Source organism: Sulfitobacter sp. 1A12157 (genome assembly GCF_043557345.1).
Lineage (GTDB): Bacteria > Pseudomonadota > Alphaproteobacteria > Rhodobacterales > Rhodobacteraceae > Sulfitobacter.
On the sequence record NZ_JBIFFV010000004.1, the window covers coordinates 107,763 to 161,641 of the forward strand.

A 53,879-nucleotide genomic window follows, 5' to 3' on the forward strand; every position below is an offset into this window, starting at 1 on the left:
CATTGAAAAAGCCAACGGCAGCACGTTCCAACTGCTAGGCTCTGACAGGTACGATGCAACGGTAGGCTCTGGCCCTCGCGGCATTGCCTACTCGGAGTGGGCGTTGAGTAACCCTAGCGCATGGGCTTACCACTCGCCCATGATCCGCGAGACAGGCGGTTGGGCTGCTTTCATCACAACCCCGCGCGGCAATAACCACGCCAAGACAATGTTTGACCGGGCGCAGACTAACCCGCGCTGGTTCTCTCAGCTTCTGTCTATCGAAGAGACAGGCGCGCTATCAGAGGAAGACCTGAAAGAAGCCCTGCGCGAGTATCAAGACCTTCACGGCTTGGAGCTTGGGCTGGCGTTCTTTGAGCAAGAGTACAAGTGCAGCTTTTCCGGCGCGATGGTGGGTGCCTACTTCGGCGCTGAAATGTCGCGTGTTGAGCGGCAAGGTCGGTTTATGCCGATCCCGATTGATCGCAGCCAGCCGGTTCACACGGTTTGGGACTTGGGCAAGGCTATCAATAACCCGATATGGTGCTTTCAGGTGCTTAACGGGCGTCCGCTCATCGTGGACTTCTATGTCCCTGAGACTGACGACTTGGAAGATTGGTGCGATTGGCTAGACGATAAGGGCTACCACGGCACCGACTATGTACCGCACGACGCGGCGAATACTGAGTGGGGAACATCAAAGACCCGCATTGAGCGCCTGATTGCCCTCAAGCGTAAGCCTGAGCGTATTGCTAAGGTGAGCGTAGCCGATGGCCTGCAAGCGGGCCGAACGGCTATCAATCAGGCGATATTCCACCGCTCCGACGACGAGCGGGGCGAACGTGTCGCTTATGGCGTGGAAGGGCTGAAAAGCTACCGCCGTGAATGGGACGACGACAAGAAGACCTTTCGTGAGAACCCCGTCAAGGATTGGGCCGAGCATATCGGCTCCGCATGGCGCTACATGGGCCTTTCGTGGCGCTTGCCGCCAGAGGCACCACGCACCCCGCCAGTACAGGACGCGAAGCCCGGTCAGGTGTTTATCCCCGGCATTCCAGAGCCAACCAACGGCGCAAAGCGAACGAGGCTGTAAATGAACGAAGAACAGCAAGACGACGCGCCTTTGGGTGCTTCGCAGCCATGGCTAGAGGCCATCACAGACGCAGAGAAGGCGTTCGCCACATGGCAGGACAAGTGCGACAGCATTGATAAGCTGTATGCCAACCTGAGCAACTTGGCCGAGGCTAAGGGCGACCGTGAGTTTCAAATCTTCTGGGCGAATATGGAAATCCTGCGCCCGTCTATCTATCAGCGCGCGCCCCAACCGGTTGTCATGCCACGGCATAGCGATACGGGCGAGGTTCCCCGCAAGGCGTCTGAGATGCTTGAGCGGGCGCTTGAGTTTGATGTTGAATCCGACGACCTGCACGACACGCTGGTACAGGTGCGGGATGATCTAGCGCTAAGCGCTCGCGGTGTTTCGTGGGTGCTAGACGATGCCCACGCCATGCACGTTGACCGCCGGGACTTTGTGCACGAGCCGGGCCGCAAGTGGGCAGAGGTGGGCTGGGTAGCCCGTCGCGCCTATCTGACGCTGGATGAGGGAACGCAGCGCTTCGGTGAGGTGTTTCTCAGCGCAGAGCGGCAAGAGGTTGGCGGCAAGCGTGAGGACGAATACCAGTCCACCGACCGCAAGGCGCAGGTCTGGGAAATCTGGTCTAAGACTGAAAACAAGGTGATCTGGGTCACGGCTGGCGTTGACACGGTGCTTGATGAGCAGCCCCCGCTGTTCGACGTGAAGGGCTTCTTTCCATGCCCCAAGCCAGCCTATGCCACCATTGAGCGCGGCACCCTAAAGCCCGTCCCTGATATGGTCTACTACCGCGACCAGATGGACGAAATTAACGAACTGACGGCGCGTATCAGCGACCTGTCGGAATCGCTACGCCTCAAAGGGTTCTACGCGGCTGGTACGTCTGAGGTAGGTGAAGCCATCGAAGCGGCCATGCGTCAAACCGATAACAAGGCGCTGCTGATCCCCATTAGCAACTTCGGCGCGCTCGGCGGGAATGCCCTAAAGGACAGCATCATCTGGTTGCCCGTCAAAGAGGTGGCCGAGGTTATTGCCTCCTGTATTGAACTGCGCCGCCAGTTGATTGAGGACGTTTACGAAATCACCGGCCTATCCGACATTATGCGCGGGGTGACTGAGGCCACAGAGACGCTAGGCGCGCAAAACCTCAAGGCGCAGTTTGGTTCTATCCGGGTTCGTGAAAAGCAGAATGAGATGGTGCGGGTTGCGCTAGACCTTCTGCGCATCAAGGCCGAGGTGATGGCCGAGACGTTCCCGATTGAGTTGCTTGTGCAAATGTCGGGGATGCAATTGCCCGCCATGCAGCAGGTGCAAGAGGCACAGCAGCAGGGGCAGCAAGTTCCACCTAACACGGTGACGCTTGAGCAGGTTGAGCAGCTTCTACGCAATGACCGCCTGCGCCCGTTCGCAATGGAAATTGAGACAGACTCGACCATTGCGCCAAATGAGCAGGCCGAAAAGCAGCAGCGCATTGAGTTCCTGCGGGCCGTGGGTGAGTTCATCAATCAAGTTGGGCCAGTGGTTCAGCAGATGCCGCAGGCCGCGCCGTTTATGGGCGAGCTTATGCGGTTCGGCATGGGTGCATTCCGGGCGGGCCGTGACCTTGGCGGCGAGATTGACCAGTTCGTTGACCTGATGAAGCAGCAGGCAGGCCAGCAGGGGCAGGAAAAGCCGGACCCCGAAGCCATGAAGGCTCAGGCCGATATGCAGCGCTTCCAAGCGGAGATGCAGATCAAGCAACAGGAACTAGCGCTCAAGCAGCAGGAGTTGCAGGGCAAGCAGCAAGAGGCGCAAGTCGCCGCACAGGTTCGCCAGTATGACGCGCAGGTCAACGCCGCTGTTAAGCAGCACGAACTGGCCCTCAAAGCGCAGGAACTTGGCATCAAGCAAGATGAGACGGAGTTAAAGCGTCAGCAGGCGGAAATCCAAGCCCTGCTCGACGTGGAAGAACTCAAGCTAGAGCAAACCCAACAACGCCCGGTAGCTTTGGGAGACGACTAATGCCCACTTGGCTAGGACACCCGGTATCGCAGGCCGAATACAACCGCCTGCGCAACCATTACGAAGAGCAAGCATTCCAACGCAGGCCCACGCAAGGCACCCTGTGCTGTCCAATGATTATCAGCGACACGCAACGCCCGCTCCAAAGCATGGCAGACGGCAAGATTTACGACAGCAAGTCGCAGATGCGGAGACACTACAAAGAAGCCGGTGTTGTGGAAGTTGGGAACGATGTTCCGACCAAGCGCGCCACGCCCAGCCGTGATGAGCGGGAGCGGGCGAAAAAGGCGCGTAAGGCCAGCGTAGGCCGCGCGCTATCACGGGCAGGCTTCGGCGCTGCCTAGCACATCCCTCAGAAGGATATCCAATGTCAGAAGAACTAATGGAAGCACCCGCCCCGGCGGAACAATCCCCTGTTGCTGAACCCCAAGAGACGCAGGAGGCCCCCACTAATGAGCCTGAGCAGCCCCGCCGCAGCCGCCGTGAGGCACTGGAACAGGCTTTCAAGGACGTGGGCGGCGAGGAAGATCAGACGGAGCCGGACGCGCAGGTAGCAGAGCCGAAAGAGGCCAAGCCCGCAGATGGCGCGCAACCGCGCGGCCCTGACGGTAAGTTTGCCCCCAAAGAGGGCGCAGAGACGCCGAAAGAGCCAGCCAAGGCCGAAGCCCCTACGGATTCGCCTAAAGGCCATGAGGAGCCGCCCACGCGCTTCTCTGCCGATGCTAAGACCGCATGGAAGGAAGCCCCTGAGTCTGTCCGCGCCGAAGCCCACCGGGCAATCCGCGAAATGGAACAGGGCATCGAGACATATCGCCAGCGCGTTGAGCCGCTTGAGCCGTTCTATAAGATGGCAGAGCAGCACAACGTCAGCCTGCCGGACGTTCTGGGCCGCTACGTCAACACGGAAAACACTCTGCGCCAAGACCCCGTGCGCGGCTTCACCGAGATTGCCCGCAATATGGGGCTTTCTCCCCAGCAAGTGGGGCAGATGCTGCTAGGCCAGCAGCCCGGACAAGCAGACCCGCGTGATAGTGAGGTGATGCAGCTTCGCCAAGAGGTGCAGCGGCTTTCCCAAGGCTACGGCCAAGTCACGCAGACGATGGAACAGCAGCGGGAGCAGACCGTCACCCGCCAGATTGAAGAATTTGCCTCTGCAAACCCACGGTTTGAGGAACTGTCAGACAGCATTGCCGAGATGCTCCAGACAGGCTTCGCCAAGGATTTGCAGGACGCATACGACAAAGCCGACCGGCTTAACCCGGCACCGGCCCCGCAGCCCGACATGGCTGCACCGGAGGGAATGGCTCAAACCCGCACCCCTCGCTCTGTGACAGGCGCACCAAGTCCCGGCTCAAACCCGGCGAACCGACAGCCGTCAAAAACCCGAAGTGAAGCCCTACAGCGCGCCATGCAGCGCGCAGGCTTCTAACCTGATGGAGATGCCAAATGGCTCTTAATACCAACGAGCGCTTGCAAGAAGCGCTGTCGCTGGCCATCGAGGACCGTTCGTCGGGCTACCAAGACTTGGTTAGCAACGCGAACGCCCTTCTGGCTGTAATGAAACAAAAAGGCATGTGGAAGCCGTTCGAGGGTCCGACGATCCGCGAGCGCCTGCTCTACAATGAGTCCGGGACTTACACCCGCTATTCGGGCTATCAGTTCCTGAACCCCAAGCCTGCCGAACTGATCAACGACGCCGAGTTTACGCCGAAAATGGCGGCGGTGTCTGTTGTGCTGTCGATGGAGGATATTCTCCAGAACAGCGGTTCCACTGCGCAGCTCATGAATATCATGGAAACGCACTTGGAAGCGGCTGAGCAGGAACTTGAGGACCGCTTTACCGAAGACCTCCACAGCGACGGTACAGCCGACGCAGGGCGTCAAATCGGTGGCCTCCAGCTTGCCATTCCGACCAACGCCGCAACCGGCACCTACGGCGGCATTAGCCGGGCGAACAACGCCATCTGGCGCACGTCCTCCTATGACGCGTCGTCTACTTCGTGGGATCAAACCACGGAGACAGCGGTCAACAAGGACAGCGTTAAGGCGATGTTCAACCAGATCGTGATTGAGCGTTCCCGTGGTAAAACCGGCCCTGACCTGATCCTTGCGTCTCAGGACCACTACGGCGCGTATCAGGCTGCAACCGAGTCCATCCAGCGGATCACCGATGGCGGCAAGGTTGCCAAGCTGGGGTTCCCGGCGCTCAAGTTCTACGGCGCGGGCAAGTCGATGGAAATCGTGTTGGAAGGTGGCATCGGTTCCGCCATGCCGTCCGGCACCACGTATTTCATCAATACGGACCATATCTGCTTCCGTTACCACAAGGACCGCAACTTCTCGAAGTTCGGCGGCAAGCAGACCCCCGTCAACCAAGACGCGGTTGTGCAGCACATCGGTTTCTACGGCGAACTGACGCTCAAGAACCCGCTGCATATGGCGAAACTCGTAGATTAAGGAGGGCTGAACAATGGCCAACATCTCAGGCAACGTCATCGGCGTTGACTTCACCGATGTCTACACCGCCGCAGAGGCGGCGTCTGGCATCAAGCCGCGTCCTTTCAAAACGGGTCAAACCGTTCTGGGGGACGATGGCGGCACCTATCAGTACGTCAAGGCTAACGCGACTATCGCTTCCGGCAACACGGCTGCGGCTATCACGCTTTCGAGCGGTGAATACGTCGCGGCTGCGTCCGGCGGGTCCGCTGCCAACGCTTCCGGCGTGGCACTGGCGTCTGGCGATTACGCTTGGTTCAAAATCGGCTGAACCTAACGGGCGGGGCTGTTGTGGCCCCGCTTCCCCCTGCATATCCCTCAGAAGGACACCCCCATGGATAATCCAGACCTCGCACTTGGCGTTGAGTTTTTCACCTCCGCCGTTGAGAACCCCCGCAAGACCAAAGAAGCGGGCCGACCGATTTTTGAAGACCGTGAATGCGTCCGCATTCGCTTCCCCGCTGACAATAAGCGCGAACTCGTAGCCCCGGCTGGCGAGATGCACTACGTCAGCCACGCGAAAACGCAAATGACATACGCTGACCGCTTCCCGGCTGCTTATGACGCGTTCAAGAAGAATGAGGCACAGTTCGTTGAAGGCACCCCGCTTTCCGAAATGCCCAGCCTGACCGAAGCCAAGCGCGCCGAACTGCGCTCGCAGAACGTCCAAACGGTTGAGCAACTGGCAAACCTTCCAGACGCCACCATGAAACGCATGGGAATGGGGTCACGCGCGCTTGTAGAGGCCGCACAGGACTATCTTGAGCGGGCCACGGGTCTCGGTGAGGTCGCGGCGCTTAAAGCCCGCATTGCTGAACTGGAATCCAGCCAAGTGCCGGAGACTGACAGCTTCGATGAGTTTGCCGACCTAGACGACGAAGACCTGCGCAACATGCTGACCGATGCAGGCGTGAAGGCAACAAAGGGCTGGGAGCGTAAGCGGCTCGTTAGCGAAGCCCGCGCCCTCGCCAAGAAGAAAGAGGCCGCATAAATGACCCGCACGGCGCTTCAAATTGCAAAGGATGCGGCGGTTAAGCTGGGCATTGATCAGCCGTCCGTCCTGTTCACCTCGACCGATCGAACTGAGGTGGAGTTGCGCCGTGCGCTCATTGAGGCTTGCGACAAGATTACGGAAGCTCACGATTGGCAGTCTCTGCTAACGAGTGCTAACCAAAGCGGCGACGGGGTGAAAACTGAATACCCGTTGCCCGATGATTACCTGCGGATGCCAAAGAGCGCGCAAATCTGGTCAACCAAGTGGGAAGCCCCACTGCAACGGATTGACCCCGAAGATTGGCTGAACTTCGATATCCGAGAATATGAACTGGTCTACGGCTGCTGGACTATTTACGGCGATAACGTGGTGCATAAGCCCGCGCTTGCCGCAGATGAGGACGCCCGTTTCTGGTACATATCGCGCAACGTGGTCAGCAATGGCACGAACCGCAAAGAAGTATTCACAGCCGACGACGACACGTTCCGGCTAGATGATCGGTGCCTTGAACTGATGCTCGTGGCGCAGTGGCGCAAGTTTAAGTCGCTGGACTACGCAGAAGAGATGATGGACGCGGAGATTGCCCTTGCACGGGCGATTGAGCGGGACAAGGGCGCGCGGATGCTTGTGCAGTCCAGCCGCCGCAATATGCGCGCGCAAACCGCCTATCCTTGGAAGATCACCCCATGAGAAAGCGTCAGGCAAAGAGCATCACGCTACCGGCCCCGATTGCGGGCTTGGTGGAGAACCAGCCAACAGCGGCAAAAGACCCGCTTGGCGCTGAGTGGATAGAGAACTTTTTGCCAACTGCGCGCGGCTTGCGGATGCGCGGCGGGGCGCAGCAATACGCCTATGTCGCCAGCCCGATCAAGACGCTATTTGACTACGTTGACGGCAATGATAGCCGCATGTTCGCGGCGACCGAAACTGCAATCTTCGACGTATCCAACACGATCAGCAGCGCGTCGTCTCCTAACAGCGATGCGCTTGTCTGGGGTTCGGGCCGCTGGGGTCAAAAAGATTGGGGGCGGCTGGAATCGCCTATCGCTTCGGGGTTTACCTCTGGCGATTGGTCTTCGCAGCAGGTTGGCGTGACCGGCGGTGACTTCCTGATTATGGTTAACGGCCAAGACGTGGGGCATATTTTCGACGGTACAGCCTTCACCCCGTGGACGGATGAAGCAATCAACCGGCTAGACTTTGAACTCATGACCTCGGCGTTTGCCGTAGGGGAGACAATCACCGGCGACGATTCCGGGGCGACGGCTGAAATCATCGGATACGCGCAAACGGCTGGTGCAGCGGGTTCGCTCTATCTCGGTGCTATCACCGGCACCTTTACGGATGGCGAGCGGTTCACTTCCGCAGGCGGCGCGGCTTATGTCGATGGCGCGGCGGTGGTGGAGAATAGCATCACGGTTTCAGGCGTTGACACCTCTGCGCTGTCTGACGTGTGGCTCTATCGCAACCGTTTGTTTGCTGTCGAAAAGGACAGCCTGCGCGTTTGGTATCTCCCGGCGGGTTCGGTTGGCGGTACGGCGCTGGACTTTAGCCTTGCGGGCATCTTTCGGCGCGGTGGCAAGCTGCTGATGGGCGGCACGTGGTCACTTGATAGCGGTGATGGGTTTGACGACAAATGCCTGTTTATCAGCGATCTGGGCGAGGTGGCCGTTTATAGCGGGACTGACCCCTCAGACGTAGGGACGTGGGGCTTAGAAGGGCGCTATGACATTGGCGAGCCTCTGGGCAAACGCGCGACCATGCAGGCCGGTGGTGACCTGCTCATTGCGACCAAAGACGGGATCGTCCCGATCAGCGCGGCGATTCAGCAGGATCGCGCGGCGCTATCGCTCTCTGCCGTAACCCGCACGATCCGCGACACATGGAAAGACGAAGTTGACCGCACGATGGGCAACGTGGAGTTGCACAAGTGGACCGATGGCAACCTGCTGGTCACGGTATTCCCCGAAGCTGACCGGATGTTGACCGCCAACCTCCAGACCGGGGCATGGGCGGTACAGACGGGGTGGCACGGGAATTGCGCCAGCACGTTCAATGACGATGTTTTCGTGGGGCGTAACAACGGCTTTGTAATGAAGCTGGATAGCGGCGGCACAGATGAGGGCAACCCCTTCACAGCGCGCCTCTGCTACGCCTTCACGGACCTTGGCGACCTGACGGGCTACAAGGTCGCAACCATGGCGCGCGGGGCTTACTTCGCGGACGGCAACTATGACGCCAAATATAGCGTTGCCACAGACTACAACGTGCGCTTTCCGGTGGCTCCGAATGTGGCACCGCTAAACCCTGATGAGATGGTCTGGGGCATCAGCAAGTGGGCGGAAAAGGCTTGGGCGCGGCGGGTTGAAGATCCACGCACGGGCAAGGTTGATCGCTGGCACAGTGTGGCCGGGGCAGGGCATTCCATCGCGCCCGTTGTGCAAATCACCAGCGGCGGGGCGGACAAGATGCCCGTTGAACTGGTTGCGATTGATCTAATGATCGAGGCCGGGGGCCGGGCTGCGTGAAGCTGGCTTGGGGTGCGGAGGATATCGCCGTTCCTGCTGCAATGAAGCTGCTGGGGTTTGATCGCGATTTTGGAAACTGCGTGACGGCAACGGTGCTGACGGAAAACGATGCCCTTGCGGCTATTATCGTCTTTCACAATTACTGCCCGGATGCTGCGGTAATCGAGATATCGGCGGCGGCTGTGACCCCACGTTGGGCGCAGCGTAGCGTTCTGCGTGAGGCGTTTGGCTATGCCTTCGCCAATTGTCAGATGGTTGTTTCGCGCACCTCTGCGGAAAACGCCACAGTGCGAAAGCTGTGGAAAGCCTTCGGGGCTGATGAAGTGGTCATTCCGCGCCTGCGAGGGCGTGACGAGGCCGAATGTATTATAACTTTGACGGACGATGCGTGGGCCGCGTCCAAGTTTGCGAGGTAAGCAATGGGTAAGTCTAAAGCGCCAGCACCCCCTGATCCAAAAGAGACGGCGGGCGCACAAACGGCTAACAACATCGGCACAGCCATTGCCAACGCGCACTTGGGGAACGTCAACCAGACAACCCCGCTTGGCTCGCTGTCCTATGACCAGACCGGCTCCTATCAATACACCGACCCAAACAACGGGAACGTGTACGATATCCCCACATTCACGGCCAACACGTCGCTGACTGAGGACGGACAGCGGATTCAGGACGCCAACACAGGCGCGTCTATCAATATGGCCGAATTGGCGCGGGATCAGTCGGGCCGCATTGGTCAGCTTCTCTCAAGCCCTATGGACACCAGCGGACTGCCTGCGCGCGGCTCTGCGTCCAACATCAACACGAAAGAGCGCGCGTTCCTTGGTCCTATGGCTCAGGCCACAACGAGCATTGCTGACGCGGGGAACATCCAGCGCGGGTTTGCAGACGCGGGCGATATTACCAAATCCTACGGAACGGACTTCTCCGAGGATCGCCAGCGGGTAGAAGATGCGCTGATGTCGCGCCTCAACCCGTCGCTAGAGCGCGATCAAGAGGCGCTGCGCACGTCTTTGATTAACCAAGGGGTGCGGGAAGGCTCAACCGCCTATGACCGCGCTATGAGCCGCTTTGGCGAGCAATCCAACGATGCGAGAATGCAAGCAATCTTGGCCGGTGGCGAGGAACAATCGCGCATGGTTGGGATGGAGGCGGATCGGGCGCAGTTCCAAAACGCGGCACAGGGCCAAAACTACAACCAGCTTCTGGGCCGTGGGCAATTCGGCAACGCGGCGCAGAGCCAACAGTTCGGCCAGAACGCAACGGAATCTCAGTTCTACAACCAAGGCACGAACCAGAACAACCAGGCCGAGATGGCGCGTGTTGGATTTAACAACGATGTTATCGGCCAGAACTTCGCAGAGCAGATGGCTCTTGAGGGCCGCAAGGATGCGGACCGGTCCGGCGCTTTCCAAGAGATGATGGCAATGCGCAACCAGCCGATTAACGAAATCGGCGCGCTTCTCGGCACAGGTCAGGTGCAGCAGCCTAACTTCGTCAACACGTCCATGCCGTCTATTCCGACTGTAGACCGCGCGGGGCTAGAGATGGATAACTACAATCAGCGCCTGAATATTTGGCAGCAGCAGCAAGCGCAGAGCCAAAGCCTCATGGGCGGCTTGCTTGGCCTTGGCGGCAACCTTGGGTCTGCAATGATTATGGGTTCAGACCGTCGCCTCAAGCGCGATATTGAACCCATAGGCACCTACGGGCGCTTGCCGGTCTACCGGTACAAGTACAACGACAGTGATGCGGTGCGCGTCGGCTTCATGGCTGACGAAGTTATGGCGGTTGATCCTTCGGCCATTGTCTTCATGGACGGGGGCATGATGGCGGTTGACTACGGCAAAGCGATGGAGGCGGCGTAATGTCCTATATTTTCGGCGGCAATACCGGCGTCACCCCTGAACAGCTAAAGCAGCGCCGGGCGATTGCTCAAGCTATGATGAAGCGCGGCGGCACCCCGCAGAGCGTCGGAGAGGGGCTAGACTATGCCTCTGGCAAAATTGCGGGGGCGTTGATCGCAAAACGTGCAGGAAAGGATGAGAAGGCGGGGCAGGATGCGGCTTCGTCTATCTTTGACAGCGTGTTCGCAAGTACAGAGCCAACCTTTAGCACGTCCTCCGGCGGTGTTGGGGCGGTGGCGAATGCTGTTCTCAAGCGTACAGCGGCTTCTAAGTCTGACACTGGTAAGGCATCGGCCCCCACTGGCGGCAAGGCTGAGTTTATCCAAGCGATGATGCCCCACGCGATGCGGGTGTCTGAGCAAACCGGGCTGGACCCGCGCCTTGTAATTGCACAATCAGCGCAGGAAACCGGATGGGGCAAACATGCGCCGGGGAACAATTATTTCGGCATCAAGTCGCACGGCAAGTCTGGCGGCAATACGATGGCGACGAATGAGGTTGTTAACGGCAAGACTGTCCGCATCAATGACAGCTTTCGCGGCTATGAGGATATGGGCGACAGCGTGGACGGATATGCGTCGTTCTTGCAGGAAAACCCGCGTTACCGTGGGATGCTCTCAGCGCCTGACCTTGATTCACAAGTGGCTGAATTGGGCAAATCCGGCTATGCGACTGACCCAAACTATGCGCGCAGCGTTGCCAGCATTGCGAAGTCCATACAGTTGCCGGGAGGTGGCGCGCAGGCTATGCAAGCCCAAGCACAGCCGGGCATCGCTGAACTGCCTTCTGAATACCAGTATAGCGGGCCTTCTGTGTCGGAAATCCAGCGTGTACTTGCGCAGCCGTTCCTTAGTGATGAACAGCGGGCTATTGCTGCGCAGGCTCTTGAGCGGGCGCAGGCGGCAACTGACCCACAGCAGCAGCTTAAAATGCGACTTGCCTACGATGAGGCGATCCGCAAGCGTGAGGGCGGCGGCGCGTCCGATCTGCCGACCGCTGTGCAGGAATTGCAATGGCGCGCAGAGCAAGGGGGGCTGGAACCCGGCACTCCTGAATATGAGGCGTTCGTCGTCAACGGCGGCGGCGATCCAGCAACTTACCGCGCTCTTAAAATGCAAGCCATCGACGCGGGATATGAACCCGGTTCGCCTCAATATGCTGAGTTCATGGCGACACGCGGCGCAGGCTTGCAGGCGGGGGCTAAGACAACAGCAACCAATATGGCAAATATTGAGACAGGCGGCGATGCTGAGCGAGTCAAGGCGGCGGGCGCTGCGCAAGGTAAGTCTGACGTTGAAAGCAGTTCCGAACTTGCCGAAATGGAACGCAACCTACCGGGCTTGATGGAGGTCGCAGGGCAGCTTGATAAGTTGGCTGACGAAGCGACCTACACTTGGGCGGGCCAAGCCTACAATGAAGGGCGCAAGCAGTTGGGCCTTAGCCCGACCGAAGGAGCCAAAGCGCGGACTGAGTATATCGCGGTCGTGGATAACCAAGTGCTGCCGCTTCTGCGCCAGACATTCGGCGCGGCGTTCACCGCGAAAGAAGGCGACACCCTGCGCGCAACCTTGGGCGATCCTGATAAGTCGCCGTCTGAAAAGAAAGCCGTTCTCAACGCCTTCATCGAGCAAAAGAAACGCGACGTAACGGCGCGCGGCGGTCAGGTGCCAAGCTCGGCAGGCGCGGGCGGTTTTGAGGCGTTTTCGGCTGATCCAAGTGCACAGCGCGCGGCTGAGCGGTACGGCGTCACGCTGGAAGAAATGTGGGCAATCAAGCAGGGGAATAAGTGATGGAAGAATTTGAAGCCCTCGCCCTTGCCGCAGCCGCCCGCAAGCGCAAGGCCCAAGACCTCGGCCTGCCGGATAACCCCGGCGGTGTATCCGCCAACCCCGCAGCCGTTGCCGAGTTCCAAGGCAAAGCCACATCCGCTTTTGACGGCGCAATGCAGGGCGGGACATTTGGCTTTGGTGACGAAATGGCGGGCGTCCGTTCGGCTATTTTTGGCAGCACGGTTGATGATCAAGGCAACATGGCGCGGGACATGTCCGGCACCATGGGAGAACGCTACACCTCGGAACGTGATCGTGTACGCGCTCAGAACGAGGCTTCGCAGTCTGCAAACCCGCTGCAATACGGGGCGGGGGAGATTGCGGGCGGGTCTGTACCTGCGCTTACTGGCGCGTCACTCGCCACGGGGAACGGCCTACTGAACACAGCCGTACGAAGTGGGATTCTAGGCGCATTGGGCGGCGGCGCACAGGGTGCAGGACATGCGGATGGTCGCGACCTCGCCCCAAGCATTGGTAAAGGTGCAGCGATGGGCGGTATTGCGGGCGTTGCGGCCCCTATTGTCGTCAAAGGTGGCGCAGCAGTTAAAAACGCTGTGAAAGACCCCATGACAGGCGTTATCGACACAATGACCGGGAACGCCAACCAAGGCAAAGCGAACCGCGTAATCGCCGAGATGCTCCGCGCCAGTAAGAAGAACCCTGATGAGGTAGGCGAAGCAGTGATGCGCGCGGCTCAAGAGGGCCAGTCGCAATACCGGATGATGGACGCTGTGGGCGTTCCCGGTCAACGGCAGGCTTCCGGCTTGGCACGAGCGGGCGGCGATAGCGGTGCAGAGATTGCTGAGTTCCTGAGAAAACGGCAGGCAGGGCAGGGCGAGCGCGTAGCTGAGTTTGTAGACGAAGGTTTTGGCCTTAACGGCACTACGGCAGCTAAAGAGGCTGGCAGGCTCACAGAGGCCCGTAGCGCGTCTGCAAATAGCGCTTATGATGCGGCGCGGGGGAATGCTGCCCCTGTGGATGTGCGCGGCGCTCTTGGCGTGATTGATAGCCGTATCGGGGGGATGCAGGGTAGCAATGTGGCAGGCGATGCCATTGACGGAAAGTTAGCGGGCTACCGTAAGCGGCTTGCGGCTGATCCTGCGCCTGATGGCGAGACTGCGCGCGAGTTGAGCGACTTCGACCGTGTTCTAGGCGTCAAGCAATCTATTCAGGATGATATCGGCGCTGCCGTGCGAGCGGGGCGCAACAACGAAGCCCGCGAACTCGGAAAGCTGGCAAGTGAACTGGATGGCGCACTTGAGGCATCATCCGACATGTACCGGGCGGCAAATGACGGGTTCCGCGATGCAAGTCGCGTGATTGATGCTGTAGACCAAGGCGCTGATATGGCGCGTCCGGCGCGGCGTTCTTCGGACACCGTATCGCAGTTCGGCTCAATGACGCCGCCACAACAGCAGGCGGCACGGGTGGGGTATGGCGACAGCCTCCTATCCAAAATTGAGGCGAACACAGCGCCCACAGCGAACAAGGCGAAGATCCTTCAAAGCCCCAAGCGTGATGCGGAGGCTCAAGCCATGGCGGTTGATCCTAGCCTGTACGGGCGACGGATTGGGCGCGAGAACGACATGTGGGAGGTGCAAAACCGGGCGCTTGGTGGCTCTCGCACCGCTGACAATCTGCAAGATATTGGTGGCACTAGCGAGGCGGCAAGCGGGTTGATGGGGGCGGGTAGATCGGCCCTTAACTTCCAGTTTGGTGACGCTGTTGCGAAAGTTGGCGGGGTTCTTGGACCGGCTGCTAAGGGGCAAAATGATGCGACACGGCAGCTAATTGCTCGCGCACTTATGTCGGATGATCCAGTAAAGGCGTTAGAGCCTGCATTGCGGCAGGACATGAGTTCTCAAAGCAAGCGTCGGTTGATAGAGGCGCTGCTACGTCAGCCAATGCGTGAAGGTGGAGAGGCTGCTTTAGGCCAGTAACGACACGCCCCAACCGGCAAGGCCAAGGGGGGCTAGCAAACAGGCATAAACCCAAAGAGGCAAGGCGTCGTCTTTCACGCCCTGTTTCTGTAGTTTACTGCATTTCATCGCAGCCATGAAGAAAGCGAATGATGCGACATTTGCGAGAATGACTGCCGCGACAACCTGCAAAAAATAATAGAAGTCCAAATCGGCCCCCTAGTAGCAGGTCGTGCGAACGTATGAGCCATAAGCAGGCACATGCGATGTGCAGGACATGGAGCGATTAGCGTTCATCGATTGATTAAAGCTGTCGCCGCTGTCCGCTATTGCGGCGGCTAAAGCGGCTTTTCGGCTCTGCGTTTCCTTCATCACGCAGACGGCGAATTGCTCACTGCCCGGCGTAAATCCATACCCTTCGCAGGATTCAGTTGCTTTCGCGGCAATCTGTTCTGCGCAAGCGGCAAGCAGCGGAAGCGCTGCAATCAATATCAATCTAACCATGCCCACCAATATGGCGACCGTTCCCCAACGGCGCAAGAGGGCTGTTTAACAACGGAGAACTGCCATGCCAAGATCATCGGGCGTGTATAGCCTTCCCGCTGGCTACTTAGCCACAGACGGGCAGGTTGCCAGCGCCAGCCAACACAACGAGCCGCTGGAGGACATCAAGAATGACCTCAACGACGCGCGGCCTATAACTGCGGGCGGTACGGGCGCGACCAGCGCAGCCGATGCGCGGGCTAATCTGCTATCTGATTCAGTCAATGCGCTCATCCCGTTAACCCCTGCGGCGGATCGGTTGGCCTATTATACGGCGGACGATGAGGCGGCGCTTACCCCCCTGACGGCTTTCGCGCGAGGGCTGTTGGATGATGCAGACGCGGCAACCATGCGCGGGACTGTCGGCGCAGCGGATCGCGTATGGCAGGTCAAAACAGGCGCATATACTGCTATCGCAGGCGACCGGATCATTGCGGACACTAGCGCGGGCGCTTTTACCGTGACGCTCCCCGCATCCCCTAATGCCGGAGATGATGTGTGGTTTTCCGACGCCGGCCTAAACTGGTTCACGAATAACAATCTAACCGTAGATGGCAATGGCAGCGATATCGACGGTGCCGCCACCTTCGCAGCAGATGCTGACGGCGGGTACTTCACAGCAATCTTTGACGGCACGGAATGGCAAGTCCGTCTCACAGGAGGGTCTGCATAATGGGCAGCTTGAGCGACTACATCAGCGCAGGTAGCGTTGCGGATTATCAGGAGTTCTTAACATCCGGCACATGGACGAAGCCGGAAGGCGTTAGTTTTGTTTATGTTGAAGCTGTTGGAGGCGGCGGCGGCGGCGGCAACCATCCGGGGGCATCTTCCAAAGCGGGCGGGTCCGGCGGTGAAGGGGTGTCCCGATTATTCTTGGCTGCGGATGTGTCTTCGAGCGAAAGCATTGTTATTGGCGCGGGCGGATTAGGCACAGCCAATGGGGCGGAATCAACCGCATCTGATGGCGGCAGCACCTCAATGGGGTCATTGATTACCGCGTCTGGTGGGTATGGCGGAAACCAAATCACACCCACACCAGCAGGTGCGGTAAAGAAAGGCATCTCCAAAAGTGCCTTCGACATGCTGGCAGTTTACTTCCCGCATTCAGGATATGGTGGAGCAGGGGACGCGGTAGAAGACGTAAGGCGTGGAGGGGCGACAACTTACGGAGGCGGCGGCGGTGGGGGTGCTAATTCTAGTTATTCGTCTGACACTCCGGGTGGGGTGTCTAAATTCGCAGGGAATGGCGGTTCTGGCTCTTATACTTCCGGTGTTAAAGGGGGCGATGGACAAACCCCCGGCGGTGGCGGTGGTGGGTCAATCAATAACGGCGGCGGCGGCGATGGTGCGCCCGGACGTGTCCGGGTCTGGTCTTGGTAAAGGAGGCAGCTATGAAATACGCAATCATTGAAAATGGCAAAGTCGCCAATGTCGCATTAGCTGATGAACCCCTCGCTGGCAACTGGGTCGCAAGCGAAGTTGCACAAATCGGCTGGCTCTATGACGGTGAAACCTTCACGCGTCCGCCTGCTCCTGCGGCAACTGACGCGGACGTAAACGCCGAGCGCACCAGACGCCTAGAGGTAGGTAGTGCGTTCACAGTTGCCGGGGTTGCAGACCCGATCCCGCTACAAGGTCGTGAGTTTGACCGCACGGTATATCTGGCGCTACTAACGAGGGCGCAGGGTTACAAAGCGGCGGGGGTCACTGACCCGGTGCTGAACATCCGCGCCGCTGACGATGTGACGCACAACTTGACGCCGGATCAGATGATTAGCCTTGTTACGCAGTCGATGAACTGGTTTGAGGCTGTCATGGCGGTTAGCTGGGCGATGAAAGACGGCACGGGCGACTTCCCCGAAGGCATCCCGGCTGACTATGCCGACGATACGCATTGGCCCTAAATGAGCGCCTACACTGCCGCCCGCTACCCGTGGGCGCGGCACGGCGCGGGGTACATCACCACCGCGCCGATAGCTTGGGAGGTGGGGCGCAAGGGGTCTGACCTGTGGCTTACCGTCCCCACAAGTTTCCCCTTCGACGTATCAATCCCACGGCTGCTGCGGTGGGTGTTCAACCCCCACGATACGCGGTTCCTCAAAGCGGCGGCGCTGCATGACTACGCGCTTGCCGATGGCTGGGACCGCGTAAGTGCTGCGGCTGCATTCTGCGATGCCCTAAAGGCCGATGACGTGGGCAAGGCACAGCGCTTAGCAATGACATTGGCGGTGATCCTATGGCGGTTTTCCTGACCCTCTGCGAGCGGGTGTCTTCGCGCATCTGCCGCTTGCTGACAGGCCAGCCCATGACGCTCTGCGCTTATGCGTGGTGGCGGAAGGACAAGCGGGCTTGGCGTCGGATTGGCCGCGTTCTCGACTGGCTATTCGCGTGGGCTGAGCCGCAACACACGCGCCGAAGCTATGAGCGGCGCTTTCCTAAATAACAGGTGACATATGAAGCAGAACGCTGACCATGCGATCCGCCGTATTCTCAAGCATGAGGGCGGGTTACTCCCCCGCCAACTCCGCCGCCGCATCGACAGGGTCCATCCCCTTGACCTTAACCCGGTAGTGTAAGCGCTTGTAAGGGACACCTGTCATAGCCGCAAAGTCCTTCAATATCATCGGCCCGGAATCTGTCTTAACCCAAACGTTGTCCGTTCTGTTTCTTGCTTGCGTTGATGCATTTGCCCACTGGCAGTTGCCGGGCTCATAGTTCCCATTCACATCAATACGATCCAAGGTCATGCGCGGCGGGCATTCCCCCATGTATGACAGGAACGCTTCGAAACTATCGCGCCAAAGAGCGCACATCGAAATACCGCGAGCCCCGTAATTCTTGAATTTGGGGTCGTTTGGGTCATGGCATCTGGCTTTTGCGTGTTGCCATGACTTCCACTCTCTTGACGACTTGCGCCCCCTTCTGTGGCCGTGGGTTGTGGATCGTTCTGCCGTAACCTCGCGTCGAAGGCACCCGCAGCTTCGGGTGTACCCAATCTTTACGCGCTCTATAGGCGCTTCCTTCTCCGCTCCACAGTCGCACTTGAACAACCACAGTGTGCGGCGCCCCGTGCTGGGCAATCGCTTTACTGCGATTAATCGCCCGTATCGGTTTCCAGTCTCATCAATAAGTCTCATGCAAAACCCCTGTTTGTCGCAAGGAGAAATCTAACATGGCATCGAATCGGGCGGAAGTGTCTATTGCGCGAATTTTGCGCCACGAAGGCGGGTTCGTAAATCACCCCAAGGACCCCGGAAAAGCCACGAATAAGGGCATCACAATCGCCACATATCGCCGCTATATCAAAGCTAGTGGCACAGTTGCCGACCTCAAGGCGCTGACCACTGAGCAGGCTGTGAAGGTGTACCGCTACCAATACTGGAACGCGGTGCGCGGTGATGATCTGCCTGCGGGGCTAGACTATGCCGTGGCTGACTTCGCTGTGAATAGCGGGCCATCACGGGCAATCAAGTACCTGCAAAACGTGCTAAGCGTCAAAGCCGATGGCGTCATGGGTCCGGTGACAATTGCCGCCGCTCAGAAGGCGCGGCCCATCATTGCGATTAACCTGCTTTGCGATGATCGGCTAGCCTTTCTCAAGCGCCTGCGGACGTGGGGAACATTCGGCAGGGGGTGGCAGCGCCGCGTTGACGAGGTGCGGCGCGATGCTGTGGCTGATGCCTCCGCTGCCCCGGTTGAAAGCACGCCCGCCAAGCCCGCTCAGCAACACTGGCTGTCCGCGCTGATCGCCGCAATCCTCGGAGTATTCCGCAAATGAAACTTGTCTCAGATGCCCGTAATTGGTGGCGGTGGAACTCAACCCACGTTGCCGCCATCATCGCCGTGGCCCCGGTCGCATGGGCGCAGATGCCGCCTGAGTTGAAAGCGCAGGTGCCGGAATGGGCCATGCCGTATATCGCGGGCTTCATGTTCCTTGCGTTCCTTGTGGCGCGGTTACGGGATCAAAGGTGATGTGGTTCCTCAAGTGGCTGACGGGCGGGGTTCTCGACCGCGCCATGTCGTCGGTTGACCGCTACATCGCCGCGCAGACAGACCGCGATGCCATTAAAGCCGAGATCATCAAAACCCACATGCAGACGCGGGCCGATTGGCTGCGGGCAGGGGGCTTCTGGACGCTGTTGCTGTTCGCGGTGCCTACGGCCCTGCATTACATCGCAGTGGTGCTCTACAGCCTCTTGTGGTGCGCCGGGTGCGCTTTCCCCCAGACGTGGACTATCGCGGCTCTACCGGGTGCTATGGCTGAGTGGCAGGGCTATATCATCCTCGCCAGCATAGGTGGGCTTGCACTGCTAGGGGTGCGGCGCTGATGGACGGGCTTATCTCAGAATTAGCGCAGTTCGGCCCCTTCGGCATTCTGCTGGGCCTGTCGATCCTCGCCAACGTGGCGCAGTACCGACAAAACCAATCTATGCACAAGGAAAACCGCGAAAACGATAGAGCAACACTCAAGCAAGTTTTCGACGCAATGGCACTGTTACGGACCGCGACCGAGTTGCTCCAAAAGGGGGGGCGATGAGATGCGAGTCCGAGAATGGTTCAAGACCCGCGCAGAGCGTGAGCAAGACGAAACGCGCGACAATCTCAAGGCTGTACGGAAAGCCATGCAGGAGGAAATGATCGCCCTGCAAAACGCCCTCTCACACTCTATTGAAAAGGGGCAATCCAATGCTGCCGATTAACGTATTTTCCGCCTCTCTCGTGGCCGCTGGCTTCTTTCTGGTGCTGCGGGCCTTCTTCCCCATGTTCCGCAGCCATATCGGCCCGTTTGGGCGGTACCTGATGCGCGGGGCGATGGGGGTTGCTGTCGTGTCCCTCGCGCGTTCGGGCTATTGGGATTTTCTGCAATACCTGCTGGGCGACGGATGGCCGGAGGTCCGCGCGTATCTCGGCGGGCAGGCTGCCTCTGCGGCATTCAACCTCGCCATGCTGTTTCCTATCTCCGACTTCCTCAAAGCCCGCTGGCATCTCATTCCTGAGAACGAGCGGCATCAATGGCACTGGTGGGCGTCTTGGGCGCATCCAAACACCCGGTGCATCCTCTATCGCGGCAAGCGATAACCTCCTCTCAAAAGGAAACTGCCATGCACTGGTTTGTACTGGTGGCGTTATTCACAACGCCAGCGGACCTGTCTCCGCACGTTATCGACGGCTATGAGCCGCGAACCTTCGCCACCCTAGCCGAGTGCGAAAAGACCCGCGCAGGCATGACCAAGTTTCTCAATGAGAGGGTGACTGACCCCCGCATGAAATACAACGTGTTCTGTGTCCGCGTATCGGTGGACGGGTATCTTGAAGGCGTTGCCAACCTGCGCCGCATGACGGGTGAGGCTTCCTGAGTGCCTACGCCGCCCCTCACAGACGCGCAATGCCTTGAAGCGATCCAAGCCAAGGCAGAGCATCACAACAGCAACATGCAGGCAGCAGCAGCGCTTGGCGTGAATATCAACACATTCCGGCATCGCGTGATGATCGGAAAGGCGAGGGGGTTGGACCTCTCCAAAGGCGTCCGCAACGCCATCCAGAACGCAGCTATTACCCCCGGCGAGGCGCAGGGTGGGTGGATCGTCAATGTGGACCCTGAGACGGGTTCGCGCATATCCACCCGGTGGAAGATGCCAGAGCAAGACGCGCAGAGCCTCATAGCGGGGCTACAGGATGCCTTTGCGGGTGTTCCAGCGGCTACCCCTGCCAATCCCCCCGCAAACGTCATGGAAGACCTATGTTCGCTCTATCCGCTCATGGACGTGCATTTTGGTATGCAGGCATGGGGCAGGGAGACAGGCGAAACCAATTACGACATGAAGACGGCGGCGGGCGATATGTCCTACGCCTTCGACAAGCTGGACGCGCTAACCCCCCCCAGCAAGCAAGCGGTGCTTGTCATAGGTGGCGATTTTTTTCATGCAGATGATAACCGCGCCGAAACCCCGCAGAGCAAGCACAAGCTGGACGTGGACGGGCGGCACTGGAAGGTGCTGAATGATGGGGTGGCGTTGCTTGCCAAGGTCATTGACCGCCTAAGCGAAAAACACTCTGACGTGCTGGTGCGGGTGCTGCGCGGCAACCACGACGAACACGCGCACCTTGTCCTGACCTTCGCCCTTGCGGAGCGGTATCGGGATTGCAACCGCGTGACCGTTGAGAAAGAGCCGCGCGACCTATTCATGATGCAATGGGGCAAGTGTCTGATTGCGGGCCACCATGGCGACAAGGCAAAACCGGATCGGCTGGCGATGTATCTTAGCGACGTTTGCCCGTTCTGGTCCGACACACGGCATCGCTACCTGTATACGGGGCATGTCCACCACGACGCGTCAAAGGATATTGGGCCTCTGAAATGGGAGAGCCTTAGAGCATTTTGCCCGCCCGATAGTTACGCCGCCTCTATGGGGTACGGTGGACGAAGAGCCATCCAATCCATTACTTTCCACAAGGTTGATGGGGTAGTCCTGCGCGCGATTGATCCTATTGATCGGGGAAGTTGAGTCGGGAAAATTCACCATGAAACTTCCTGGCCGCTCTGTCGTATGCAGCCGCCGCGTCCTCTTCATTCTCGAAAACACCTAGATAAGTTGAACGATTATAGACGGAAATACTTGCCTTCCATTTCTTGGCAGCCTTGTGCCAACAAACGCCAAGATACTTTGACCGGCCTACGGTGCGTCGGTTGCACCCGTTCTGTCGCTTAGTAGCCAACCGAAGATTATCAATCGCATTGTTGGCGGGGTTCATGTCCACGTGGTCTATTATCCCATCAGGCCAAGACCCGTAATAAATGGCCCAAGCCACCCTATGCGCTAGAAGCCCTTTCCCTCGAATATTGCCGCGCTTATGCCCGCTGGCATTGGCGCAGGTAAAAGCCTCTTTGCCCGCATACTTGGCGTTCCAATTCTTCTGGGTATGGTCAGCCTTGCGACCGGTCGTATCCCCGAAGTGGGCAGCCCCTAGCGTTCGCCAGAAAAGCTTTCCGGTTTCCGGCTCATATCGCAGAAGCTGTCGCAGGATTGTCGGGCAGGGTGGCTTTTTCTGGGTCATGGGCCTCTCCGATTGAGCGTCATTAGGCTGTTATTGCCCGTTACAGGGGGATAGGGCTGTTAATCGCCCTCCCCAAGCGCGGCGCGGTGGTCCTCAAGGCCATGAACTTGCGCCTCGTGTTCATACCCGTATTCCTCCAGCCGCTCGGTCATTGTGGCCATCCCGTGCATGTGAAAGCGGGCGTCGGCCAGTTCGAGCGCCTTCTTTAGCGCGTCTATGCGAGCATCCTTTGCATCCATAGCAGCGTTATAATGCGCCATGCTGACGGTTTCATCTGTCGCTACTTTTATCGGTAATGCGTTTGCATTGGTCATGGGTGGCTCCTTAGCTTGGCGAGGGTGGCGCGGGCGAGATGCCTTACAGGGCTGCTTTCTAAAAAGTTGTGGTACTCGAACTTCTTGTCGATTTCCTCCAGCGCCTTCACCGCATCATCCAGCAGATCGGCGCGGACGTATGGAACTCCCCCATCATCCACGGTGCAGAATGTTCCTGCATCAAAGTCATCTGACCCAGCCTCGGCTGCAGCCCATATCCGTTCCGGTGCTGTCTCAGTCATGGGTGGCTCCATCGTCATCAATCAACAAAGTGTATGCGTCCAGTAATGGCTGGTGAAGGGCTGCAACAGCTTCCATCTGCATCAGTAGAAAGCGGCGGCGGTTCTCCCGACTGGTGATGCCATATGATTGCGCCAACACGTCTTTGACCTTCGGTATCATGTCTCTCTCCTTCTGCGCTAGGGGGTGGGGTTAGCTGGGCCAATGGCGACGAACATATGAGCATTCAGAGCGCTGACAGTCCACAACGGTCGGCATTGTGTCAGCACGGGCTTTATCAGCGGCATCAATCTGCGCGATGATGCTTGCGGCTTCGTCCTCAGATAACGCAACTCGCGACCCATCGACCAGAGTCTTATGCCCTCGTATGAACTTTCGGTCAGTCATATATCGCCTCCTTTAATATGTCCATATTAATCACATTCCCATCTTGTGCGCAAGCGATTACTAGGGCATAATCAGCACATGGAAAAAATAGTGTCCCGACCAACAAATGAATCCCTTGGCAAGCCTGCCCGCACAAAGCGGGTGCCCGTCATGATGACAGAAGATGAATATGAGCGGATCGCGGCGGCAGCGCAGGCGGCGGGGCTAGGCGTGTCAACCTTTCTCCGCATCTGCGCTCTCAACGCTAAGCCCCCCTCAACATAGGAGAGAGATATGCGAAACCACATCAAGATCGGCCCGGCAATCATCCGCATTGGCTCCAAGCATCTCGCGCCATGGGGTTTCCCCCGCCTTCGCATCTGGGGGCTGTCATTCTGGACGTGGACAAATTCGGGGCAACTGGCGCTGGCAGGTTATCACCCGCAATCGTCCATCACTTGGCTGTGGTCGCTGTGGATCGACCCTCGCCGCCCTTGGCGCTGGAACCTGCATCGTCAGGAGAGAATGCCCCGGAGGTGCAACCATGGCAGTTGAGGCAATCAACCGCGACCTTGGGCTAGTGCTGATGTGCGGCGGCTCCACCGTTCCTGTCACCAACTGGCTAGATGAATGGGGCGAGGACTGCGAAGCGGCAGAAGCTGTTTTCGCCGTGGCTGGCCCTGCATCTGATGGCCGCTGGCATACGCTGGAATTAGCCGACTTCGAGCAGGTCACAACGCAATAACCGTTTCCAATCCCCCCGCAACCCATTGAGCCACATAGCGGCAGAATGGGGGCGGTTTCCCCGTAAGTGCATGGCGGGCGCAGGTTTCGCGCAGACCTCTAGGGCGTTCCACACGCGGTATAAGATTCCGGCTTTGTTTTCGCTATGTCTTTTGAATTTCAGAAACTAAGCGATTGAATCGGCGAGACAGTGAAGTCTTTCTCAACCATCTCTATGGCGGCATGGATGAGCCTGAGTTGAAGATCATTGATGTCTTCATTTGCAAACTTCGCAAAAAGCTGAGCCAGGCCACCGGCGGGGAGAGCTATATCGAAACGGTCTGGGGCCGCGGCTATGTGCTGCGCGATCCTGACCCGGTCCCGTTGGACTTGGCCGCCAGCGCCTGATCCCCCTCGGCCCGGGCTTGAAACCATTGGCCTTGAAATCGCTAGACCTGCCCCTGATCGCCACCTATCTAAGCGACAGATGACAATATCGGGGGCAGATCGTGACATCCCAGATCGAGGTTGAAGCGCTGACCAAAGCGCAGGCAGAGACGGAATTGGCCCGGCTGGCCGAGGTGTTGAGCGCGGCCAATACCGCCTATCACACGGATGATGCACCGGAAATTTCCGATGCGAAATATGACGTGCTCAAACGCCGCAATGCCGAGATCGAAGCGCGTTTCCCGGACCTCAAGCGCGCCGATAGCCCCTCCGAACAGGTCGGCGCGCCGGTCGCCGAAGGTTTTGGAAAGATACGCCATGCGGCGCCGATGCTCTCGCTCGCCAATGCTTTCGACGCCGAGGAAGTGACCGAATTCGACGGACGAATCCGCAAATACCTCGGCCTCGGCGCCGATGCGCCGCTGGCCTATACGGCCGAGCCCAAGATCGACGGGCTGTCACTTTCTCTGCGCTACGAAAACGGCGTGCTGGTCCAAGCCGCCACCCGCGGCGATGGTGCCGTGGGCGAGAATGTCACCGCGAACGCCCGCACGATCCAAGACATCCCGCAGGAGCTCAAGAACGCGCCCGATCTGCTGGAGGTGCGCGGCGAGGTCTATATGAGCCACGCCGATTTTACGGCCCTGAACGCGCGGCAGGCCGAAAGGGGCGGCAAGACCTTTGCCAACCCACGCAACGCCGCCGCCGGATCGCTGCGCCAATTGGACCCCGAAATCACCCGCGCGCGGCCCCTGCGGTTCTTCGCCTATGCCTGGGGCGCGCTTTCGGCCCCCCTGGCCGACACCCAAAAGGCGGCCATCGACCGTTTGGCGGAACTGGGGTTTTCGACCAACCCTCTGACCGCGCTCTGCGAGGGGCCGGGCGAAATGGTCGCCCATTACGAGACGATCGAGGCGCAGCGCGCCACCCTTGGCTATGACATCGACGGCGTGGTCTACAAGGTCGATGACCTCGCCCTACAGGACCGGCTCGGTTTTCGCTCGACCACCCCGCGTTGGGCCGTGGCCCATAAATTCGCCGCCGAACTGGCATGGACCCGGCTTGAGACCATCGACATTCAGGTCGGGCGCACCGGCGCATTGTCTCCCGTGGCGCGGCTGCGGCCGGTCACGGTGGGCGGTGTCGTCGTCTCCAACGCCACGCTGCACAATGAGGATTACATCAAGGGGCTCGACAGCAAGGGGGCCGAAATTCGCGGCGGCAAGGATGTGCGCGTCGGCGACTGGGTGCAGATCTACCGCGCGGGCGATGTGATCCCGAAAGTGGCTGATGTGGACCTGTCGAAACGCCCCGAGGATGCGGCGCCTTTCGTCTTTCCGACAACCTGCCCTGAATGCGGATCGGATGCGATCCGCGAGCCGGGCGATGCGGTGCGGCGGTGCACGGGCGGGCTGATCTGTCCGGCCCAAGCCGTTGAAAAGTTGATCCATTTCGTGAGCCGCAAAGCCTTTGACATCGACGGTCTTGGGGCCAAACAGGTCGAACAGTTCTACCACGACGGCTGGATTGCGGAGCCTGCGGATATCTTCACCCTGAAAGAGCGTTACGGCAGCGGCGTGCAGCAGTTGAAAAACCGCGAAGGCTGGGGGCCGAAATCGGCTGAAAACCTGTTCCAAGCCATTGAAGATCGGCGCGAAATCCCGATGGCGCGGCTGATCTTTGCCTTGGGCATTCGCCATGTGGGCGAGGCGGCGTCGAACCTGATCGCCCTGCACTACGGCGATTGGCAGAGTTTCGAGGCCGCCATGGCCGAGGCGCGCGGGCTGGACGGCCCGGCCTGGGACGATCTGATCGGCGTCGATGGGGTGGGCAGCGTCATGGCAGGGTCGCTCGTGTCGGCCTTCGCGCAGGAGGCGGAGCGCGCCTCCATCGACCGGCTGGTGGCCCATTTGACCGTAGTCCCTGCCGAGCGGCCCGACACCGAAGGCAGCCCCGTGGCGGGCAAAACGGTCGTCTTCACTGGAACTTTGGAGAAGATGAGCCGTGCCGAGGCCAAGGCCCGGGCGGAGCGTTTGGGGGCCAAGGTTTCGGGCTCGGTCAGCGGCAAGACCGACATTCTGGTCGCCGGGCCGGGGGCCGGGTCCAAGGCCAAGAAGGCCGCGGAACTGGGGATCGAGACCTTGGATGAAGACGGCTGGCTGGCCCTGATCGACGGCCAATGAGCGGCAGACCGGAACAGCTTTTTCCGCTTTTCGCCGGGCTGGAAACGCTCGAAGGGGTGGGGCCAAAGACCGCGCAATTGCTGGGGCAATTGGGCATCGAAGCGCCGCGCGATCTGATCTTTACCCTGCCGCATTCCGGCATCGACCGCCGCCTGCGCGACAGCGTGAAGGACGCCCATCTGCCCGCGACGCTGACCGTCGCTGTGACCATTGGCGCGCATCGCCCGGCCCGCAGCAAGGGTGGCGCCTATCGCATCATGGTCGAAGACGCGCAGACCAGTTTTCAACTGGTCTATTTCCACGCGCGGGGTGATTACTGGCAGCGGCAATTGCCCGAAGGCAGCCGCCGCATCGTCTCGGGCCGGGTGGAGTTTTTCGACGGGATGGCGCAGATGGTCTACCCCGATTTCGCGGTGCCGGAGGATCAGGCCAGCAGCATTCCCGATTTTGAGCCGGTTTATCCGCTGACCTCCGGGCTGACGCAGAAACTGATGTACAAGGCCACCCGCGGTGCGTTGAAACGGCTGCCGGTGGTGGCCGAATGGACCGATCCGGGGCAGGTGGCGCAGGCCGGCTGGCCCGATTTCGCCGCCGCTGCAGAGGCCGCCCACGATCCGCAGAAGGCCGAAGACCTGACCGCCACCGCGCCCGCGCGCGAGCGGTTGGCCTATGATGAGCTTTTCGCCCATCAGGTCACATTGGCATTGGCGCGACAGAATGAGCGGCGCAAAATGGGGCGGGCGAACCGGGGCGACGGGCGGCTGCAGCAAAAGGTGCTGTCGTCCTTGCCTTACCGCCCCACCGGCGCGCAGCAGCGCGCGATTGAAGAGATCACCGCCGACATGGGCCGCGAGACGCGGATGAACCGCCTGTTGCAGGGCGATGTGGGGGCGGGCAAGACGCTCGTGGCCTTCATGGCGCTCTTGCGCGCAGTTGAGGCGGGGGGACAAGCGGTGCTGATGGCGCCGACGGAAATCCTTGCCCGTCAGCACCTTATGGGGCTGCAACCGCTGGCGGAACAGGCGGGCGTTGTGCTGGAACTGCTCACCGGGCGCGACAAGGGGGGCGAGCGTCGGGCCAAGCTCGCGGCGCTGGAACGCGGCGATATCCAGATCCTCGTCGGCACCCATGCGGTCTTTCAGGTCGATGTCAGCTTTGCCGATCTGCGCCTTGCCGTGGTTGACGAACAGCACCGTTTCGGCGTGCGGCAGCGGCTGGAACTGGGCCGCAAGGGGAAGCTCGCCGATGTTTTGGTGATGACCGCCACGCCGATCCCGCGCAGTCTGGCGCTGGCGCAATACGGCGATATGGATGTGTCGATCCTCGACGAAAAGCCCCCCGGGCGGCAGCCCATTCGCACCGCGCTCGTCTCGACCTCACGGATGGATGAGGTCATCGATCGGATGCGCCATGCGATCGGCGAAGGGCGGCAGTGCTACTGGGTGTGTCCGCTGGTGGAGGAAAGCGAGGTCAGCGATCTTACGGCGGCGGAAGACCGGTTCAAACGTCTGCGTGCCGCTCTGGGCGAGGGCGTTGTCGGGCTGGTCCACGGCCAGATGCCGCCCGCCGAGAAGGACGCCGCCATGCGCGCTTTCCAAACGGGGGAGACCAAGGTGCTGGTCGCCACCACGGTGATCGAAGTCGGCGTTGACGTGCCCAATGCGACGATCATGGTGGTGGAGCGGGCCGAGATTTTCGGTCTCGCGCAGCTACACCAGTTGCGGGGTCGGGTCGGTCGCGGCTCAGGCGCCTCGACCTGCCTTTTGATGTATCAAGCGCCACTGAGCGAGACGGGCCGCCAGCGGCTTGAGGTGCTGCGCGAATCCGAGGACGGGTTTGTCATCGCCGAAACCGACCTGCAGATGCGCGGTACGGGGGATTTGATCGGCACCGCGCAGTCCGGCGTGCCGCGTTTCCGCGTGGCGGACCTAGAGCGTCAGGCGGGCCTGATGGCGGTGGCGCAATCGGATGCCCGTAAGCTTTTGGTCGATGACCCCCGCCTCGAAGGGCCGCGTGGCAAGGCCGTGAGGGTGCTTTTGTGGCTCATGCGGCAGGACGAGGCGATCCGTTTGATAACAGTGGGTTAGCGCATATAGACTCTTTATGTTCGCGGATGTTCTCAAAAAGTTCTTTACTTGCGGGCGAAGAAGTGAGAACAAAGAGGCAACACAGATAAGGAGGTACTGATGATGACTTACACTGCCCTGAAATCTATCGCCGTCAGGTCACAGGCCACGTTGTTGCAAGATGCAGCAGGGGCCGCCGCTTTGATCGTGATGTTGGTGGTGGGTCTGCATCTGCCCGCCTTTATCTGAGTTCTGCCAAGGCTCTCATGCCGCTTTGCCACTGCATCCGTCCCAATTTGATGCGCCGACTTGCCTGTCCGCGTCGGGTTTCGGCAAAGCGGGACCCACATGAGGCACGCCGACTGACGCCGCCATCCTTCGCGGGATGTGCGGCGTTTTTTTGGCTTTCAGGGGGAGCCTTGCAGAGACTGGCGGCGCTCAGCGTTCGCCCGCGTCCGCTGGTGCCTCGGCCTCTTGCATCGCCTCCGTCAAGGCTTCGATGCTAAGCATGATAGAGGCATGGCGGTTTTTATAGGCCGTGGCGGGGCTCAGCACTTCGAAACCGTCAAAGGGGGCATCCGGCACCGGGCCTTCGCCTTTGAGCATGGCGCGCAGTTGATCGCGGGCGGTTGCGATCTGCGCAAGCGACCTGCCGGGGGCGGCATCGCCCACCACGGCGGCGGCGGCCTGCCCCAAGGCGCAGGCTTTCACGTCCTGCTTCATCTCGGCCAGATGCCCATCCTCAACCCGCACATCGACTGTCACGGTTGAGCCACAAAGCGGAGAGCGGCGCTTCACGCTGGCCTGCGGCGCTTCCATTCGGCCCAAGTGGGGGATCTCGGCCGCGAGTGCGAGAATGCGTGCGGAGTAGAGCTTGATGAGGTCCGTCTCATCCGACATGGGCTGTTCCTTTTCGTGCTGAAACCCTACATAAGCGCCGCAGAGACAGATGCAAATATTTCGACGAGGTGCCCGATGACGTTTGATCCTGCAAGCCTTCAGTTCAACGAAGCGGGTCTGATCCCGGCCATCGCGCAGGACGCCGAGACCCACGAGGTGCTGATGCTCGCGTGGATGAGTGCCGAGAGCATCGCGCGCAGCCTTGAGAGCGGCAAGGTCACCTATTGGAGTCGCTCGCGGCAAGCGTTTTGGGTCAAGGGCGAAACCAGCGGTAATGTGCAAAAGCTGGTCGAGATGCGGGTCGACTGTGACCGGGATTGTCTATTGGTGATGGTCAATCAGACCGGGCCGGCCTGTCACACCGGGCGGCGAAGCTGTTTCTACACCGGCATTCAAGACGGTGAAGAAGTCGAACTGATGAAGCCAATGGATTAAGACCGCGCGCTAAAGCCCGATGATTTCACGAATTTCGTCGGGCGTGGCGCCGTTCTTGCGATAGAGCGCGATGGCGCGGGCGTCATCGCGTTTGGCCAGTCGTTTGCCGCTGTCATCGCGGATCAGGCGGTGATGATGATACAGCGGCGTGGGCAAGTCCAGCAGCGCCTGTAGCACCACATGAATGTAGGTCGCCTCGAACAGATCGGCTCCGCGTGGGATCAGCGACACCCCCTGCGCGGCATCGTCGAGCACGACGGAGAGGTGATAGGACGTGCCCATGTCGCGGCGGGCCAAGACCACATCCCCGACCGTGTCGATCAACTGGTCGGGCGAGAGGGTGATCTTTCCGGTTTCGGCATTCGGCCCCTGGCCGTTTTCGGTGAAGCTCAGCTTGGTCATGCCGAGTGTTTCCAGTGCCTTACGCATATCGAGGCGCAGCGCGCCTCTGCCTTTGGGGTGGCCTGCCGTGCGGCAGGTGCCGGGGTAGATGAGGCCATCGGGGCCATAGACGGGTTCAGCTCCCTCTTGCGGCGCGCTGATGGCGGCGGCGATGTCGCGGCGGTTGCAGGTGCAGGCATAGAGCAGGCCGCGCGACCAGAGGGCGTCTAATGCGGCTTGATAGGCCGCCATTCGATCCGATTGCCGCAGCACAGGTTGCGGCCAGTCGATGCCGAGCCATGCGAGGTCTTCGTAGATCTGCGCCTCCCAATGAGCGCGCGCGCGGGATTGGTCGATGTCTTCGATCCGCAGCAGAAAATCGCCGCCTGCCGCCTGTGCCAGATCATGGGCCAAAAGCGCGGAATAGGCGTGGCCGAGGTGCAGCGGCCCGGTTGGGGATGGCGCGAATCTGGTGGTAAGTGTCAATTCTTTTCAATCAGATATACGGTAGACTTCATGTCGATCCCGGGCAGGTGCGGCCCTTCCTCGGCAAAGAGGAGGATTGCCGCGCCGCAATCGGTCCATTCGTGGATCATGCCCAAAGCGCCGCGATCTTCCAGTGCCTTTTCGTTGAGTGAAAATAGTAACTTACCGCCCTTTGCTAATCCATGCATCAGCGTATCGAAAAGGGTGATCGGGGCCGCACCGGGGCCGATCACGCCGATGGCGCTGATCGCGGCATAAGCGCCGGGCGCGAAGGGGAGTGGCGCGTCAACGTCGAGTTCTAACAGGTTGCGGTATATGCTTTTTCTGCGCGCTTCCGCCAGCATGGCGGCGGATACATCGCCGCCGTCAATGGTGGTGAAGCCCGCCTGTTTCAGCGCCGCGCCGGACAGCCCGGTGCCGCAGCCGATGTCGAAGATCGGCAGGTCTTTGTCGTCGAGAAATTCGGCGAGCGTGGCAGCGGCGCGGTCGGGCGTGGCGTAGCCCTGCGCCTTGATGTCCTCGTCATAGCTGCGCGCCCATTCGTCATAGAGGCTGCGGATCACCTTCGTGTCCCGCGCCGCGTAGGCCTTGTCAAAGAAATGCTGTGTCATCCCCCTAGGATATGGGGGATGGGCGCGAGGATCCAGCGTTAACCCCGGTCGCGTTAACCTTGATCAAGCCATGCCTGCCAATCGGCCTTTGCGCGATCGGTATAGGCTTTGTAGCGGTCCTTGCGGCCCCGGCGGCCCGATTTCAGCCCTTCGACCGGGGGGAAAAGGCCGAAGTTCACGTTCATCGGCTGGAAGGTCTTTGCCTCCGCGCCGCCGGTGATATGGGTGATCAGCGCGCCCATTGCGGTGCTGTCGGGCGGGGTGGGCAGGCTGCCGCCTTTGATTTCGGCGGCGGCCATGCGGCCCGCCAGCAGGCCCATGGCGGCGCTTTCGACATAGCCTTCGACACCGGTGATCTGACCCGCAAAGCGGATATTGTCGCGGCTGCGCAGGCGCATCTGGTCGTCAAGCAGTGTCGGCGAGTTGATGAAGGAGTTCCGGTGGATGCCGCCCAAGCGGGCGAAGCGTGCATTTTCGAGCCCCGGAATGCGTTTGAAAACATTCGTTTGCGCGCCGTACTTCATCTTGGTCTGGAAGCCGACGATATTGTAAAGCGTGCCCAGTTTGTTGTCGCGGCGCAGTTGCACGACGGCATGGGCCTTGACCTCGGGCTGGTGCGGATTGGTCAGCCCCACGGGTTTCATCGGGCCATGGCGCAGGGTTTCGCGGCCCCGTTCGGCCATGACTTCGATGGGCAGGCAGCCGTCGAAATAGCCTGCGGTTTCGCCCTCGCGGAACTCGGTTTTATCGGCGGCCAGAAGCGCGTCGATGAAATCGTCGTATTGCTCTTTGTCCATCGGGCAGTTGAGGTAAGCGGTGCGCTCTTCCTCGGTCTCGCCCTTGTCATAGCGCGACTGCATCCAGGCTTTGGACATGTCGATGCTGTCGAAATAGACGATGGGTGCGATGGCGTCGAAAAAGGCCAGCGCCTCGGCGCCGGTTTCGGCCGCGATGGCTTCGGCGAGCTTGCCAGAGGTCAGCGGACCGGTGGCGATGATCCATTTGCCATCGCGCGGCAGTTCGGTGATCTCGCCATATTCCACGGTGATATTGGGGTGGGCGAGCAGCGTGTCGGTGACGCTCTGCGCGAAGGGGTCGCGGTCTACCGCCAATGCGCCGCCTGCGGGCAGGCGGTTCTTGTCGGCGCAGGCCATGATCAGCCCATCGGCGGCGCGCATTTCCCAATGCAGCAGGCCCACGGCGTTCTGTTCGTCATCATCCGAGCGGAAGGAGTTGGAGCAGACCATCTCGCCCAGAAGCCCGGTTTGGTGGGCGAAGGTTTCGACCTTGGGGCGCATTTCGTGGATCACGACCTTCACGCCCGCGTTCGCCGCTTGCCAAGCCGCCTCTGATCCGGCCATGCCGCCGCCGATGATGTGCAATGTATCTGTCATGGGGGCGATGTAGGGCAGGGCAGCGTCGCACGCAACAGGCAAGAGGGCGCGATGAGGCTGCGGGAGAGGAATGGTTTTGGGGTCGCCGCTGCGGGAATGGTCGGTCAGTGAGAGGCTGACCCGGAGGGACCTTCCGCCCGCGGCGACCCAAAATCATCAGGGTTTCTAAGCCCTAACATAACCATGCCGTGATTTTGCCAGATTTGCCAGCCCCAGCGTGGCAACAAAGCCTAACGGTTTTGGAAACAATCATTGGGGCCAATCGGGGCGGCGTTTTTCCAAGAAGGCGTCGATGCCTTCGCGCGTTTCGGCCTCAAGCATGTTGCGGACCATGACCTCGCCCGTAAAGGCGTAGGCCTGTTCGCTGGGCATCTGCATCTGTTGGTAGAAGGCACCTTTGCCATGGGCGACGGCGGTGCCGAGTTTGGCGGCGATCTTCTCGGCCAGCGCCTCGGTCTCTTGGGCCAGTTGGTTGCCCGGTACGGCGCGGTTGATCAGGCCCAGTTCAGCGGCGCGGGGGGCGGAGATGAACTCTCCGGAAGCGAGCATCTCGAACGCCTGTTTGCCCGGAATGCTGCGGGTCAGGGCGACCATGGGGGTCGAGCAAAAGAGGCCGATGTTCACGCCGTTGACCCCAAAGCGGCAGTCATCCGTGGCAATGGCCAGATCGCAGGTGGCGACAAGCTGGCAGCCCGCGGCGGTGGCGATGCCGTGTACTTGGGCGATGACCGGTTGCGGCAGGCTTTGGATGCGGGCCATCAGGGCGGCGCAGCGGTCGAAAAGGTCTTTGAAGGCGGCGGCTCCGCCGTCTTCGGCTTGGCGCATGGCGGTCATCTGGCGCAGATCGTGCCCTGCGCAGAAGGCTTTGCCTGCGCCCGACAGGATGATGACCCGCGTGGTGCGGTCTTGGGCCAATTGGTCGAAACGCGCGTGCAGGGCGGCCAGCATTTCATCCGACAGCGCGTTCAGCCGCTCGGGGGCGTTCATGCGCAGGTGGGTCACCGGCCCGCGTGCCGTAACGTCAAGAATTGCCACCTTGCCCTCCCCGGTTGATCACGCCAACGTTACGCCGAGGACAGCAGGGAGGACAAGTATGGCCGTGGTGATGGATGCGGAGGCGTTGGAGGCCTTCATGCGGGAGGTGTTCGATCAGGTGGCGGATGATTTCGCCGTGGATCATGTGGCCGAGAACGAGATCACCATGCGTCTGTTGACCAGCCGTCGCCACCTGCGCCCCGGAGGCACCGTTTCGGGGCCGTCGATGTTCGCGCTTGCGGATGTCTCGGCCTATCTGGTGACGCTGGCGATGATCGGCCCCAAGGCGTTGGCGGTGACGACGAATTGCTCGATAGATTTCATGCGCAAACCGTTGGCGGATGTGCCGCTGGTGGCTCATGCCAAGCTGCTGAAGCTGGGGCGGCAGCTGTCGGTGACGGATGTGTTGATCTATTCCGAAGGGTCGGACAAGCCGGTGGCGCGGGCCGGGCTGACCTATGCGATTCCGCCTGCGTCAATGGGGTGAGGGGCTGAGTTTAGGGCCAGCGCCTGACCGTGGGGTGGCGATTGCGACGCCGGTCCATGCCACTTTAGGGCGCAGCCGTGATGCGCCTTATCGCAGAAGCGCCCAGCCTCACCAAATCGCCAGCCCGCCGGGACGGGCAGGCGATGGCCCGGTGCCTGCTGCTTGATTCCGGGCCGAGGAATTCTCAGAGGCCACAAAAAAGGGCCGGGAAAACCCGGCCCGAGGAAGAGGTCTGGCAGCCGCCACAGGGAAGCTACGCCTGCCAGAACACGCGGGAAGCCTCGGCTGAGGCTTGTTCCGGTGTAAGTCCCGCATCTTCAAGCTCCCAAGGTTCGAGCGCGGCAAGCGCGATCCGGGTACGTCGGCGGGCCGCCCATGTGGTCACGACCGCCGCAAAGCGCAGCGCAATCACCGCAGGGACCGGCAGGGCGCGGTATGTCATCAATGTCATTGCATCAGCGGTAAGGGGGCGTGCCCGTGTCATGGGGGAACTCCTTGAAATTGTATTGACGAAATTGTATTGACACAAAGTGTAGATTATCTACAGGTGCAACGGTACAAAGCGCGATACAATTTGACCACAGGAATATTGTAATGGGTACAATTTGGCAGCCGACGCTGGCCGAGGGGCAGGGGCCGAAGTACAAGCTCGTCGCGCTGACCATCCGGCAGGGGATCAACTCAGGCGCTCTGGCGGTGGGGGATAAGCTGCCGCCGGTGCGAGAGCTGGCGTGGCAATTGGGGATCACTCCCGGCACCGTGGCGCGGGCCTATACCATCCTCACCGATGAGGGTCTGTTGGAGGCCGAGGTGGGCCGTGGCACCTTTGTCGCCCCGCCGCAGGCGGCCATTCGTGAGGATGTCTGGAACCGCGAACAGGACAGCTGGATCAAGGAGTTGGAGGTCGCCGACACCGATGCGGTCAGCCTCTTTAGTCCGCGGCTGCCGGACATGGGGCAGGTGGCGCTGATCCGCAGCGCCCTGCGGCAGGTGGCGGATGTGCCGGGCGAAGACCTGATGAATTATCCCACCCGTGACGCCTATGCCCCGGTGCGGCAGGCGGTGGTCGACTGGCTGTCGCATCTCGCGCTCGGGCCGTTGAACGAACGAGACGTCGTGCTTTCGCACGGCGGGCAGAGTGGGATTGTATTGGTACTGCAAGCGATCCTCTCCGGCCCAAAGCCGGTGATGCTGGTTGAAGACCTCTCCTACGCCGGGTTTCGCCGCGCGGCGGAGGTGCTGCGCGCCGAGGTGGTCGGCGTGGCAATGGATGCAGACGGCGTTCTGCCTGAGGCGCTGGACAAGGCCGCGCGCGACAGCGGGGCGCAGGTCTTTTGCACAACGCCAGAGGTGCATAACCCCACCGGCAGCCACACCAGCCTTGAGCGGCGGCGCGCGCTGTTAAAAGTCGCCAAACGGCATGGGTTGGAGATCCTGGAGGATGATTGCTACCGCATGGGGCTCGCCCGCGCGCCGAGCTATCGCTCGCTCTGGCCGGAACATGTCTGGCATGTCTCTTCGATCTCAAAGGAATTGACGCCCGCCCTGCGCGTCGGCTTTGCGCTGGCCCCGGCGGGGCGCTCGGCGGATCTGCGGCGGGTGGCGGAATACGGGTATTTCGGCCTTGCCCGGCCCTTGGCCGAGGCGACGCGGATCCTCCTGACCGACCCGCGGCTCAAGGCGATCTGCGCGGATATTCGCGAAAGACTGGCGGAATATGTCGAAGTGGCGGTGAACCATCTGGGCGGCCACGATTTGGAATGGTCGCGCGATGTGCCCTTCCTCTGGCTGCAACTGCCGCCGGGGTGGCGGGCCGCCGGGTTCTGCCGCGCAGCAGAGGCGCAGGGCGTGCAGATCCGCTCGGCCGATGAATTCGCCCTGCGCGATGGCCGCGCGCCTCATGCGGTGCGCATCGCGGTGAACGCCCATGTCTCCCTGCGCTCTTTCGAGGCGGCGATGCAGCGGCTGCGCTGCCTTCTGGACAATCCACCGGAGCAGATCAGCGTATAGAAATATGGGGTATTATTATACCTAAATCACAACGCATTGTTTTGGCTTGAAAAATCACAGTTTACGACGCTTGACCCGGCGATGCAGGTGTTTATAACGCCTCCATCAGACACCGGGCGGGGAATCCTCGTTCCGACCAACCTCAAACGGGAATTCATCCATGAAAACCTTTTCTGCGACACCGGCAGATATCGACAAGAAATGGATCATCATCGACGCCGAAGGCGTCGTGCTGGGCCGTCTCGCCTCGATCGTTGCCATGCGCCTGCGCGGCAAGCACAAGCCGTCCTTCACGCCGCATATGGATTGCGGCGACAACGTGATCGTCATCAACGCCGACAAGGTGCAGATGACCGGCAAGAAGCGCGAAGAGCACTTCTACTGGCACACCGGCCACCCCGGTGGCATCAAATCGCGCACCAAGGCACAGATCCTCGAAGGCGCGCATCCTGAGCGTGTTGTGACCCAAGCGGTCAAGCGCATGCTGCCCGGCAATCGCCTGAGCCGCCAGATCATGACCAACCTGCGCGTCTATGCAGGTAGCGAACACCCCCATGAGGCGCAGAGCCCCGAAGTTCTGGATGTCAAATCCTTGAACAAGAAAAACACGCGGAGTGCATGAGCATGGCTGACGAAATCAAATCCCTCGACGGTCTGGAAGCAGCCGTGACCGACAACATCGGCGGCGTGCAGGGCACCGAGACCGAAGTGACCCCCCGTGAGCCGGTTCGTGACGAACTGGGCCGCGCCTATGCCACCGGCAAGCGTAAAGACGCAGTCGCCCGCGTTTGGATCAAGCCGGGCTCCGGCAAGGTCATCGTGAACGGCAAGCCGCAGAACGAATACTTCGCGCGCCCCGTGCAGCAGCTGATCCTCGCCCAGCCTTTCGGCATCACCAACACCGAAGGCCAGTTCGACGTGATCGCGACTGTCAAAGGCGGCGGTCTGTCCGGTCAAGCGGGCGCGGTCAAGCACGGCATCTCCAAAGCCCTGCAACTCTACGATCCCTCCCTGCGCGGTGCGCTGAAAGCGGCAGGCTTCCTGACCCGCGACAGCCGTGTCGTCGAGCGTAAGAAATACGGTAAGGCCAAAGCGCGCCGGAGCTTCCAGTTCTCCAAGCGTTAAGCTTACCGGTCATATTCTGCGAAAGGGCTGCCCTCCGGGGTGGCCCTTTTTCGTTGCGGTGGGCAGGGTCGGCCGCGGCACATGAAAAAGGCCGCCGCGGTCTCCCGCAGCGGCCTTAGGGTCGGATCGCTTCTGATCCTAAAGCGGCTCAGCCGCCGATTTCGTAGCTTACGGTGAAGCCCAACACGCCGTCGCCATCGTTGGTGTCTTCGTAGAGCGCTTCGAAGGAGACGCCATCGCCGAAGTCATAAACGGCACCGGCTTCGGCATAGATGTTGTCGTCGCGGTCGCTGTTGCCGATGAGGCCAACGGCGGTCCAACGCTCGGACAGGGGCGCTTCAAACGCGACTTCCTGATCGCTTTCGCCAGTGTCGGGGTCGATGATCACGGCGAATGCGCCCGAGGCGTCACGCCCGATGGGGAAGCCCAGCGTCGCTGTGATCTCTTCGCTGTGATCTTTGGAATCGTTCAGCCAGATGTAGCCATAGGTCAGATCCCAGCTGAGATCCTGACCGAATTCCGCGCCGTAGCCGAGGTTCGCTTCGAATTCGACGTCATCGGTGGGGTCTTGGTAAAGCGATGTTGCGCTCAGCCCGGTGTGGAAGCCGCCGTAGGTCAACTCGACGAAGCCTTCGACTTCGTTTTCGAGGTGATCGAAGTCATCCGACGTGTTGAACCGTGTCGCGGCAGAGACGCCAGCGGTCCAGCCAAGCATGGAGGTCATGCTGCGGTCTTCGATGACCGGGTCGAAACCGGTGGTGACGTTTTCCTGCGCATAGGCAGCAGAAGAGAGCAGCCCGGCGGTAAGGCCGAACCCGATAAGATGTTTGATATTCATGGCATTTGCCTAGTTTTGGACCGTGGCTTGTCTGCGACTGGCGAGGTCAGGTTGTGAAGGCTTCTGGGATAGGGCGCCCACCGGGGGGCGGCAAGACCGGATTGCGCATATCTGGCATGCGTTAGAACATAACATTGTGATCAATGGAAATTTCGCCCAAGCCGTTGGTTTTTCTGGGGCGACGTGGTTCCGGGCGGGGCTGTGCCTGCCTATATCGGTCCCAACACAGGAGACAGTCATGCAGTATTCAGTTCTCGACCTTGCGCCCGTGCCCGAAGGGTCGGACACCCCCACCGCCATCGCCAATTCCGTTGCTTTGGCACAACTGGCCGAGGCCAAGGGCTATCACCGGTTTTGGATGGCGGAGCATCACAACATGCCCGGCATCGCTTCGGCGGCGACCTCGGTTCTGCTGGGGCATGTGGCGGATCACACGAAAGAGATTCGCGTCGGCGCGGGCGGGGTGATGCTGCCCAACCATGCGCCCTTGGCCATTGCCGAACAGTTCGGCACGCTGGCGGCGATTCATGGCGACCGGATCGATCTGGGGCTGGGCCGCGCGCCGGGCGGAGATCAGGCGGTGATGCGCGCGATGCGCCGGGGCATGAGCGCGGGCGACCAGTTTCCCGATGACGTGGCCGAGTTGATGGCCTATCTGGGCGCCCCCGATCCCCGCGCGCCGGTCCGCGCCCATCCGGGTGAGGGGACGCATGTGCCGATCTGGATCCTCGGTTCTTCGCTCTATGGCGCGCAACTGGCAGCGCATTTCGGGCTGCCCTATGCCTTTGCCTCGCATTTCGCGCCGGATGCGTTGGAAGAGGCCACGGCGATCTACCGCCGGGATTTCAAACCGTCCGAAGCCTGCCCGAAGCCGCGCTTTATGCTGGCGGTGAACGTCTTTGCCGCCGACACGGATGAGGAGGGCGCTTACCTGCGGACCACCATGCAGCAGGCATTCGCCCGTCTGCGCACAGGCCGCCCCGGCAAGCTGCCGGCCCCGGTGCGTGACATCGACGCCGAGATCGGCGCGGGCCTGCGCCAAGGGGTCGACCACGCGCTGCGAATCTCTACCGTGGGCAGCCCTGAGACGGTGAAACGCCAGCTTGAGACGCTGATCGCGCAGCATCGCCCCGATGAGTTGATCCTGACCGGGCAGATCCACGATCACAGCGCAAGGCTGCGCTCGTTCGAGATTGCGGCGGATGTTTTGCAGGAGATGAAAGTGGCGGCCTAAGGGCCGCCGCCCTCATTCGTCAGGGCTGACCAAGCCCAGCCCGCGCAGGTAAATCCCGATCCCGGTTTCCAAAAGGTCATCGGGCGGGAAAGGTGAGGCGCGCCCGGGCGAGTTTCGGGCAAACAGTTCGACCACGCCGTGGCTCATCGCCCAGATATGGGCCGAGAACATCGAGGCGGGCGGGCGTTTGTCCGCCGGGATATGCTGGCTGAGGTCGGTTGCCGCGCGTTCCAGCACCGCATTGGCGCGGTTGGCGGCATGGGCCAGTTCCGGCGTGCGGTTGACCGAGATGCCGGATTCGAACATTGCGATGTAATGACCGGGATGTTTGCGGGCAAAGGCGAGATAGGCGCGGCCCGTCGCCTCAAAGGCTTTAAGCGCCGAGGGCTGGCCGGATTGATAGGCAAATTCCATCAAATCGGCAAAGATATCATAGCCTTGATGCGCGGCCTCGGCGATCAGGTCTTCGCGGCCCTCGAAATGGCGATAGACCGCCGCCGGGGTGACACCCGCGCTTTTGGCCGCCTCGGAGAGTGTGAACCCCGTGGGGCCGCGCTGCTCGATCAACTCGAGCGCCGCGTCGATCAGCGCTTGGCGCAGGTTGCCGTGATGGTAGCCGCGCTTAGGCATCCCAGATGTCCGGCCCGCCGCAGATCTCATCGTCGATCTTGCCGATCGCTTTGGTGTCTTTCTGAGGATAGTCGAAACGGTGGAGCAGGTGGCGCATGGCCGCGAGACGGGCGCGGCGTTTGTCGTCTGAGCGGATCACCGTCCAAGGGGTTTCATCCGTATGGCTGCGCGTCAGCGTCTCGGCGATGGCGGCGGAATACTCCTCCCATTGCGCGAGCCCTTTGACGTCGATGGGGCTGAGTTTCCACTGTTTCAGCGGATCGGATTCGCGCGACAACATGCGGCGCAGCTGCTCGGCCCGGCCCACGTTGAGCCAGAACTTAATCAGGTGAATACCGTCTTCGACGAGCATTTGTTCGAACGGGGTGACCTGTTCAAAGAAATGCGCGCGCTGTTCGGGGGTGCAGAAGTCAAAGACCTTTTCCACCACCCCGCGATTGTACCAAGAGCGATCATAGAAAACCATCTCGCCCGCCGTGGGCAGGTGTTTGATATAGCGCTGAAAATACCACTCGCTCTGCTCGGTCTCGGTGGGTTTCGACAGGGCCACCACCCGCGCGGAACGCGGGCTGAGGTTCTCGCGCATACGGCGGATCGTGCCGCCTTTGCCAGCGGCGTCGCGCCCCTCGAAAACCATGACGACGCGCTGCCCGGTTTCGCGCACCCATGATTGCAGTTTGACCATTTCGATCTGAAGCCGCTCGTAGTCACGCTCATAGGTCTTGCGCGACAGACGTTCGTCATGCGGGTAACTGGGCGACAGGATATCGTCCTTATCGGCCTGTTGGATCGCTCGGCGTATGTCCTCGGGGGCGTCGTTCTCGTAAAAGGCGCTGATCGCGCCGTCAAAGGGCAGGTCCATGGGCGCTCCTTGCGGGTTGTTCTTGTTTCAATATGGGATGTTAAGGCGCTTAACGCAAACCGGCACGCAGGGCGGCGCGGTCGATGGCGTCGACCACGGCCTGCGGGTCAGCGTGATGGGGCATATGGCCCATGCCGGGCAGGCGGGTTAAGGCGCCGTTGGGGAGGTCTTTGATCAGTTCCTCGGCGTGGATATGCATCGGGACAATGGTATCGGCATCGCCGTGAAGGATCTCGACCGGCAGGGTCAGCCGGTCATATTGCGCTGCCATTTCAACCACATGGGGGCGAAGCTGGTGAACCTGTTGCGCATTGGCGCGGCTGGCGCTGCGGCGCAGGGTGAGGCCCGTGCCGATGTGATCGGCATAGCCTTCGGGCGGCTGTTGTGGGGCAAAAATCGCCGCGATGCTGCTTTGCACCACGCTGTCGGGGACAAAGGCGGTGACGGCAGGGATAAAGAACGCGCCGCCAAGCCGTGAGGCGCTGACGTTGTAAAGCCAGCCCAGACCGCCGGGCCAAGGCTCCGACACGGCAGAGACCAGCACCAGTGCTGCGGTCTCATCTGGGCGTTGCAGCCCCCAAGCCAGCGCCACGGCCCCGCCAAAGGAATGGCCCAGCACGATGGGGTTTTCGACGCCCAGTTGATCCGCCGCTTTCTGCAAGAGTGCGGCCTGCTCCTGCGGGGATTCGCCGCGCGGGTTCCACGGCCCGCGCGCGCCGGGCAGGCGGGCGGTATAGCCCATGCCCGGACGGTCGAACATGATGACGCGGTAGCGCTCGCTCAGCCGCTTTGCGAAGCCAAGAGTAAAGTCGCGCAGATTGCCGCTGGCCCCGTGGATCAACACTAGATCGGGCCCGCTGCCGATGACCTTGGCATGGACCGGCAGGCCGTCCACCGTGATGATCTCACCCTCGGGCGGATGGCTCGCCTCGGCCCGCGCCTCATGCCGCGCGGCGCGCCACTGGACAAGCGCGGTGAGCAGCGCCAGCCCGAGGAGGAGGGCAAACAGCAGTTTAATGGCCAATCTCATTCATATCGAAGGGGGTGGTTTGGTATATCTCGTTGATCCAATTGCCGTAAAGCAGATGCGCATGGCTGCGCCAGCGGTTCACGGGCGTCCGCGAGGGGTCATCCTCGGGGTAGTAGTTGCAGGGCACGTTGATCGGCACGCCATTCTCGACATCGCGGTCATACTCTTGCTTAAGCGTGTCGCGGTCGTATTCAAAATGGTTAAAGACATAGAGCGCGCGGTGTGCGGGGTCTTCGATCAGACAGGGGCCGACTTCATCGCTACCCAAAAGCGTGGTGAGGCCCGGACGCGCGTCAACCTCGTCTTGCCGCATCTCGGTCCAGCGCGAGACGGGCACGGTGCAATCATCCGAAAAGCCGCGCAGATAGGGCGAGGCGGGTGCGAGGTTGCGGTGCCGGAAACAGCCGAAAGCCTTTTCACTCAGCATGTGTTTCTTGACGCCGTGGAAGTGGTTGATCATCGCCATGCCGCCCCAGCAGACGCCAAAGGTGGAGTGGATGTTGGTCTGGGTCCATTCCATCACCTCGCGCAGCTCATCCCAATAGGTCACCTCGTCAAAGTCGAGATGTTCGATCGGAGCGCCGGTGATGATCAGCCCGTCGAACTTCTCGGCCTTCATCTCTTCAAAGGGGCGGTAGAAGCTTTCCATATGTTCGGCTGCGGTGTTGCGGGCCTGGTGATCGGACATGCGGATGAGGCTCAGTTCGATCTGCAGGGGGGTGGCACCGATCAGCCGGGCAAACTGGTTCTCTGTCTGGATTTTCTTGGGCATCAGGTTCAGCAGGGCGATGCGCAGCGGGCGGATGTCTTGCCGCGATGCCAGTTCCTCATCCAGCACCATGACCCCTTCGTTGCGCAGAACGTCGAAGGCAGGCAGGCGGGAGGGGATCTTGATGGGCATGAGACAGGTCTTTCAGGGGTAGCCAGTGCAGTCAGATAATCTTGGGCGGGGCGGGTTCAACCGCCCGCGGGCAGGTGGCGGGCGATGAGATCGGTAAAGTCGTCGGGCGCTTTCAGCGCGTCGATGTCAGCGGGGGTGATGGTGACCCCCCATTTCGACATCGCCGCATAGCGCGGTTGGCGGTGCGACAGGGCGGCGGCATAGGTCCAGCGGATGAAATCGTCGGGGTTCACCGCGTCTTCGGTGATGTTCTTTTCGGCCAGATAGTCGGCCCATGCCCGGGCGAGGAATTCGGGCTGATAGGCCATCGGTTTGGGCGCTTTGTCAAAGCGGCGGATCAGTTCCTCGGTATGGGCCTCGTCGCCTTTGATCCAGACCAGCAGGCATTCCTCGGCCAATTGCCGCAGCAGCGGGTCGTTCGGGTCTTCGGGATCGACCCATTCGCAGATCGAGCCACCGGTGTCGCAGATGAAATGCGGATAGCTATAGAGCGCTTCGGCGCGGGTGGCGAAATAGGCGGTGTCTTGAAGGGCGTTGATCTCGGCCCGGCGGAAAGCCTCTTGCCGTTTGGCGTATTCCTCCATCGGCAGCCCGCCGCGCGAAGGGTCGCCCGGTTTGCCCAACCATGTGGCCACGGGCGACAGGTTGTCGAAGGTGATGTTCGAGCCGATGTAGATGCTGTCGCTGAGCAGCAGATCACGCAGGAAGGGCACTTTCATCGCCTCGGCCTTGGCGTTGTCGGCGATGAGTTCGCCCAGATAGCGGGTGCCGATGCGGTAGTCGATGGAGTAGTGAAACCAATCCCCGCTGGCGCGCAGCAGGCTGGAGAGATGCGTCTTGCCCAAGCCTGACATGCCGAAGATCAGAACTTTGCGCCGCGGCGCCGCGCGCCAATCGTCAGCCGTGGGGTAGAGCATGTGTCACCAAGGTTAAGTGCTTCGTTTCCCCTGACTACCCCAGTGTTTCACCAGACGCCAGATGCGCCCATCGAGCACCAGAAGCCCGAGTGCGAGAAGGGCGAAACCGCCATAGGCGGTGGGGCGCAGGGTCTCATCACGCAGCCATGCGCCCAGCAGGATGGCCACAGGGGCGACCAGCAGTGTCACCAACATCAGATTGCTGCTGCCCGCCATGCCGAGCACGCGGTAATAGAGCAGATAGGCCAGCGCCGTCGCGGCCAGCGCGTAATAGGCGATGGCGGCAAGCGTGGCCGGGGCGAGGTTGAGCGTCAGCGGCCCCTCCGCCACCCATGCCAGCGGCAGCATGATCAGCGTGGCCCCGGTCAGCATCCCGGCGGCGGCCAGTTGCGGCGGTTGGCCCGGCAGCAGTTTGCGCGCGCAGACACCGGCCATGGCATAGGACATCGCCCCGCCCAGCACCGCAAGCTGCGCAAGGCTGCCAAGGTCGAAATTCGTGAGGTTCTCCAGCCCGATGGCGGTGCTGACACCCGCGAAGCCTAGGCCGACGCCAATCGCCTTGCGCGGGGTGATCCGCTCATCCGCCAGAAAGATCGCGGCGGCCAGCACGCCAAAGATCGCGGTGGCGGCATTGAGGATCGAGGTCAGTCCCGAAGGGATGTGCAACTGCCCCCATGCCATCAGCGAGAAGGGGATCACATTGTTCAAAAGCCCCATCAGCAGGAAGGCCGCCCAGATGCGCGGGTCGCGCGGCAGTGGCAGGCGCATGGCGGCGACGGCGGCCCAAAGCACCAACATCGCCCAGAACACCCGGTGCGCCACCGAGGTCAGCGGTCCGATCTCATCCAAGGCCACCCGCACGGCGACAAAGGACGCGCCCCAGAGCAGGGCGAGACAGCCCATTTCGATCCAAGCGCGCGGGGGGATGGTTTTCTGTGTGATCATGGCTTGGGTTTAGGCTGTTCCACGGAGCGCCACGACCCGAAAGATGCGCATGCATAAAAAACGCCGCCCGAGAGGCTCGGGCGGCGTGACCTTAACAGGTCTGGTGTGGATCAGAAGGTGAAGCCCACTTTCACACCAAAGGCCACGGCATCGTTGTCTTCGAAGTCCGCCGCCGGGGCGAAGCCCGGGATCGCGGTCTGCGCGTCGCCGATGTTGACGTAGCGCACGCCGGTGGTGATCTTCATGTTGTCGCGGGTATAGACGGCGGCCAGAGCAAGGCTTTTGTTGCCATCGGTCGGCCCGAGGTCGGAGGCGAACCCGCCGTTGGACTTCTCATAGCCGACGGAGGCCGAAACCGACCAGTTGTCATTCAGGCGACGGCCCACGCCGAGCGAGTAGGTGAAAACGTCGTCATCGTAGCTGACGAGCGAGCCACCGGTCGCGCCTTGGTATTGGGCCGGGGTGATGTCGAACGACGACCAATCGACCCAGCGGATACCACCGAAGAGCAGCGTGTCGGCGGCGATGCCGGTCTGGAAATCAAGGTTCACCGACTGCGGCGTTTCGATTTCGGTGGTGCTCATCGCGGCGCCGAATTCGGTCGTGTCGACATCGTGGTCGATGCTGGAATTGTAGGTCAGCGCGACGCGCATGGCGATGTCGGGGCGCTCATAGGCGACACCCGCAACATAGCCGACGCCGGTGTCACGCTCGCCGTTTACCGTATAGCCGCCAACGAAGGGCACCGCAGCGGTTGCTTCGATGGTTTGCACGCGCAGACCGCCGTGAACGCTGAAGTTTTCGTTCATGCGGTAGCGCAGCAGGCCGGTCAGCGCATGCGCATCAAGATCGGCCTGCGCGCCCTGAGCGTAGTAGCCTGTGCCCGTAGGGTAATCGACATCCGCGCCGAAAGGCTGGTCATAGATGATCGCATAGGACAGTTTGTCGTTGATGTCGGCCTTATAGGCGGCCCCGAATTGCATGTAGCTTTCGGTGGCATTGCCCGAATCCCGGCTGCCAAGGCCCGCGACGGACGTGCCCGAAGTGTCGGGCGAGATATGCCCAAAGCTGAACTCCGCATAGCGGCCGCTTTCAAACAGGGCGTTGATGGATTGGCCCGACCGATCGATGCCGCCAGCGTGAACGATTGCCGTAGATGCCAATAGTGCCGGAATTGCCAAGAAATAGGTTTTCATTTGCTTTCCTCCCAAGAGTTCTGTGCGGTTCCTCCCCGGCACAGCTTGGAAGTGATCTAAGCGGATTGCTGCCGTTTGCGTCAATCGCTGACCTTGGGTCAGGTTGAAATCTGGGCAAACATTACCTGGGGTGTGCTTTGCGGGTCTCAAACCAGATGTTGAGATAGTTGCCCGCAAAGATGATCGCGGCCCCGACAAAGACCCAGATATCCAGCGCTTCGGTATAGAGCAGCATTCCGACCACGGCGATGGCCGGAAGGCGCACGAAATCAATCGGCACCACCACGGTCGCGGGGGCGAGGCTCAGCGCGTTGGTCAGGCAGTAATGCGCAAGCAAGCCGCAGGCGCCGACCAGCAACAGGAAGGGCATCGTTTCAGCCGTGGGGCTGGCGATATCGCCATCGTAGCCTGCCGCGATCAGGCCGAACAGCAGTTGCAGCGTGGTGAGATAGAAGAGGATCGTGGTGATCCCTTGGGTCCGCGTCAGTCGTTTGGTCAGCACATTGGTCAAGGCAAAGAAGACGGCACAGCCCGCCGCCGCCAGAATGCCTGTGTTGAGATTGCCGATATCGGGGCGCGCCACGATCAGGATGCCGATGAACCCCAGTACGGCGGCCAGCGCCCGTGTCGCGGTCAGCCGTTCGCCCAGCAAGAAGATCGACAGGACGATGACCCATAGGGGCGATGTGAACTCCAACGCGAAGACCTGCGCCAGCGGGATCAGCGACACGGCGAGGAACCACAGGTTCTGCCCGGTGAAATGCGCAAGGTTGCGCAGCAATTGCAGGCCAAAGTTGCGGGTGTTGATCTGCCGCCACGCGCCCGTGGCCCCGGCAAGCGACAGGACGATGATCACGCCGATCACGCTGCGGTAGAGCATCACCTCGAAAGTGTCGAACCGCGCCGAGAGTTCGCGCCCCGCCACGGCCATGGTGGAGAATGACCCAATGGAGCCGATCATCCAGAGTGCGGCGCGGAAGGTGGGGCTCATGAGTTCTCGGTAATCTGGTAGTCGCGGGCGATCTCGGCGGTACGCCTCGCCCAGTCCGATGCTGCGGCACGGGCTCGATGTGCCGCGAAGGCCGCGCGGTCGGTAAAAAGCTTCGCGACCTGCCAGACAAGGGGATCGTCGGTCGGGGTCACGTCGAAGCGAAGGCAGCCCGGCTCGGCCCGGGTGAGACGCAGATGCGCGTCAAGTCCTGCGCGCACCCGGTCCGCCTCGGCCCGGGTGGCGCAGCGAAGGTGGCCGGTTAGGGCCACCCGCATTTTATTCCCACTCGATGGTGCCCGGAGGTTTCGAGGTGATGTCATAGGTCACACGGTTGATACCCGGCACCTCATTGATGATCCGTGTGGCGGTCTCGCCAAGGAAATCATGCGAGAAGGGGAAGTAATCCGCCGTCATCCCATCCACCGAGGTCACCGCACGCAGGGCGCAGGCGAAGTCATAGGTGCGGCCATCGCCCATCACGCCCACGGTGCGCACCGGCAGGATCGCAACGAAGGCCTGCCAGATGTCGTCGTAAAGCCCGTGGCGGCGGATCTGGTCGATATAGACCGCATCGGCCTCGCGCAGGATGTCGAGCTTCTCGCGGGTGATCTCACCGGGGCAGCGGATCGCAAGACCCGGCCCGGGGAAGGGGTGGCGACCGATGAAGGACGGCGGCAGGCCCAACTCGCGGCCCAGTTCGCGCACCTCGTCCTTGAACAGCTCGCGCAGCGGTTCGACCAGTTTCAGGCCCATCTTCTCGGGCAGGCCGCCGACGTTGTGGTGGCTCTTGATGGTGACCGAGGGGCCGCCGGAGAAGCTGACGCTCTCGATAACGTCCGGGTAGAGCGTGCCCTGGGCGAGGAAGGTCGCATCGCCCACTTCCTTGGCATGTTTCTGGAACACGTCGATGAAAAGCTTGCCGATGATCTTGCGCTTGGTCTCGGGGTCGCTGACGCCTTCCAACTCGCCAAGGAAGAGCTCCTGCTCGTCGGCGTGGATCAGCGGCATGTTGTAGTGGTCGCGGAACATGGTGACGACCTCTTCGGCCTCACCTTTGCGCAGCAGGCCGTGGTCGACGAAGACGCAAGTCAGCTGGTCGCCGATGGCCTCATGGATCAACACAGCGGCCACGGAACTGTCGACGCCGCCCGAAAGGCCGCAGATCACCTTTTGGTCGCCGACCTGTTCGCGGATCGCGGCGATGGCTTCCTCGCGGTAGGCGCTCATGGTCCAGTCGCCCTTGAAGCCCGCCAGACGCACGAAGTTCTCGTAAAGACGCGGGCCGTTGGGGGTGTGGTGTACCTCGGGGTGGAACTGCACCGCGTAGAAGTGACGCTCGACATCTGCGGTGATGGCGAAGGGCGCGTTGGGGGAGGTGCCATAGACCTCGAACCCCGGGGCGATCTTGCTGACGTGGTCACCATGGCTCATCCAGACCTGTTCGCGGTCGGTGGCGAACCAGCCTTCGAGCAGATCGAGCTGTTGCCCCGTGGGGGTGACAAAGGCCCGACCGAATTCAGCGGTGCCATGGCCGCGCTCCACATGGCCGCCAAGGCAATGCATCATCACCTGCTGGCCATAGCAGATGCCAAGGATCGGCACGCCCAGTTCAAACACAGCCTGCGGCGGACGCGGCGCACCTTCGGCAAACACCGAGGACGGGCCACCCGACAGGATCACCGCCTTAGGCGCGAATTCCTTGAGGAAGGCTTCGTCCACCATGTTGAACGGGTGGATTTCGCAAAAGACATTCAGCTCCCGCAGGCGACGCGCGATAAGCTGCGTGACCTGGCTGCCGAAGTCGATGATGAGGAGGCGGTCATGGGTGATATCTGTCATGGGGCCGTGATTAGGCCCGTGCGCCCGCTCTGGCAAGTCTCTAGCAAGCCGAAGACCGGTGCCGCCCGCGTTTAATTCGCGCAAGTGGCGCGGGGACGGCACGCGATGTCGCTTTTTGCCGCTAGGGGGCGTTATCCGCGCGAAGCGCCTGCCGGGAATGGGGTAGTGACGGGCCAAGACTTGCGGGAAGGATAGAGCAATGGCGGAATCAGCACGACGGGCACGCGGCGGTGGCGGTGCGGCAAGACGCGCGGCACGCACAGCCGTCTCTTTCGAGACAGCGCGCTATATCGAGCGGAATATCCCGAACTTCGAAGTGCTGACCGAAGAGGCGCTGGAGATCATCGAACAGAACGCCGACGCGGTGCTGGAAGAGATCGGCGTGAACTTCCCCGACAACCCCGAGGCATTGGCGCTTTGGCGTGAGGCTGGGGCGGACGTCCAGGGCGAGCGAGTGCGCATCCCGCGGGGTCTGGCCCGCAAGCTCTGCGCCACCGCGCCTTCGACGATCACCCAAGTGGCACGGAACCGAGATCGGGATGTGGTGATCGGGGGGAGGAGCCTTGTCCTCGCCCCCGTTTATGGCCCGCCCTTCGTTCGCGATGCGGCCGGAGGGCGCCGCTATGCCACGATGGCGGATTTCGAAAAGTTCGTGAAACTGGGCTATATGTCGAAATGGCTGCATCATTCGGGGGGGACGGTATGCGAGCCGACGGATATCCCGGTGAACAAACGTCACCTCGATATGCTGCACGCCCATATGACGCTGAGCGACAAACCCTTCATGGGATCGGTGACCGAACCCAGCCGGGCGCAGGATTCCGTCGATATGTGCGGTATTCTGTTCGGTAAGGACTTCGTGCAGGAAAACACGGTGATGACCTCGCTCATCAACATCAACTCGCCGATGACTTTCGACGATGTGATGATGGGCGCGCTCAAGGTCTATGCCGAGAACAACCAAGCCTGCATCATCTCACCCTTCATCGTGGGCGGCGCCATGGCTCCGGTGAGCGTGGCAGGCACGTTGACACAGGTCTTGGCCGAGACGCTGGCGGGCATCGCCTATAGCCAGCTTGTCCGCCCCGGGGCACCGGTGATCATGGGGGCTTTCGTCACCTCGATCGACATGAACTCGGGCGCGCCCACATTCGGCACGCCCGAGGCTGCGCATATCACCTATGGCGCTGGGCAACTGGCCCGCAGGCTCAACCTGCCGTACCGCAGCGCCGGGTCTTTCACCGGCTCGAAACTGCCCGACGCGCAGGCGGCTTACGAGACCTCGAACAGTCTAAACATGGGGCTGCTTTCGGGGGTGAACTTCATGCTGCACGCCTGCGGCTGGCTGGAAGGGGGGCTTGTTTCCTCTTTCGAGAAATTCGTCATGGATGCGGATCAACTTGGCACGCTGCATCACCTTGCCCGCGGGGTGGAGATCGACGTGAACGCACAGGCCATGGACGCGATCCGCGAAGTGGGGCCGGGGGGGCATTACCTTGGCTGCGCCCATACGCAGAGTAATTTCCGCGATGCTTTTTGGAAGTCGGATCTGTTGGATTACAAACCCTTCGAGACATGGTCGGACGAAGGCGCGCGCGACACCCAGAGCCTTGCCACCGCGCGGGTCGAAAAGTTGCTGGCCGACTATCAGCAGCCCGCATTGGACCCGGCCATTCGCGAAGCGCTCGATGCCTTTGTCGCGACCCGTAAGGCGGCAGAGCCGGATAGCTTTAGCTAAGGCTTTGCGGCGGGGGCGATCCCGCGCATTGCAATTCAGGCGCTGGGCATCATCGCGGCCTTCAGGAACCGTGCCTCGCCAACCATGGCAATAAGAACATCCACATGGCGGATCAGGCTATAGCTTGCATCCGCCGTCTTGCGCTGGGTGTCCAACTCGGCCTCGATCTCGATCAGTTTGATCAGCGCGGTGCCGTGGCGCGGCAATATGCCAAAGCCCAGTATCCGTGGCAGATGGGTGCCGCGGCGATAGTCCTCGGCCCCGATGCGAGCGGCGCGCATCAAGAGGCGCGGGCGGTGAAGACTTTGCAGCATGGTCAGTAGATCTTGCATCACACTCTCCAATTTCAGGGGGGTGAATCACCCCGGATCGGCGAAGTCTTGCACAACTCTTACGGGTGTTGCGTGATGCGGGTTCCCGGCGCACGGCGCCTTTCGATGGCGTTTACCTTTTGGAAACAATCATTGCGAAATGCGACGATTTTAACGAACGGGTAACCAAAACATCCATAGGTTGTGAATAACTCTGGGGATAAGTCGGCCAGCTTGGGGACCCGCCAAAATGGAAGTGGCAGTCAATTGAAGGCGCATCACCAAATTCAACAGTCCGTCCTGCCGGGATGGGTGCCGCACGGAGCCCTGCATTACCTCGCACATACGGAGACCGGCGCCCCGATCCGGGCCTTGGCACGGCAGGCTGGCTGTCATGCCTCGACCATCATGCGGCAAATCCGCCGTATCGAGACGCGGCGCGACGATCCGCTGGTGGACGCCGCGTTGCGCAGGCTTGGGGCGGTGCGGCGCGCTTTGGATTGTACTGCTGGCCCCCCAGCAGGAAAGACAGCGACAATGACCAAACCCGCCGCCCCCCTTCTTGACGAGGACACTTTCGCCGCCGAGGCGCTGCGCGTTTTGCGGCGCCTGCATGAGACGGGCGCGATCCTTGCCGTGGCCGAAGGGATGGAAAAGGCCGTTGTCCTGCGCGAGACGGACACCGGCCCCGGCGCACGCACCGCCGTGGTGGACAGCGCCGTGGCGCAGGCGATGGCGTTGAAAGATTGGATCGCGCCGGGCAGCACAGGCCGGGTGACACGCTATCATATCACCAGCGCGGGGCGCGCGGCGCTGCGGCGAATGCTCGAAGAGCAGGGCGCGGCTGCAGATGGCTTTGCCGAAGATCAGACCGCATTTCTGGGCGGGCCGGATGCACCCGCGGCAGAGGTGGGCGTGGATGCGGATACGGCCCCGCGCCGAGGCCGCTATTGCCTGTCCGAAAGCCCGCTTTCGACCCTCGCCCGGCGGCGCGACAAATCCGGTGCGCTCTTTCTGAACGAGGGGCTGGTCCATGCGGGCGAAAGGCTGCGTGAGGATTTCGAACTGGCGCAGATGGGCGGTGAGGTTACGCAGAATTGGGATCACTTCCTGACCCCCGGCGCCAAACCCACTGGCCGGCGTGACGGGGCTGGCGCCATGGCCGCGGCGGAGGCGCGCAAGAGGGTGGCCGATGCCATGGCAGACCTCGGCCCGGGCCTGTCGGACGTGGTGCTGCGCTGTTGCTGCTATCTGGAAGGGTTAGAGACCACCGAGAAACGGCTCGGCTGGTCGGCGCGGTCGGGCAAGATCGTGCTACGGATCGCGCTGATGCGGCTGAAACGGCATTACGATGAAACCGTGGGGCCGGGCGGCCCCCTGATCGGGTAAATGCTGGTCGGATAAAAGAAGGGGCGGCAGGATGATAACCCTGCCGCCCCGGTTGTTTAGTCTGCGACCTTTACCGGTGTCTCATCTGTGACCGAGATCGCCACTTCGTCTTTCTCGCAAGCGGCACGCACACCGGCTGCATAGTCGGGGTGTACTTTCTCAAGCACCGCATACCAGCGCTCTTTCACCGATTGCGAACAGGGGGCCATGGCACCGGCCATATTCTCGTGCAGACGGTCGCGCTGCGCCTGATCGAACACCTCGGTATAAAGCTTGCGCGGCTGGATGTAATCGGCATCGGCCTCTTCCTGCACATAGCGGTCCGCATCGCCCGAGATACGCAGCGGTGGTTCTTGCACCGATGGGTCGGGACGGGCCGATTCCTCATATTGGTTCGGCTCGTAATAGGCGTCAGGATGGCCGGTCTGCTGCGGGAAGAACCGCATCGCGCCGTCCTTGTGGTAGTGATGCATCGGCGCGGCCTTGGGCGCGTTCACGGGCAGGGCCTCGTAATGCGTGCCCAAACGGTAGCGGTGCGCATCGGCATAGGAGAACACCCGCGCCTGCAACATCTTATCGGGCGAGAAGCCGATGCCGGGGATTTTGTTCGACGGCGAATAGGCGGCGTTCTCGATGCTCTGGAAGTAGTTGTCGGGGTTGCGGTTGAACTCCAACATGCCGACCGGGATCAGCGGGTAGTCCGCATGCGGCCAAACCTTGGTCAGGTCGAAGGGGTTGAAGCCGCAGGTCTCGGCCTCTTCCTCGGGCATGACTTGAATGTTCAGCTCCCATTTCGGGTAGTCGCCGCCTTCGATCGCGTTGAAGAGATCCTCTTGGAAGTTCTCGCGGGTGGAGCCGATCAGCTTTTCCGCGTCCTCATTGGTGCGGTTGCGGATTTCCTGCTGGCAGCGGAAGTGGAACTTTACCCAGTGACGCTCGCCCTTGGCGTTCCACATCGAATAGGTGTGGCTGCCGTAGCCGTGCATATGCATCGGGTTCACCGGGATGCCGCGGTCAGACATCAGGATGGTGACCTGGTGGACGGATTCCGGCTGGGCCGCCCAGAAGTCGAACATCGCCTCGGGCGAGCGCAGGTTGGTGCGCGGGTGGCGTTTCTGGGTGCGGATGAAGTCCGGGAATTTGTAGGCATCGCGGACAAAGAAGATCGGTGTGTTGTTGCCAACCACGTCCCAGTTGCCCTCTTCGGTGTAGAATTTCACCGAGAAGCCGCGCACGTCACGCTCACTGTCGGCGGCGCCAAGCTCGCCCGCCACGGTGGACCAGCGCGAGATGATCTCGCAGGTCTTGCCCACTTCGGAAAAGATCGCCGCACAGCTATATTGGCTGATGTCATGGGTGACGGTGAAGGTGCCCTCGGCACCCCAGCCCTTGGCGTGAACGGCGCGCTCAGGGATCCGCTCGCGGTTCTGATGGGCGAGCTTCTCTATCAATTGGTAATCGTCCAGCAGCACCGGGCCACGGGCGCCCGCGGTTTTGCTGGTGTCGTTTGTCG

The 53,879-nt window shown here is 61.0% G+C and carries 63 protein-coding genes and 1 pseudogene (2 of these 64 cut by a window edge); 39 read left to right on the forward strand and 25 right to left on the reverse strand.

Annotation, left to right across the window (positions count from 1 at the left end):
• The 13 genes from ACGYLC_RS09210 to ACGYLC_RS09270 form a co-directional block, all read left to right on the forward strand.
• Positions 1-1,072, forward strand: the 3' portion of a protein-coding gene (locus ACGYLC_RS09210; protein WP_394422727.1) for a hypothetical protein. It extends 221 nt beyond the left edge of the window; the window shows 1,072 of its 1,293 coding nt (coding positions 222-1,293); its start codon lies off the left edge, out of view; its stop codon occupies positions 1,070-1,072.
• Entirely contained in the window at positions 1,073-3,073 is a 2,001-nt protein-coding gene (locus ACGYLC_RS09215) for a hypothetical protein (protein ID WP_394422728.1), read from the forward strand. It begins immediately after the preceding gene.
• Complete coding sequence (locus ACGYLC_RS09220; RefSeq protein ID WP_394422729.1) at positions 3,073-3,417, forward strand: hypothetical protein; 345 nt, start codon at positions 3,073-3,075, stop codon at positions 3,415-3,417. The genes ACGYLC_RS09215 and ACGYLC_RS09220 overlap by 1 nt, the downstream gene beginning before the upstream one ends.
• A gap of 23 nt (positions 3,418-3,440) precedes the next feature.
• Positions 3,441-4,502 (forward strand): hypothetical protein, encoded by a 1,062-nt coding sequence (locus ACGYLC_RS09225; protein ID WP_394422730.1) that lies wholly within the window; start codon positions 3,441-3,443, stop codon positions 4,500-4,502.
• A 17-nt stretch (positions 4,503-4,519) separates the two neighbouring features.
• Complete coding sequence (locus ACGYLC_RS09230) at positions 4,520-5,530, forward strand: phage major capsid protein (RefSeq protein ID WP_394422731.1); 1,011 nt, start codon at positions 4,520-4,522, stop codon at positions 5,528-5,530.
• A gap of 13 nt (positions 5,531-5,543) precedes the next feature.
• The gene (locus tag ACGYLC_RS09235; RefSeq protein WP_394422732.1) at positions 5,544-5,840 is read left to right on the forward strand and encodes a hypothetical protein; all 297 of its coding nucleotides are present in this window, start codon (positions 5,544-5,546) and stop codon (positions 5,838-5,840) included.
• A 63-nt stretch (positions 5,841-5,903) separates the two neighbouring features.
• Entirely contained in the window at positions 5,904-6,560 is a 657-nt protein-coding gene (locus ACGYLC_RS09240; protein WP_394422733.1) for a hypothetical protein, read from the forward strand.
• Complete coding sequence (locus ACGYLC_RS09245; protein WP_394422734.1) at positions 6,561-7,253, forward strand: hypothetical protein; 693 nt, start codon at positions 6,561-6,563, stop codon at positions 7,251-7,253.
• Positions 7,250-9,091, forward strand: a complete 1,842-nt coding sequence (locus ACGYLC_RS09250; protein ID WP_394422735.1) for a hypothetical protein — start codon at positions 7,250-7,252, stop codon at positions 9,089-9,091. Before ACGYLC_RS09245 ends, ACGYLC_RS09250 begins: the two co-directional genes overlap by 4 nt.
• Positions 9,088-9,507 carry a hypothetical protein gene (locus ACGYLC_RS09255; RefSeq protein WP_394422736.1) on the forward strand — a complete coding sequence of 140 codons (420 nt, stop codon included), beginning with the start codon at positions 9,088-9,090 and terminating at the stop codon, positions 9,505-9,507. Before ACGYLC_RS09250 ends, ACGYLC_RS09255 begins: the two co-directional genes overlap by 4 nt.
• A gap of 3 nt (positions 9,508-9,510) precedes the next feature.
• The gene (locus ACGYLC_RS09260) at positions 9,511-10,956 is read left to right on the forward strand and encodes a tail fiber domain-containing protein (RefSeq protein ID WP_394422737.1); all 1,446 of its coding nucleotides are present in this window, start codon (positions 9,511-9,513) and stop codon (positions 10,954-10,956) included.
• Positions 10,956-12,785 (forward strand): glycoside hydrolase family 73 protein, encoded by a 1,830-nt coding sequence (locus tag ACGYLC_RS09265; protein WP_394422738.1) that lies wholly within the window; start codon positions 10,956-10,958, stop codon positions 12,783-12,785. Before ACGYLC_RS09260 ends, ACGYLC_RS09265 begins: the two co-directional genes overlap by 1 nt.
• Entirely contained in the window at positions 12,785-14,764 is a 1,980-nt protein-coding gene (locus tag ACGYLC_RS09270; protein WP_394422864.1) for a hypothetical protein, read from the forward strand. The genes ACGYLC_RS09265 and ACGYLC_RS09270 overlap by 1 nt, the downstream gene beginning before the upstream one ends.
• On the opposite strand, the gene ACGYLC_RS09275 is transcribed toward ACGYLC_RS09270, so the two are convergent.
• Positions 14,753-14,953 carry a hypothetical protein gene (locus ACGYLC_RS09275; RefSeq protein ID WP_394422739.1) on the reverse strand — a complete coding sequence of 67 codons (201 nt, stop codon included), beginning with the start codon at positions 14,951-14,953 and terminating at the stop codon, positions 14,753-14,755. The genes ACGYLC_RS09270 and ACGYLC_RS09275 overlap by 12 nt on opposite strands.
• Positions 14,954-14,962: 9 nt before the next feature.
• The gene (locus tag ACGYLC_RS09280) at positions 14,963-15,238 is read right to left on the reverse strand and encodes a hypothetical protein (RefSeq protein WP_394422740.1); all 276 of its coding nucleotides are present in this window, start codon (positions 15,236-15,238) and stop codon (positions 14,963-14,965) included.
• Between the two features lie 91 nt (positions 15,239-15,329).
• Between ACGYLC_RS09280 and ACGYLC_RS09285 the strand changes: the two genes are divergently transcribed.
• From ACGYLC_RS09285 to ACGYLC_RS09340, 12 genes are all read left to right on the forward strand, one after another.
• Positions 15,330-15,959 carry a hypothetical protein gene (locus ACGYLC_RS09285; RefSeq protein WP_394422741.1) on the forward strand — a complete coding sequence of 210 codons (630 nt, stop codon included), beginning with the start codon at positions 15,330-15,332 and terminating at the stop codon, positions 15,957-15,959.
• An 8-nt stretch (positions 15,960-15,967) separates the two neighbouring features.
• Positions 15,968-16,666 (forward strand): hypothetical protein, encoded by a 699-nt coding sequence (locus ACGYLC_RS09290; RefSeq protein WP_394422742.1) that lies wholly within the window; start codon positions 15,968-15,970, stop codon positions 16,664-16,666.
• An 11-nt stretch (positions 16,667-16,677) separates the two neighbouring features.
• A complete protein-coding gene (locus ACGYLC_RS09295) occupies positions 16,678-17,190 on the forward strand; it encodes a hypothetical protein (RefSeq protein WP_394422743.1) in 513 nt (170 codons plus the stop codon).
• Positions 17,191-17,538, forward strand: coding sequence for a DUF1353 domain-containing protein (locus tag ACGYLC_RS09300; protein ID WP_394422744.1), 348 nt, complete (start codon positions 17,191-17,193; stop codon positions 17,536-17,538). It begins immediately after the preceding gene.
• A 920-nt stretch (positions 17,539-18,458) separates the two neighbouring features.
• Complete coding sequence (locus ACGYLC_RS09305; protein ID WP_394422745.1) at positions 18,459-19,064, forward strand: glycoside hydrolase family 108 protein; 606 nt, start codon at positions 18,459-18,461, stop codon at positions 19,062-19,064.
• Complete coding sequence (locus tag ACGYLC_RS09310; protein WP_394422746.1) at positions 19,061-19,258, forward strand: hypothetical protein; 198 nt, start codon at positions 19,061-19,063, stop codon at positions 19,256-19,258. The genes ACGYLC_RS09305 and ACGYLC_RS09310 overlap by 4 nt, the downstream gene beginning before the upstream one ends.
• Positions 19,258-19,614, forward strand: a complete 357-nt coding sequence (locus ACGYLC_RS09315; protein ID WP_394422747.1) for a hypothetical protein — start codon at positions 19,258-19,260, stop codon at positions 19,612-19,614. The genes ACGYLC_RS09310 and ACGYLC_RS09315 overlap by 1 nt, the downstream gene beginning before the upstream one ends.
• The gene (locus ACGYLC_RS09320; RefSeq protein WP_394422748.1) at positions 19,614-19,823 is read left to right on the forward strand and encodes a hypothetical protein; all 210 of its coding nucleotides are present in this window, start codon (positions 19,614-19,616) and stop codon (positions 19,821-19,823) included. Before ACGYLC_RS09315 ends, ACGYLC_RS09320 begins: the two co-directional genes overlap by 1 nt.
• A 1-nt stretch (position 19,824) precedes the next feature.
• Positions 19,825-19,986 (forward strand): hypothetical protein, encoded by a 162-nt coding sequence (locus ACGYLC_RS09325; protein ID WP_394422749.1) that lies wholly within the window; start codon positions 19,825-19,827, stop codon positions 19,984-19,986.
• Entirely contained in the window at positions 19,973-20,365 is a 393-nt protein-coding gene (locus tag ACGYLC_RS09330) for a hypothetical protein (protein WP_394422750.1), read from the forward strand. The genes ACGYLC_RS09325 and ACGYLC_RS09330 overlap by 14 nt, the downstream gene beginning before the upstream one ends.
• Before the next feature lie 23 nt (positions 20,366-20,388).
• Positions 20,389-20,643, forward strand: coding sequence for a hypothetical protein (locus ACGYLC_RS09335; protein WP_394422751.1), 255 nt, complete (start codon positions 20,389-20,391; stop codon positions 20,641-20,643).
• Positions 20,644-21,792 carry a hypothetical protein gene (locus ACGYLC_RS09340; protein ID WP_394422752.1) on the forward strand — a complete coding sequence of 383 codons (1,149 nt, stop codon included), beginning with the start codon at positions 20,644-20,646 and terminating at the stop codon, positions 21,790-21,792.
• On the opposite strand, the gene ACGYLC_RS09345 is transcribed toward ACGYLC_RS09340, so the two are convergent.
• The 4 genes from ACGYLC_RS09345 to ACGYLC_RS09360 are packed head-to-tail and all read right to left on the reverse strand — an operon-like array spanning position 21,773 to position 23,058.
• The gene (locus ACGYLC_RS09345; protein WP_394422753.1) at positions 21,773-22,342 is read right to left on the reverse strand and encodes an HNH endonuclease; all 570 of its coding nucleotides are present in this window, start codon (positions 22,340-22,342) and stop codon (positions 21,773-21,775) included. The genes ACGYLC_RS09340 and ACGYLC_RS09345 overlap by 20 nt on opposite strands.
• A 59-nt stretch (positions 22,343-22,401) precedes the next feature.
• The gene (locus tag ACGYLC_RS09350) at positions 22,402-22,656 is read right to left on the reverse strand and encodes a hypothetical protein (RefSeq protein WP_394422754.1); all 255 of its coding nucleotides are present in this window, start codon (positions 22,654-22,656) and stop codon (positions 22,402-22,404) included.
• Positions 22,653-22,898 carry a hypothetical protein gene (locus ACGYLC_RS09355; protein WP_394422755.1) on the reverse strand — a complete coding sequence of 82 codons (246 nt, stop codon included), beginning with the start codon at positions 22,896-22,898 and terminating at the stop codon, positions 22,653-22,655. The genes ACGYLC_RS09350 and ACGYLC_RS09355 overlap by 4 nt, the downstream gene beginning before the upstream one ends.
• Positions 22,891-23,058, reverse strand: coding sequence for a hypothetical protein (locus tag ACGYLC_RS09360; RefSeq protein WP_209273735.1), 168 nt, complete (start codon positions 23,056-23,058; stop codon positions 22,891-22,893). The genes ACGYLC_RS09355 and ACGYLC_RS09360 overlap by 8 nt, the downstream gene beginning before the upstream one ends.
• A 303-nt stretch (positions 23,059-23,361) precedes the next feature.
• On the opposite strand from ACGYLC_RS09360, the gene ACGYLC_RS09365 reads away from it, so the two are divergent.
• The 6 genes and pseudogenes from ACGYLC_RS09365 (at position 23,362) to ACGYLC_RS09390 (ending at position 28,930) form a co-directional block, all read left to right on the forward strand.
• On the forward strand, positions 23,362-23,547 hold the full coding sequence (locus tag ACGYLC_RS09365) for a plasmid mobilization protein (protein ID WP_394422756.1): 186 nt from the start codon (positions 23,362-23,364) through the stop codon (positions 23,545-23,547).
• A 259-nt stretch (positions 23,548-23,806) separates the two neighbouring features.
• The gene (locus ACGYLC_RS09370) at positions 23,807-24,007 is read left to right on the forward strand and encodes a hypothetical protein (protein ID WP_394422757.1); all 201 of its coding nucleotides are present in this window, start codon (positions 23,807-23,809) and stop codon (positions 24,005-24,007) included.
• A 191-nt stretch (positions 24,008-24,198) separates the two neighbouring features.
• A pseudogene (locus tag ACGYLC_RS09375) lies at positions 24,199-24,393 on the forward strand (helix-turn-helix domain-containing protein); the annotation flags it as partial.
• 101 nt (positions 24,394-24,494) lie between these two features.
• A complete protein-coding gene (gene ligA / locus ACGYLC_RS09380) occupies positions 24,495-26,615 on the forward strand; it encodes an NAD-dependent DNA ligase LigA (RefSeq protein ID WP_394422758.1) in 2,121 nt (706 codons plus the stop codon).
• Positions 26,612-28,702 (forward strand): ATP-dependent DNA helicase RecG, encoded by a 2,091-nt coding sequence (gene recG / locus ACGYLC_RS09385; RefSeq protein WP_394422759.1) that lies wholly within the window; start codon positions 26,612-26,614, stop codon positions 28,700-28,702. The genes ligA and recG overlap by 4 nt, the downstream gene beginning before the upstream one ends.
• A gap of 99 nt (positions 28,703-28,801) precedes the next feature.
• Entirely contained in the window at positions 28,802-28,930 is a 129-nt protein-coding gene (locus ACGYLC_RS09390; protein WP_269451604.1) for a hypothetical protein, read from the forward strand.
• 189 nt (positions 28,931-29,119) lie between these two features.
• Here ACGYLC_RS09390 and ACGYLC_RS09395 read toward each other — a convergent pair whose 3' ends face one another.
• The gene (locus ACGYLC_RS09395) at positions 29,120-29,581 is read right to left on the reverse strand and encodes an iron-sulfur cluster assembly scaffold protein (RefSeq protein WP_394422760.1); all 462 of its coding nucleotides are present in this window, start codon (positions 29,579-29,581) and stop codon (positions 29,120-29,122) included.
• 75 nt (positions 29,582-29,656) lie between these two features.
• On the opposite strand from ACGYLC_RS09395, the gene hisI reads away from it, so the two are divergent.
• Positions 29,657-30,016, forward strand: a complete 360-nt coding sequence (gene hisI / locus ACGYLC_RS09400; protein WP_394422761.1) for a phosphoribosyl-AMP cyclohydrolase — start codon at positions 29,657-29,659, stop codon at positions 30,014-30,016.
• A gap of 9 nt (positions 30,017-30,025) precedes the next feature.
• On the opposite strand, the gene gluQRS is transcribed toward hisI, so the two are convergent.
• The 4 genes from gluQRS to ACGYLC_RS09420 all read right to left on the reverse strand — a co-directional run bounded on the left by gluQRS (position 30,026) and on the right by ACGYLC_RS09420 (position 33,923).
• Entirely contained in the window at positions 30,026-30,883 is an 858-nt protein-coding gene (gene gluQRS, locus ACGYLC_RS09405; protein ID WP_394422762.1) for a tRNA glutamyl-Q(34) synthetase GluQRS, read from the reverse strand.
• Entirely contained in the window at positions 30,880-31,494 is a 615-nt protein-coding gene (locus tag ACGYLC_RS09410; RefSeq protein ID WP_394422763.1) for a class I SAM-dependent DNA methyltransferase, read from the reverse strand. Before ACGYLC_RS09410 ends, gluQRS begins: the two co-directional genes overlap by 4 nt.
• Positions 31,495-31,547: 53 nt before the next feature.
• Positions 31,548-32,888, reverse strand: coding sequence for a methylenetetrahydrofolate--tRNA-(uracil(54)-C(5))-methyltransferase (FADH(2)-oxidizing) TrmFO (gene trmFO, locus ACGYLC_RS09415; protein ID WP_394422764.1), 1,341 nt, complete (start codon positions 32,886-32,888; stop codon positions 31,548-31,550).
• 249 nt (positions 32,889-33,137) lie between these two features.
• On the reverse strand, positions 33,138-33,923 hold the full coding sequence (locus tag ACGYLC_RS09420) for an enoyl-CoA hydratase (protein WP_394422765.1): 786 nt from the start codon (positions 33,921-33,923) through the stop codon (positions 33,138-33,140).
• A 58-nt stretch (positions 33,924-33,981) separates the two neighbouring features.
• On the opposite strand from ACGYLC_RS09420, the gene ACGYLC_RS09425 reads away from it, so the two are divergent.
• Entirely contained in the window at positions 33,982-34,410 is a 429-nt protein-coding gene (locus ACGYLC_RS09425; protein WP_209218884.1) for a PaaI family thioesterase, read from the forward strand.
• A gap of 253 nt (positions 34,411-34,663) precedes the next feature.
• Here the strand turns inward: ACGYLC_RS09425 and ACGYLC_RS09430 are convergent, their stop codons facing one another.
• Complete coding sequence (locus ACGYLC_RS09430) at positions 34,664-34,894, reverse strand: DUF1127 domain-containing protein (protein WP_394422766.1); 231 nt, start codon at positions 34,892-34,894, stop codon at positions 34,664-34,666.
• Positions 34,895-35,004: 110 nt separating this feature from the next.
• Between ACGYLC_RS09430 and ACGYLC_RS09435 the strand changes: the two genes are divergently transcribed.
• The 3 genes from ACGYLC_RS09435 (at position 35,005) to rpsI (ending at position 37,545) form a co-directional block, all read left to right on the forward strand.
• Entirely contained in the window at positions 35,005-36,420 is a 1,416-nt protein-coding gene (locus ACGYLC_RS09435) for a PLP-dependent aminotransferase family protein (RefSeq protein WP_394422767.1), read from the forward strand.
• A gap of 160 nt (positions 36,421-36,580) precedes the next feature.
• Entirely contained in the window at positions 36,581-37,042 is a 462-nt protein-coding gene (gene rplM / locus ACGYLC_RS09440) for a 50S ribosomal protein L13 (RefSeq protein ID WP_067266879.1), read from the forward strand.
• 2 nt (positions 37,043-37,044) lie between these two features.
• A complete protein-coding gene (gene rpsI / locus ACGYLC_RS09445) occupies positions 37,045-37,545 on the forward strand; it encodes a 30S ribosomal protein S9 (RefSeq protein WP_067266905.1) in 501 nt (166 codons plus the stop codon).
• A gap of 148 nt (positions 37,546-37,693) precedes the next feature.
• Here the strand turns inward: rpsI and ACGYLC_RS09450 are convergent, their stop codons facing one another.
• A complete protein-coding gene (locus ACGYLC_RS09450) occupies positions 37,694-38,383 on the reverse strand; it encodes a hypothetical protein (protein WP_394422768.1) in 690 nt (229 codons plus the stop codon).
• 238 nt (positions 38,384-38,621) lie between these two features.
• Between ACGYLC_RS09450 and ACGYLC_RS09455 the strand changes: the two genes are divergently transcribed.
• The gene (locus tag ACGYLC_RS09455; protein ID WP_394422769.1) at positions 38,622-39,617 is read left to right on the forward strand and encodes an LLM class flavin-dependent oxidoreductase; all 996 of its coding nucleotides are present in this window, start codon (positions 38,622-38,624) and stop codon (positions 39,615-39,617) included.
• Positions 39,618-39,629: 12 nt separating this feature from the next.
• Here the strand turns inward: ACGYLC_RS09455 and ACGYLC_RS09460 are convergent, their stop codons facing one another.
• The 10 genes from ACGYLC_RS09460 to guaA all read right to left on the reverse strand — a co-directional run bounded on the left by ACGYLC_RS09460 (position 39,630) and on the right by guaA (position 48,928).
• Positions 39,630-40,247, reverse strand: a complete 618-nt coding sequence (locus ACGYLC_RS09460) for a TetR/AcrR family transcriptional regulator (protein WP_394402105.1) — start codon at positions 40,245-40,247, stop codon at positions 39,630-39,632.
• Positions 40,240-41,109: a polyphosphate kinase 2 gene (gene ppk2 / locus ACGYLC_RS09465; RefSeq protein WP_394422770.1), complete on the reverse strand. Its 870-nt coding sequence runs from the start codon at positions 41,107-41,109 to the stop codon at positions 40,240-40,242. The genes ACGYLC_RS09460 and ppk2 overlap by 8 nt, the downstream gene beginning before the upstream one ends.
• A gap of 49 nt (positions 41,110-41,158) precedes the next feature.
• Positions 41,159-42,139, reverse strand: coding sequence for an alpha/beta fold hydrolase (locus ACGYLC_RS09470; protein ID WP_394422771.1), 981 nt, complete (start codon positions 42,137-42,139; stop codon positions 41,159-41,161).
• Positions 42,123-43,040, reverse strand: coding sequence for a homoserine O-succinyltransferase (gene metA / locus ACGYLC_RS09475; protein WP_394422772.1), 918 nt, complete (start codon positions 43,038-43,040; stop codon positions 42,123-42,125). Before metA ends, ACGYLC_RS09470 begins: the two co-directional genes overlap by 17 nt.
• A gap of 56 nt (positions 43,041-43,096) precedes the next feature.
• Positions 43,097-43,957, reverse strand: a complete 861-nt coding sequence (locus ACGYLC_RS09480; RefSeq protein ID WP_394422773.1) for an ATPase — start codon at positions 43,955-43,957, stop codon at positions 43,097-43,099.
• 12 nt (positions 43,958-43,969) lie between these two features.
• Positions 43,970-44,902, reverse strand: a complete 933-nt coding sequence (locus tag ACGYLC_RS09485; protein WP_394422774.1) for a DMT family transporter — start codon at positions 44,900-44,902, stop codon at positions 43,970-43,972.
• Positions 44,903-45,012: 110 nt separating this feature from the next.
• Positions 45,013-46,098, reverse strand: coding sequence for an OmpP1/FadL family transporter (locus tag ACGYLC_RS09490; protein WP_394422775.1), 1,086 nt, complete (start codon positions 46,096-46,098; stop codon positions 45,013-45,015).
• 121 nt (positions 46,099-46,219) lie between these two features.
• Complete coding sequence (locus ACGYLC_RS09495; protein ID WP_394422776.1) at positions 46,220-47,089, reverse strand: DMT family transporter; 870 nt, start codon at positions 47,087-47,089, stop codon at positions 46,220-46,222.
• Positions 47,086-47,409, reverse strand: coding sequence for a putative quinol monooxygenase (locus ACGYLC_RS09500; RefSeq protein ID WP_394422777.1), 324 nt, complete (start codon positions 47,407-47,409; stop codon positions 47,086-47,088). The genes ACGYLC_RS09495 and ACGYLC_RS09500 overlap by 4 nt, the downstream gene beginning before the upstream one ends.
• Entirely contained in the window at positions 47,366-48,928 is a 1,563-nt protein-coding gene (gene guaA, locus ACGYLC_RS09505; RefSeq protein WP_394422778.1) for a glutamine-hydrolyzing GMP synthase, read from the reverse strand. The genes ACGYLC_RS09500 and guaA overlap by 44 nt, the downstream gene beginning before the upstream one ends.
• A gap of 199 nt (positions 48,929-49,127) precedes the next feature.
• On the opposite strand from guaA, the gene ACGYLC_RS09510 reads away from it, so the two are divergent.
• Positions 49,128-50,666, forward strand: coding sequence for a trimethylamine methyltransferase family protein (locus ACGYLC_RS09510; RefSeq protein WP_394402081.1), 1,539 nt, complete (start codon positions 49,128-49,130; stop codon positions 50,664-50,666).
• Positions 50,667-50,701: 35 nt separating this feature from the next.
• Here the strand turns inward: ACGYLC_RS09510 and ACGYLC_RS09515 are convergent, their stop codons facing one another.
• Complete coding sequence (locus tag ACGYLC_RS09515) at positions 50,702-50,998, reverse strand: DUF6477 family protein (RefSeq protein ID WP_394422779.1); 297 nt, start codon at positions 50,996-50,998, stop codon at positions 50,702-50,704.
• Positions 50,999-51,277: 279 nt separating this feature from the next.
• Between ACGYLC_RS09515 and ACGYLC_RS09520 the strand changes: the two genes are divergently transcribed.
• Complete coding sequence (locus tag ACGYLC_RS09520) at positions 51,278-52,366, forward strand: DUF6456 domain-containing protein (protein WP_394422861.1); 1,089 nt, start codon at positions 51,278-51,280, stop codon at positions 52,364-52,366.
• Positions 52,367-52,422: 56 nt separating this feature from the next.
• On the opposite strand, the gene ACGYLC_RS09525 is transcribed toward ACGYLC_RS09520, so the two are convergent.
• Positions 52,423-53,879: the 3' portion of a catalase gene (locus ACGYLC_RS09525; RefSeq protein WP_394402077.1), read on the reverse strand. The gene runs 40 nt beyond the window's last position; the window shows 1,457 of its 1,497 coding nt (coding positions 41-1,497); its start codon lies beyond the right edge, outside the window; the stop codon is at positions 52,423-52,425.

Bases quoted from the DNA above. Each gene is read 5' to 3' on its own strand.
- ACGYLC_RS09215 (WP_394422728.1), top strand. From the start codon at position 1,073: ATGAACGAAGAACAGCAAGACGACGCGCCTTTGGGTGCTTCGCAGCCA.
- ACGYLC_RS09220 (WP_394422729.1), top strand. From the start codon at position 3,073: ATGCCCACTTGGCTAGGACACCCGGTATCGCAGGCCGAATACAACCGC.
- ACGYLC_RS09225 (WP_394422730.1), top strand. From the start codon at position 3,441: ATGTCAGAAGAACTAATGGAAGCACCCGCCCCGGCGGAACAATCCCCT.
- ACGYLC_RS09230 (WP_394422731.1), top strand. From the start codon at position 4,520: ATGGCTCTTAATACCAACGAGCGCTTGCAAGAAGCGCTGTCGCTGGCC.
- ACGYLC_RS09235 (WP_394422732.1), top strand. From the start codon at position 5,544: ATGGCCAACATCTCAGGCAACGTCATCGGCGTTGACTTCACCGATGTC.
- ACGYLC_RS09240 (WP_394422733.1), top strand. From the start codon at position 5,904: ATGGATAATCCAGACCTCGCACTTGGCGTTGAGTTTTTCACCTCCGCC.
- ACGYLC_RS09245 (WP_394422734.1), top strand. From the start codon at position 6,561: ATGACCCGCACGGCGCTTCAAATTGCAAAGGATGCGGCGGTTAAGCTG.
- ACGYLC_RS09250 (WP_394422735.1), top strand. From the start codon at position 7,250: ATGAGAAAGCGTCAGGCAAAGAGCATCACGCTACCGGCCCCGATTGCG.
- ACGYLC_RS09260 (WP_394422737.1), top strand. From the start codon at position 9,511: ATGGGTAAGTCTAAAGCGCCAGCACCCCCTGATCCAAAAGAGACGGCG.
- ACGYLC_RS09265 (WP_394422738.1), top strand. From the start codon at position 10,956: ATGTCCTATATTTTCGGCGGCAATACCGGCGTCACCCCTGAACAGCTA.
- ACGYLC_RS09270 (WP_394422864.1), top strand. From the start codon at position 12,785: ATGGAAGAATTTGAAGCCCTCGCCCTTGCCGCAGCCGCCCGCAAGCGC.
- ACGYLC_RS09295 (WP_394422743.1), top strand. From the start codon at position 16,678: ATGAAATACGCAATCATTGAAAATGGCAAAGTCGCCAATGTCGCATTA.
- ACGYLC_RS09300 (WP_394422744.1), top strand. From the start codon at position 17,191: ATGAGCGCCTACACTGCCGCCCGCTACCCGTGGGCGCGGCACGGCGCG.
- ACGYLC_RS09305 (WP_394422745.1), top strand. From the start codon at position 18,459: ATGGCATCGAATCGGGCGGAAGTGTCTATTGCGCGAATTTTGCGCCAC.
- ACGYLC_RS09310 (WP_394422746.1), top strand. From the start codon at position 19,061: ATGAAACTTGTCTCAGATGCCCGTAATTGGTGGCGGTGGAACTCAACC.
- ACGYLC_RS09315 (WP_394422747.1), top strand. From the start codon at position 19,258: ATGTGGTTCCTCAAGTGGCTGACGGGCGGGGTTCTCGACCGCGCCATG.
- ACGYLC_RS09320 (WP_394422748.1), top strand. From the start codon at position 19,614: ATGGACGGGCTTATCTCAGAATTAGCGCAGTTCGGCCCCTTCGGCATT.
- ACGYLC_RS09325 (WP_394422749.1), top strand. From the start codon at position 19,825: ATGCGAGTCCGAGAATGGTTCAAGACCCGCGCAGAGCGTGAGCAAGAC.
- ACGYLC_RS09330 (WP_394422750.1), top strand. From the start codon at position 19,973: ATGCTGCCGATTAACGTATTTTCCGCCTCTCTCGTGGCCGCTGGCTTC.
- ACGYLC_RS09335 (WP_394422751.1), top strand. From the start codon at position 20,389: ATGCACTGGTTTGTACTGGTGGCGTTATTCACAACGCCAGCGGACCTG.
- ACGYLC_RS09345 (WP_394422753.1), bottom strand. From the start codon at position 22,342: ATGACCCAGAAAAAGCCACCCTGCCCGACAATCCTGCGACAGCTTCTG.
- ACGYLC_RS09350 (WP_394422754.1), bottom strand. From the start codon at position 22,656: ATGACCAATGCAAACGCATTACCGATAAAAGTAGCGACAGATGAAACC.
- ACGYLC_RS09355 (WP_394422755.1), bottom strand. From the start codon at position 22,898: ATGACTGAGACAGCACCGGAACGGATATGGGCTGCAGCCGAGGCTGGG.
- ACGYLC_RS09360 (WP_209273735.1), bottom strand. From the start codon at position 23,058: ATGATACCGAAGGTCAAAGACGTGTTGGCGCAATCATATGGCATCACC.
- ACGYLC_RS09365 (WP_394422756.1), top strand. From the start codon at position 23,362: ATGGAAAAAATAGTGTCCCGACCAACAAATGAATCCCTTGGCAAGCCT.
- ACGYLC_RS09370 (WP_394422757.1), top strand. From the start codon at position 23,807: ATGGCAGTTGAGGCAATCAACCGCGACCTTGGGCTAGTGCTGATGTGC.
- recG (WP_394422759.1), top strand. From the start codon at position 26,612: ATGAGCGGCAGACCGGAACAGCTTTTTCCGCTTTTCGCCGGGCTGGAA.
- ACGYLC_RS09390 (WP_269451604.1), top strand. From the start codon at position 28,802: ATGATGACTTACACTGCCCTGAAATCTATCGCCGTCAGGTCACAGGCC.
- ACGYLC_RS09395 (WP_394422760.1), bottom strand. From the start codon at position 29,581: ATGTCGGATGAGACGGACCTCATCAAGCTCTACTCCGCACGCATTCTC.
- hisI (WP_394422761.1), top strand. From the start codon at position 29,657: ATGACGTTTGATCCTGCAAGCCTTCAGTTCAACGAAGCGGGTCTGATC.
- ACGYLC_RS09410 (WP_394422763.1), bottom strand. From the start codon at position 31,494: ATGACACAGCATTTCTTTGACAAGGCCTACGCGGCGCGGGACACGAAG.
- trmFO (WP_394422764.1), bottom strand. From the start codon at position 32,888: ATGACAGATACATTGCACATCATCGGCGGCGGCATGGCCGGATCAGAG.
- ACGYLC_RS09425 (WP_209218884.1), top strand. From the start codon at position 33,982: ATGGCCGTGGTGATGGATGCGGAGGCGTTGGAGGCCTTCATGCGGGAG.
- ACGYLC_RS09430 (WP_394422766.1), bottom strand. From the start codon at position 34,894: ATGACACGGGCACGCCCCCTTACCGCTGATGCAATGACATTGATGACA.
- ACGYLC_RS09435 (WP_394422767.1), top strand. From the start codon at position 35,005: ATGGGTACAATTTGGCAGCCGACGCTGGCCGAGGGGCAGGGGCCGAAG.
- rplM (WP_067266879.1), top strand. From the start codon at position 36,581: ATGAAAACCTTTTCTGCGACACCGGCAGATATCGACAAGAAATGGATC.
- rpsI (WP_067266905.1), top strand. From the start codon at position 37,045: ATGGCTGACGAAATCAAATCCCTCGACGGTCTGGAAGCAGCCGTGACC.
- ACGYLC_RS09450 (WP_394422768.1), bottom strand. From the start codon at position 38,383: ATGAATATCAAACATCTTATCGGGTTCGGCCTTACCGCCGGGCTGCTC.
- ACGYLC_RS09455 (WP_394422769.1), top strand. From the start codon at position 38,622: ATGCAGTATTCAGTTCTCGACCTTGCGCCCGTGCCCGAAGGGTCGGAC.
- ACGYLC_RS09460 (WP_394402105.1), bottom strand. From the start codon at position 40,247: ATGCCTAAGCGCGGCTACCATCACGGCAACCTGCGCCAAGCGCTGATC.
- ppk2 (WP_394422770.1), bottom strand. From the start codon at position 41,109: ATGGACCTGCCCTTTGACGGCGCGATCAGCGCCTTTTACGAGAACGAC.
- ACGYLC_RS09470 (WP_394422771.1), bottom strand. From the start codon at position 42,139: ATGAGATTGGCCATTAAACTGCTGTTTGCCCTCCTCCTCGGGCTGGCG.
- metA (WP_394422772.1), bottom strand. From the start codon at position 43,040: ATGCCCATCAAGATCCCCTCCCGCCTGCCTGCCTTCGACGTTCTGCGC.
- ACGYLC_RS09480 (WP_394422773.1), bottom strand. From the start codon at position 43,957: ATGCTCTACCCCACGGCTGACGATTGGCGCGCGGCGCCGCGGCGCAAA.
- ACGYLC_RS09485 (WP_394422774.1), bottom strand. From the start codon at position 44,902: ATGATCACACAGAAAACCATCCCCCCGCGCGCTTGGATCGAAATGGGC.
- ACGYLC_RS09490 (WP_394422775.1), bottom strand. From the start codon at position 46,098: ATGAAAACCTATTTCTTGGCAATTCCGGCACTATTGGCATCTACGGCA.
- ACGYLC_RS09495 (WP_394422776.1), bottom strand. From the start codon at position 47,089: ATGAGCCCCACCTTCCGCGCCGCACTCTGGATGATCGGCTCCATTGGG.
- ACGYLC_RS09500 (WP_394422777.1), bottom strand. From the start codon at position 47,409: ATGACATCACCTCGAAACCTCCGGGCACCATCGAGTGGGAATAAAATG.
- guaA (WP_394422778.1), bottom strand. From the start codon at position 48,928: ATGACAGATATCACCCATGACCGCCTCCTCATCATCGACTTCGGCAGC.
- ACGYLC_RS09510 (WP_394402081.1), top strand. From the start codon at position 49,128: ATGGCGGAATCAGCACGACGGGCACGCGGCGGTGGCGGTGCGGCAAGA.
- ACGYLC_RS09515 (WP_394422779.1), bottom strand. From the start codon at position 50,998: ATGCAAGATCTACTGACCATGCTGCAAAGTCTTCACCGCCCGCGCCTC.